Source organism: Lysinibacillus antri (assembly GCF_003977595.1).
Classification (GTDB): Bacteria; Bacillota; Bacilli; order Bacillales_A; family Planococcaceae; genus Ureibacillus; species Ureibacillus antri.
Window position 1 is genome coordinate 1 of the sequence record NZ_RYYR01000026.1, and the last position, 56,288, is coordinate 56,288.

At 37.8% G+C, this 56,288-nt stretch carries 49 protein-coding genes, 2 rRNA genes, 2 pseudogenes and 1 riboswitch; of the genes and pseudogenes, 39 read left to right on the forward strand and 14 right to left on the reverse strand.

Going from position 1 to position 56,288, the window contains the following annotated elements; genetic code table 11:
• From EK386_RS15380 to EK386_RS15390, 3 genes are all read left to right on the forward strand, one after another.
• A 23S ribosomal RNA gene (locus EK386_RS15380) occupies positions 1-87 on the forward strand; the annotation flags it as partial.
• Between the two features lie 62 nt (positions 88-149).
• Positions 150-265, forward strand: a 5S ribosomal RNA gene (gene rrf, locus EK386_RS15385).
• Positions 266-492: 227 nt separating this feature from the next.
• Positions 493-1,575 carry a mechanosensitive ion channel family protein gene (locus EK386_RS15390; RefSeq protein WP_246027692.1) on the forward strand — a complete coding sequence of 361 codons (1,083 nt, stop codon included), beginning with the start codon at positions 493-495 and terminating at the stop codon, positions 1,573-1,575.
• A 58-nt stretch (positions 1,576-1,633) separates the two neighbouring features.
• On the opposite strand, the gene EK386_RS15395 is transcribed toward EK386_RS15390, so the two are convergent.
• From EK386_RS15395 to EK386_RS15410, 4 genes are all read right to left on the reverse strand, one after another.
• Positions 1,634-2,170 carry a PepSY domain-containing protein gene (locus EK386_RS15395; RefSeq protein WP_126660118.1) on the reverse strand — a complete coding sequence of 179 codons (537 nt, stop codon included), beginning with the start codon at positions 2,168-2,170 and terminating at the stop codon, positions 1,634-1,636.
• A gap of 112 nt (positions 2,171-2,282) precedes the next feature.
• Positions 2,283-3,020 (reverse strand): PepSY domain-containing protein, encoded by a 738-nt coding sequence (locus tag EK386_RS15400; RefSeq protein ID WP_126660070.1) that lies wholly within the window; start codon positions 3,018-3,020, stop codon positions 2,283-2,285.
• Complete coding sequence (locus EK386_RS15405; RefSeq protein WP_126660071.1) at positions 3,017-4,384, reverse strand: sensor histidine kinase; 1,368 nt, start codon at positions 4,382-4,384, stop codon at positions 3,017-3,019. The genes EK386_RS15400 and EK386_RS15405 overlap by 4 nt, the downstream gene beginning before the upstream one ends.
• A complete protein-coding gene (locus EK386_RS15410) occupies positions 4,374-5,090 on the reverse strand; it encodes a response regulator transcription factor (protein ID WP_126660072.1) in 717 nt (238 codons plus the stop codon). Before EK386_RS15410 ends, EK386_RS15405 begins: the two co-directional genes overlap by 11 nt.
• Before the next feature lie 203 nt (positions 5,091-5,293).
• Here EK386_RS15410 and EK386_RS15415 point away from each other — a divergent pair, with 203 nt between their 5' ends.
• From EK386_RS15415 to purD, 13 genes are all read left to right on the forward strand, one after another.
• The gene (locus tag EK386_RS15415; RefSeq protein ID WP_126660073.1) at positions 5,294-5,482 is read left to right on the forward strand and encodes an NETI motif-containing protein; all 189 of its coding nucleotides are present in this window, start codon (positions 5,294-5,296) and stop codon (positions 5,480-5,482) included.
• Between the two features lie 140 nt (positions 5,483-5,622).
• A riboswitch (purine riboswitch) is annotated at positions 5,623-5,722 on the forward strand.
• 153 nt (positions 5,723-5,875) lie between these two features.
• Positions 5,876-6,364, forward strand: coding sequence for a 5-(carboxyamino)imidazole ribonucleotide mutase (gene purE, locus EK386_RS15420; protein ID WP_126660074.1), 489 nt, complete (start codon positions 5,876-5,878; stop codon positions 6,362-6,364).
• Complete coding sequence (purK, locus tag EK386_RS15425) at positions 6,361-7,485, forward strand: 5-(carboxyamino)imidazole ribonucleotide synthase (protein WP_126660075.1); 1,125 nt, start codon at positions 6,361-6,363, stop codon at positions 7,483-7,485. Before purE ends, purK begins: the two co-directional genes overlap by 4 nt.
• Before the next feature lie 14 nt (positions 7,486-7,499).
• The gene (gene purB / locus EK386_RS15430) at positions 7,500-8,798 is read left to right on the forward strand and encodes an adenylosuccinate lyase (protein WP_126660076.1); all 1,299 of its coding nucleotides are present in this window, start codon (positions 7,500-7,502) and stop codon (positions 8,796-8,798) included.
• 67 nt (positions 8,799-8,865) lie between these two features.
• Positions 8,866-9,576 carry a phosphoribosylaminoimidazolesuccinocarboxamide synthase gene (gene purC / locus EK386_RS15435; RefSeq protein ID WP_126660077.1) on the forward strand — a complete coding sequence of 237 codons (711 nt, stop codon included), beginning with the start codon at positions 8,866-8,868 and terminating at the stop codon, positions 9,574-9,576.
• 2 nt (positions 9,577-9,578) lie between these two features.
• Entirely contained in the window at positions 9,579-9,827 is a 249-nt protein-coding gene (gene purS / locus EK386_RS15440) for a phosphoribosylformylglycinamidine synthase subunit PurS (RefSeq protein ID WP_126660078.1), read from the forward strand.
• Positions 9,828-9,829: 2 nt separating this feature from the next.
• Complete coding sequence (gene purQ, locus EK386_RS15445) at positions 9,830-10,507, forward strand: phosphoribosylformylglycinamidine synthase subunit PurQ (protein ID WP_126660079.1); 678 nt, start codon at positions 9,830-9,832, stop codon at positions 10,505-10,507.
• A complete protein-coding gene (gene purL, locus EK386_RS15450) occupies positions 10,500-12,725 on the forward strand; it encodes a phosphoribosylformylglycinamidine synthase subunit PurL (protein ID WP_126660080.1) in 2,226 nt (741 codons plus the stop codon). Before purQ ends, purL begins: the two co-directional genes overlap by 8 nt.
• Positions 12,701-14,125 (forward strand): amidophosphoribosyltransferase, encoded by a 1,425-nt coding sequence (gene purF, locus EK386_RS15455; protein WP_126660081.1) that lies wholly within the window; start codon positions 12,701-12,703, stop codon positions 14,123-14,125. The genes purL and purF overlap by 25 nt, the downstream gene beginning before the upstream one ends.
• A gap of 14 nt (positions 14,126-14,139) precedes the next feature.
• A complete protein-coding gene (gene purM, locus EK386_RS15460; protein ID WP_126660082.1) occupies positions 14,140-15,195 on the forward strand; it encodes a phosphoribosylformylglycinamidine cyclo-ligase in 1,056 nt (351 codons plus the stop codon).
• A complete protein-coding gene (gene purN / locus EK386_RS15465) occupies positions 15,195-15,779 on the forward strand; it encodes a phosphoribosylglycinamide formyltransferase (RefSeq protein ID WP_126660083.1) in 585 nt (194 codons plus the stop codon). The genes purM and purN overlap by 1 nt, the downstream gene beginning before the upstream one ends.
• 112 nt (positions 15,780-15,891) lie before the next feature.
• Positions 15,892-17,418, forward strand: a complete 1,527-nt coding sequence (gene purH, locus EK386_RS15470; RefSeq protein WP_126660084.1) for a bifunctional phosphoribosylaminoimidazolecarboxamide formyltransferase/IMP cyclohydrolase — start codon at positions 15,892-15,894, stop codon at positions 17,416-17,418.
• Positions 17,419-17,529: 111 nt separating this feature from the next.
• Entirely contained in the window at positions 17,530-18,786 is a 1,257-nt protein-coding gene (gene purD, locus EK386_RS15475) for a phosphoribosylamine--glycine ligase (RefSeq protein ID WP_126660085.1), read from the forward strand.
• Between the two features lie 41 nt (positions 18,787-18,827).
• Here the strand turns inward: purD and EK386_RS15480 are convergent, their stop codons facing one another.
• Entirely contained in the window at positions 18,828-19,340 is a 513-nt protein-coding gene (locus EK386_RS15480; protein ID WP_126660086.1) for a YgaP family membrane protein, read from the reverse strand.
• 197 nt (positions 19,341-19,537) lie between these two features.
• Here EK386_RS15480 and EK386_RS15485 point away from each other — a divergent pair, with 197 nt between their 5' ends.
• From EK386_RS15485 to rlmD, 15 genes and pseudogenes are all read left to right on the forward strand, one after another.
• Positions 19,538-21,268: an adenine deaminase C-terminal domain-containing protein gene (locus EK386_RS15485; protein ID WP_126660087.1), complete on the forward strand. Its 1,731-nt coding sequence runs from the start codon at positions 19,538-19,540 to the stop codon at positions 21,266-21,268.
• Between the two features lie 17 nt (positions 21,269-21,285).
• Positions 21,286-22,332 carry a DUF3048 domain-containing protein gene (locus EK386_RS15490; protein ID WP_126660088.1) on the forward strand — a complete coding sequence of 349 codons (1,047 nt, stop codon included), beginning with the start codon at positions 21,286-21,288 and terminating at the stop codon, positions 22,330-22,332.
• Between the two features lie 23 nt (positions 22,333-22,355).
• The gene (locus tag EK386_RS15495; RefSeq protein WP_126660089.1) at positions 22,356-22,673 is read left to right on the forward strand and encodes a YerC/YecD family TrpR-related protein; all 318 of its coding nucleotides are present in this window, start codon (positions 22,356-22,358) and stop codon (positions 22,671-22,673) included.
• 153 nt (positions 22,674-22,826) lie between these two features.
• A complete protein-coding gene (gene pcrB, locus EK386_RS15500; protein WP_126660090.1) occupies positions 22,827-23,519 on the forward strand; it encodes a heptaprenylglyceryl phosphate synthase in 693 nt (230 codons plus the stop codon).
• 52 nt (positions 23,520-23,571) lie between these two features.
• A pseudogene (locus EK386_RS15505) lies at positions 23,572-24,264 on the forward strand (UvrD-helicase domain-containing protein); the annotation flags it as partial.
• Positions 24,265-25,110: 846 nt separating this feature from the next.
• Positions 25,111-26,673, forward strand: a pseudogene (locus tag EK386_RS15510) (3'-5' exonuclease); the annotation flags it as partial.
• 223 nt (positions 26,674-26,896) lie between these two features.
• Entirely contained in the window at positions 26,897-28,894 is a 1,998-nt protein-coding gene (gene ligA / locus EK386_RS15515; RefSeq protein WP_126660091.1) for an NAD-dependent DNA ligase LigA, read from the forward strand.
• A 16-nt stretch (positions 28,895-28,910) separates the two neighbouring features.
• Positions 28,911-30,083: a CamS family sex pheromone protein gene (locus tag EK386_RS15520; RefSeq protein WP_126660092.1), complete on the forward strand. Its 1,173-nt coding sequence runs from the start codon at positions 28,911-28,913 to the stop codon at positions 30,081-30,083.
• A 292-nt stretch (positions 30,084-30,375) separates the two neighbouring features.
• The gene (gene gatC / locus EK386_RS15525; RefSeq protein ID WP_126660093.1) at positions 30,376-30,669 is read left to right on the forward strand and encodes an Asp-tRNA(Asn)/Glu-tRNA(Gln) amidotransferase subunit GatC; all 294 of its coding nucleotides are present in this window, start codon (positions 30,376-30,378) and stop codon (positions 30,667-30,669) included.
• Between the two features lie 26 nt (positions 30,670-30,695).
• Positions 30,696-32,159, forward strand: a complete 1,464-nt coding sequence (gatA, locus tag EK386_RS15530) for an Asp-tRNA(Asn)/Glu-tRNA(Gln) amidotransferase subunit GatA (RefSeq protein WP_126660094.1) — start codon at positions 30,696-30,698, stop codon at positions 32,157-32,159.
• Positions 32,160-32,161: 2 nt separating this feature from the next.
• The gene (gene gatB / locus EK386_RS15535; RefSeq protein ID WP_126660095.1) at positions 32,162-33,607 is read left to right on the forward strand and encodes an Asp-tRNA(Asn)/Glu-tRNA(Gln) amidotransferase subunit GatB; all 1,446 of its coding nucleotides are present in this window, start codon (positions 32,162-32,164) and stop codon (positions 33,605-33,607) included.
• Positions 33,608-33,747: 140 nt separating this feature from the next.
• A complete protein-coding gene (locus EK386_RS15540; protein ID WP_126660096.1) occupies positions 33,748-34,314 on the forward strand; it encodes a thioredoxin family protein in 567 nt (188 codons plus the stop codon).
• 124 nt (positions 34,315-34,438) lie between these two features.
• A complete protein-coding gene (locus EK386_RS15545; protein WP_126660097.1) occupies positions 34,439-35,362 on the forward strand; it encodes a diacylglycerol kinase in 924 nt (307 codons plus the stop codon).
• A gap of 125 nt (positions 35,363-35,487) precedes the next feature.
• Positions 35,488-37,473 carry an acyltransferase family protein gene (locus EK386_RS15550; protein WP_126660098.1) on the forward strand — a complete coding sequence of 662 codons (1,986 nt, stop codon included), beginning with the start codon at positions 35,488-35,490 and terminating at the stop codon, positions 37,471-37,473.
• A gap of 95 nt (positions 37,474-37,568) precedes the next feature.
• Positions 37,569-38,930 carry a 23S rRNA (uracil(1939)-C(5))-methyltransferase RlmD gene (gene rlmD / locus EK386_RS15555; RefSeq protein WP_126660099.1) on the forward strand — a complete coding sequence of 454 codons (1,362 nt, stop codon included), beginning with the start codon at positions 37,569-37,571 and terminating at the stop codon, positions 38,928-38,930.
• A gap of 564 nt (positions 38,931-39,494) precedes the next feature.
• Here the strand turns inward: rlmD and EK386_RS15560 are convergent.
• Positions 39,495-40,919 (reverse strand): hypothetical protein, encoded by a 1,425-nt coding sequence (locus EK386_RS15560; protein ID WP_126660100.1) that lies wholly within the window; start codon positions 40,917-40,919, stop codon positions 39,495-39,497.
• 312 nt (positions 40,920-41,231) lie between these two features.
• Here EK386_RS15560 and EK386_RS15565 point away from each other — a divergent pair, with 312 nt between their 5' ends.
• Together EK386_RS15565 and EK386_RS15570 are read left to right on the forward strand one after the other, a co-directional pair.
• Positions 41,232-41,438: a hypothetical protein gene (locus tag EK386_RS15565; protein ID WP_126660101.1), complete on the forward strand. Its 207-nt coding sequence runs from the start codon at positions 41,232-41,234 to the stop codon at positions 41,436-41,438.
• Positions 41,439-41,479: 41 nt separating this feature from the next.
• A complete protein-coding gene (locus tag EK386_RS15570; RefSeq protein WP_126660102.1) occupies positions 41,480-41,866 on the forward strand; it encodes a hypothetical protein in 387 nt (128 codons plus the stop codon).
• Positions 41,867-41,945: 79 nt separating this feature from the next.
• Here the strand turns inward: EK386_RS15570 and tatC are convergent, their stop codons facing one another.
• From tatC to EK386_RS15590, 4 genes are read right to left on the reverse strand one after another with little or no spacing between them, the layout of a single operon-like run.
• A complete protein-coding gene (gene tatC / locus EK386_RS15575) occupies positions 41,946-42,821 on the reverse strand; it encodes a twin-arginine translocase subunit TatC (protein WP_126660103.1) in 876 nt (291 codons plus the stop codon).
• Between the two features lie 9 nt (positions 42,822-42,830).
• A complete protein-coding gene (gene tatA / locus EK386_RS15580) occupies positions 42,831-43,046 on the reverse strand; it encodes a twin-arginine translocase TatA/TatE family subunit (RefSeq protein ID WP_126660104.1) in 216 nt (71 codons plus the stop codon).
• A gap of 18 nt (positions 43,047-43,064) precedes the next feature.
• A complete protein-coding gene (locus EK386_RS15585; RefSeq protein ID WP_126660105.1) occupies positions 43,065-44,777 on the reverse strand; it encodes a GMC family oxidoreductase in 1,713 nt (570 codons plus the stop codon).
• Positions 44,778-44,792: 15 nt separating this feature from the next.
• The gene (locus EK386_RS15590) at positions 44,793-45,548 is read right to left on the reverse strand and encodes a gluconate 2-dehydrogenase subunit 3 family protein (RefSeq protein WP_126660106.1); all 756 of its coding nucleotides are present in this window, start codon (positions 45,546-45,548) and stop codon (positions 44,793-44,795) included.
• A 488-nt stretch (positions 45,549-46,036) separates the two neighbouring features.
• Between EK386_RS15590 and EK386_RS15595 the strand changes: the two genes are divergently transcribed.
• Entirely contained in the window at positions 46,037-46,804 is a 768-nt protein-coding gene (locus tag EK386_RS15595) for a polysaccharide deacetylase family protein (protein ID WP_126660107.1), read from the forward strand.
• A gap of 180 nt (positions 46,805-46,984) precedes the next feature.
• Here the strand turns inward: EK386_RS15595 and EK386_RS15600 are convergent, their stop codons facing one another.
• Genes EK386_RS15600 through EK386_RS15615 form a run of 4 tightly spaced genes read right to left on the reverse strand, consistent with a single transcriptional unit; the run spans position 46,985 to position 50,866 of the window.
• Positions 46,985-47,776, reverse strand: coding sequence for an ABC transporter ATP-binding protein (locus tag EK386_RS15600; protein ID WP_126660108.1), 792 nt, complete (start codon positions 47,774-47,776; stop codon positions 46,985-46,987).
• The gene (locus EK386_RS15605; RefSeq protein ID WP_179966049.1) at positions 47,776-48,807 is read right to left on the reverse strand and encodes a FecCD family ABC transporter permease; all 1,032 of its coding nucleotides are present in this window, start codon (positions 48,805-48,807) and stop codon (positions 47,776-47,778) included. The genes EK386_RS15600 and EK386_RS15605 overlap by 1 nt, the downstream gene beginning before the upstream one ends.
• Positions 48,807-49,841, reverse strand: a complete 1,035-nt coding sequence (locus tag EK386_RS15610; RefSeq protein ID WP_126660110.1) for a FecCD family ABC transporter permease — start codon at positions 49,839-49,841, stop codon at positions 48,807-48,809. Before EK386_RS15610 ends, EK386_RS15605 begins: the two co-directional genes overlap by 1 nt.
• Before the next feature lie 2 nt (positions 49,842-49,843).
• On the reverse strand, positions 49,844-50,866 hold the full coding sequence (locus EK386_RS15615; protein WP_126660111.1) for an iron-siderophore ABC transporter substrate-binding protein: 1,023 nt from the start codon (positions 50,864-50,866) through the stop codon (positions 49,844-49,846).
• Between the two features lie 221 nt (positions 50,867-51,087).
• Between EK386_RS15615 and EK386_RS15620 the strand changes: the two genes are divergently transcribed.
• The 5 genes from EK386_RS15620 to EK386_RS15640 all read left to right on the forward strand — a co-directional run bounded on the left by EK386_RS15620 (position 51,088) and on the right by EK386_RS15640 (position 56,028).
• The gene (locus EK386_RS15620) at positions 51,088-52,113 is read left to right on the forward strand and encodes an NAD(P)/FAD-dependent oxidoreductase (RefSeq protein WP_126660112.1); all 1,026 of its coding nucleotides are present in this window, start codon (positions 51,088-51,090) and stop codon (positions 52,111-52,113) included.
• Between the two features lie 231 nt (positions 52,114-52,344).
• Complete coding sequence (locus EK386_RS15625) at positions 52,345-53,199, forward strand: DegV family protein (RefSeq protein WP_126660113.1); 855 nt, start codon at positions 52,345-52,347, stop codon at positions 53,197-53,199.
• A gap of 305 nt (positions 53,200-53,504) precedes the next feature.
• Complete coding sequence (locus tag EK386_RS15630; RefSeq protein ID WP_126660114.1) at positions 53,505-54,098, forward strand: TetR/AcrR family transcriptional regulator; 594 nt, start codon at positions 53,505-53,507, stop codon at positions 54,096-54,098.
• A gap of 41 nt (positions 54,099-54,139) precedes the next feature.
• Positions 54,140-54,739 carry a TetR/AcrR family transcriptional regulator gene (locus EK386_RS15635; RefSeq protein WP_126660115.1) on the forward strand — a complete coding sequence of 200 codons (600 nt, stop codon included), beginning with the start codon at positions 54,140-54,142 and terminating at the stop codon, positions 54,737-54,739.
• A 278-nt stretch (positions 54,740-55,017) separates the two neighbouring features.
• Positions 55,018-56,028 (forward strand): tRNA dihydrouridine synthase, encoded by a 1,011-nt coding sequence (locus tag EK386_RS15640; RefSeq protein WP_126660116.1) that lies wholly within the window; start codon positions 55,018-55,020, stop codon positions 56,026-56,028.
• Positions 56,029-56,288: the final 260 nt, after the last annotated feature.

The window sequence follows — 56,288 nt, forward strand, 5'->3', positions numbered from 1 at the left end:
TCAAAGACGATGAGGTAGATAGGTTCGAGGTGGAAGTGTGGTGACACATGGAGCTGACGAATACTAATCGATCGAGGACTTAACCAAATCTTGAATACGCAATCAATGTCTTTATCCAGTTTTGAGAGAACGAACTCTCAATTAAATAGTCTAGTGATGATGGCAAAGAGGTCACACCCGTTCCCATACCGAACACGGAAGTTAAGCTCTTTAGCGCCGATGGTAGTTGGGGGCTTCCCCCTGTGAGAGTAGGACGTTGCTAGGCAATCAAACACCACTGTGCTGCAGTGGTGTTTTTTAATGCAAAAAACCCGATTTTAAAAATTTCGGAGTGTTGATTAATGTGATTACTTCATAAATTAGGATGATACTTTGTTGACCTTGTTTGTATCATGCGCCTTTTTGCTAGAAGTGAGAAAAATAATTTACTTTTCTCGCTAATCATGGTTACATAATAGAAACTGAATAAGTGTGTATAGGAGCAATTTTATTATGATGGAATATTTTCATTGGCTCTATCCGAATATGGTGGTTCCGACGTGGATAGATTTATTCATTTTTATAGGCATTATTATATTAGGCTGGATACTGCAACATTATCTATTAAAATATCTCATTAAACGAATTGCGCAGTTTTTTGAGAAAAAATCGAAACTCGTTACAGCTCGTATTATTGAGCATATTAGTCGAGAGGTAAGACATGGAATTTTTACAGGCATTGTATTCTTTGCATTAGCATTTTTATTTGAAGTTACTCTATTTTCAAATGTGTCCGTGAAAAGTTTCTTCTATTCATTGATGGTGTTTTATGTATTTAAAGGAATATATGATGTATTAACTTATTATGCAAATCATCCAGAAACTTTTTATCTAAATGAAAAGAAATTGCCTTTTTTAACGCCATTTTCGTTGCGGATCATTAAATCGTTTTTGGCGTTAATTGCCGTTGCGATTATTGCCTCGCTTTGGCATTTTAATTTAAATGGCTTTTTAACAGGGATTGGTCTAACAGGTGTAGCTTTAGCATTTGGAATTCGTGACACATCTTCCCATATCTTTGGTAGTTTATCAATGGGATTAGATAAGCCATTTCAAGTAGGCGATTTTATTGCAACCGAGGATCATAAAATTGAAGGGACGATTCAAGATATTAATTTGCGTTCTACGCTTATTTCAACGGCAGATAAGGGGATTGTCTATGTGCCCAATGCTTATTTATTGAATAAACCTATTTATAATTTATCCAAGCGTGAGAAGCGTAAAATTGAATTCCATCTTTATTTATCTATAGAAAATTCAGAAGAAATGATTCGTAATATTTGTGAAGAAGTGAATAAGCAAATATTATTGCATCCCAATATTTCAAAAGAGGATCTCATACTTGTCTATATCGATGAAATTCATGCGGATTATTATCGTATGTTAGTTAGCTTTTTTGTACCAACTAATAATCTACATCAGAAATATACTGTGCACCAGGATATTATTTTTGTAGTAAAGCAAATAATAGATGAAGCAAATATGAAGCTTGTTGATCCTAATGCTTTTAAATTATCTGGCTTAAAGAAAGATTAACGCATAGATAAAGGGTAGTAAAAACATGACCTTGTTTTTACTACCCCATTTTTATAAGTTAGTCATCATTGTGATCATCATCATCTTCATAACGATCATCGTCGTATTGGTCGTCATCATCATCTTCATAACGGTCGTCGTCATATCGGTCATCACCATCATCATTCACTCTAGGTTGAGATGAAACATTTGGTGCAGTCGTAGTGATAGTTTGTTTGGATTGATTACTGTTGGTATGATTTGTATTTTCATCATTCACGTTATCACTTTTTACGTTAGTAGTATTTGTTTGAGTAGGAATGATTGGCTCTTTTTTCTTTCTTAAAAGGTCACCCGTGAAGGCATCTAATTTCAGATCATATTCCGCATCACTCGTAACAATCTCTACCTCATAGTAGCTTTTTGTACCTTCATTTTCGAATTCAAGTTCCGTTATTTTCCCCTGTACAACGTCTAATGCTTTCTTTTCAATTTCCACTTTCGTTAATACATTTGCTTGATTCGCAGAACCGACGATATTACCCCCTGCAACTGCAATAACTCCGCCAAGCCCCATTACACCTAATAGCGCTGGTACTAAAATGATTTTTTTCATGTTTTTTCTCTCCTTATTGATTTGATACTTTTATCTTACAAGGCGAACATTATAAGAGTTGGAGAGTAAGATTAGAATTTGATGAGAAATACATTAAGAATCGCTAACTATCTTAATCTTCCTCATCGTCATCATCTTCATCATCATCCAGGGAACGGTTCTTAACGGAAAGGATATTCCCTGATATTGCATGAATTTGGAATGTGACAGCTTTATTCAAAGTGCGAATTTCTACTAGATAATAGCCGCCATCAGATGAAGTCTCATAGGCAACGTATTGAATGGCACCATTTAATTGGGAAAGAGCAATTTGTTTTGCTTTATCCTTTGTAATCGTTGGCGTGTTGTTAGATTCTGGAGCTTGCTGTTTTACTTTTTCAGAAAGTATTTCCCCCGTTTTTGCATTAACGGTAACAGATTTTAATAGTTCATTTTCCGTAATTTCCACAATATATTGAGGGGCCTCTCCTTGCTGGAATGCTATAGAATGAATCGTTCCTTTATTTTGTGAATTTAGCAAGGTGCGAATTTCTTCCTTTGTTTTGATAGAAGGGGTATCCTCAATCGTCTCAGCAGCAACTTCGTTCATTTTCATAACACTTCCTGTAGTGGCATCGATTTGTAGATCGTAGCTTGCATTTCCTCGCTCAAGGATCATGTGAAAAAAATCTTCTTTTTGTTCGAATGATTCAACCGTACCTCCATAGAGTGTTTCTATTTTTGTCGCTACTTCATGAATCGTTAATTGTTCAGGCTTGAAAAATTGACTTTGGATCGTATAAATGACAGCAGCTGTGATCAGTAACATTAAGACAACTAATCCAATCATCCATTTTGTATAGTTTGTCATTTGCTCTCCACCTCATTTTTAATGGAGAGTGGTATATGCAAAATAAAACATGTTCCTACGTCAACTTCACTTTCCACTTCAATCTTTATTTGTAAACTATGAGCTATTTCATTTGCAATGGCTAAGCCTAATCCCGTACCACCTGTTTTTCGGTTACGATCTTCACTTACTCTAAAGAAGCGATCAAATAAATGAGGGAGTTGGTCTTGTGGTATACCTACTCCATAGTCACGAATGCTAATTGTTATAGAATTCGTTTGTTTTGTAGCACTCACTTCAATTCGCCCATCACTATATTTTCGAGCGTTATCTAATAAGATAAAAAGTAACTGTTTTAATTTTGGTTCATCGGTAATAATGTATAGACTTTCAGCGAATTGATATTGGAAGTTCCTATTATAAGCTTGGCGCATCTGAGTCAGCGTATTTTCGAGTAAATGGGTTACATCGAGTTGTTGAATGGAAAGGGGGATACGCTCTTTATTTTTTGCTAATTCAAGCATTTGAACAATCATATTATTCATCCGCGTCGATTCGTTCACAATGGCTTCTAACGCTTCTGTTGCAACCTTTTCATTCGTAAAGCCGCGACGTAATAAAAGCTTTGCATAACTTTCGATCACGGTTAATGGTGTTTTAAATTCATGGGAAGCATTTGATACGAATTGTTGTTGCTTCATGTAGTTTGTTTCAAGGGCTTCCATCATGCGATTAAATGTCCGACCCATTTCAGCAAGTTCATCTTTTCCCACATCGGACTTTTCTAGTTTTTCGTAAGTACCAGAAGTTTCGCTTTTTTTCATGGCTAAAATTAATTGCTCTAGCGGTCTTAATATAATTCGACTTAAAGCCATATTTGAAAGAAGAATAGGAATGGCTATTAATACGGTCATTGCAACTAAAATTAGTTTTAACAATTGTTGATTTTTAGCAAGATCATCTAACCGTTGTAATAGCTGCAAATCCACAACTTTTCCGTTAATCCAAATGGCTTTTGTCTGGGTGATGATTAGAGGAGAGCTATCTACTTCGCTAATACCATATTGCTCTTTTTCCTCAAATGTTGAAGATACATGTTCCGTTGAAAAGGAAGTTGATATGGATGTGATTTCTTTACCGTTAGTATTCAATACACGGATGGCCCCATTTGTCGGTATATAAGCCCTTAAGACCGTATCTACATTGGCTGTTTGGTCTAATTTGGATAGAGCAGTTAGCAATTCCTCCCCACGTGAATGGAGTTGTTTTGCTTCTGTATCAATTGAAAGTTGTTCATATAATAGAAAGATTCCATAATTCATTACGATTAATAAAACGACCATTAAAAGAGTCGTAAAGAGGTGGATTTTTGTCCTAAGTTTCATGGGAGGACTCCTTTAAAACATAGCCAACACCTCGGACTGTTTGAATAATGGACGTTGGATTTGCCTTTTCGAGCTTTTGACGTACATAGCGTATATATACGTCGACTACATTGGTATCCCCATAGTAATCAAAGCCCCAAACTGCTTCTAAAATTTGGTCACGTGTAAGGACTTGCTTCGGGTGTTGTAATAAAAAGATAAGCAAATCATATTCACGTGGTGTTAAGTCAATGGCGCTTTCAAAATAGGAAACCTCCCGTGTTTGTTTATTGATTGATAAATTACGATAGGCTAAAAGATGTTCATTTTGAGAGCTTGAGTCAGGGTCCTGGCTACGAGGTTTCGAAAAGCGAATCGCATTCCGAATTCGTGCTAACAATTCATCGATTTCAAAGGGCTTCGTAACATAATCATTTGCCCCAAGATCTAACCCTTTTACTTTATCCTCAATGTCACTTTTAGCCGTTAATAATATGACGGGGGTATTGGATTCTGTAGCACGGATTCGTTTTAACACATCAAGTCCATTCATTTCGGGTAACATTAAATCAAGAAGTATTAAATCAAAGGTACTTTCACGGTATTGAATTAATCCTTCTGTTCCAGTATGGGCAATGCTTATGATATAACCTTCAAACTCTAGTTCGAGCTGTAATACACGAGCAATATTTTCTTCGTCTTCAATAATTAAAATTCGATGTTCCATTCATATCAACTCGCTTTTTATTTGTTTAAGTAAAATAATACAGAAGTTATATTAAAAATTGATGAGAATAAATCTTTAAATTCACTAAATTTCGCTAATCTATTTTTCTTATATATGTAATCTTTCCAAATTTTTTGCTTTCTATCTTTCCTTCTAGGTACTTTCGTAATATAGTAACAACAAATGTCGAAAGGAAATTAGTTATGAGTAAAAAACAATTGTGGTTTGAAGTAGAAGAGAATGAAACAATCGAGCAATGTTTAGGTCGAATGAGACAAGAAGGGTATATGCCAATGGGACGGAAGGAAGAGCCAGTCTTTCATATCGTAAACGGAGAACCAACCTATTTACGCCAAAAAATAAAATTTAAAGGGGTATTAATGGAAGAATGAAAACGTTTTCGCTTAAAAACCGAACATTCCCGTTTTCTGAAAATTTATCGTTCGCATTTTTCCATTGATTTTCTTACGTAGCCTTGTTAAAATGTGAACAGGAACTAAACTATAAGATAAATAACTTTTAGGTTTAATAACGAGATAACATATACATCCCACATATATGCTAGAGAATATGGCTCTAGTGTCTCTACCCGACACCGTAAATGTCGGACTATGCGGGAAAGCTTACTAAAGGCGTTGAATTGTTGGGTACTTCGTGTGCACAATACTTTCGACATTATTTTGTCCTTGAGTAATCTGCTTTCTTCGCATGTAGAGAAGGTGGATGACTTGAGGGCTTTTTTACGTAGAAAAATGAAGCGTAATCGCATAAAAGGAGAGAAAATAATGTATCCAAAAATCGGAGTCATTATGGGAAGTTCTAGTGACTGGGAAACGATGAAACATGCGTGTGATATTCTTGATGAATTACAAGTTTCATATGAAAGACAAGTAGTATCAGCACACCGTACACCGGACTTAATGTTTGAGTATGCAGAAACGGCACGTTCAAGAGGAATACAAGTGATTATTGCAGGAGCAGGGGGAGCGGCCCATTTACCAGGAATGGTGGCAGCTAAAACAACTTTACCTGTAATCGGTGTACCGGTGCAATCAAGAGCATTAAACGGATTGGATTCATTATTATCAATCGTGCAAATGCCTGGTGGTGTACCTGTTGCGACAGTAGCCATTGGAAAAGCAGGGGCAACAAATGCAGGTTTATTAGCAGCACAAATTCTTGCTACTACAGATCAAGATTTAGCAGAAAGACTGGAAGAACGTAGAGAGTACATGAAGCAAATGGCGCTAGAAAGTACAGGTGACCTTGTGTGACTAGAATGATTTATCCTGGCCAAACGATTGGAATTATCGGAGGTGGCCAACTAGGACGTATGATGGCACTTGCTGCAAAAGAAGCTGGTTATAAAATTGCAGTGCTTGAACCAACAATGGATTCGCCATGCGGTCAAGTGGCTGACATTCGTATTGTCGCGCCATACAATGATGAATCCGCGTTAGAAGAGTTAGCTGAAGTAAGTGATGTCATTACGTATGAATTTGAAAATATAGATTATGAAGGTTTAAAACGATTAACAGAAATTGCGCATGTTCCACAAGGTGCTGAATTAGTTCGGATTACGCAAAATCGTGTAACTGAAAAACACGCTATTGTAGAAGCAGGATGCCCTGTCGCTCCGTACATAGTAGCAAACAATTATGAAGAATTAGTAAACCAAATTGAACAAATTGGTTATCCTTGTATTGTGAAAACGGCACGTGGTGGATATGATGGAAAAGGTCAACAATTATTAAGTTCAACAGAAGACTTACCATTGGCCAAAAAACTGTTGGAACATTCACAGTGTGTTGCAGAAGGGTTTGTCCCTTTTGTAAAAGAAATTTCCGTCATTGTACAACGTAACGGATATGGTGAAACGTATTGTCTTCCAGTTGGAGAAAATATTCATGTACATCACATTTTACATGAAACGATTGTGCCGGCACGTATTTCACCAGCCACATATGACAAAGCAATCGAAGCTGCTGAAAAAATTGCTGATTACTTGCAGTTAATTGGAACATTAGCAGTTGAAATGTTTGTATTAGAGGATGGTCAAATCGTTATTAATGAATTAGCACCAAGGCCACATAATTCAGGTCATTATTCTATTGAAGCTTGCAACGTTTCACAATTTGTGCAACATATTCGTGCCGTTTGTGGTTGGCCACTTCGCAAGCCTAAACTTTGGGCACCATCGATCATGGTAAATTTATTAGGACAACATGTTGTGCCACTATCAAATTCGATTTCAAAATATCCTGATTGGTCCGTGCATCTTTATGGCAAAAATGAAGCAAAAGTGAACCGTAAGATGGGACATGTTACAATAATGACGGAGAATATGGAAGAAACTTTAAAACAAATCGAACGTTCTGGCATCTGGTCAGAATAAAAGGAGAAGAAACAATGATCGAACGTTATACACGTCCCGAGATGGGCGCAATTTGGACAGAAGAAAATAAATTTAAAGCTTGGTTAGAGGTTGAAATTTTAGCTTGTGAGGCTTGGGCTGAACTAGGTGAAATTCCAAAAGAAGACGTAGCATTACTTCGCCAAAACGCGTCATTTGATATTAACCGTATTTACGAAATCGAACAAGAAACGCGCCATGATGTAGTTGCATTTACGCGTGCAGTATCTGAGACTTGTGGCGAAGAGCGTAAATGGGTGCACTACGGTTTAACATCAACAGACGTGGTCGATACAGCTCTATCGTACTTAATTAAACAAGCAAATACAATTTTACGTAAAGATATCGTAAACTTCATCGACATTATTACGGAAAAGGCAAAAGAACATAAATATACAGTTATGATGGGACGTACGCATGGTGTACACGCTGAACCAACGACATTTGGTCTGAAATTAGCTTTATGGCTTGAGGAAATGAAGCGTAACTTAGAGCGTTTCGACTACGCTGCAAAAGTTATTGAAACAGGTAAAATCTCAGGTGCGGTTGGTACGTATGCCAATATCGATCCATTCGTAGAGCAATATGTATGTGAAAAATTAGGGTTAGCAGCAGCGCCTATTTCAACTCAAACGTTACAACGTGATCGTCATGCACAATACTTCTCAACATTAGCGTTGATTGCAACTTCAATTGAGAAATTTGCTACTGAAGTTCGCGGCTTACAAAAATCAGAAACACGTGAAGTAGAAGAAGCATTTGCAAAAGGTCAAAAAGGTTCATCTGCAATGCCACACAAACGTAACCCAATCGGTTCAGAAAACATGACGGGTATGGCTCGTTTAATTCGTGGTTACATGATGACAGCTTACGAAAATGTAGCACTTTGGCATGAACGCGATATTTCACATTCATCTGCCGAGCGTGTCATCCTTCCAGATGCAACAATTGCTTTAAATTACATGTTAAATCGTTTCGGAAACATCGTGAAAAACTTAACAGTGTTCCCTGAAAACATGAAACGCAATATGGACCGTACTTTCGGTTTAATCTACTCACAACGCATCTTACTTGCATTAATCGATAAAGGCTTAGTGCGTGAAGAAGCGTATGACACAGTTCAACCATTAACGGCGATTGCATGGGATGAGCAAAAGCAATTCCGCCCATTAGTAGAAGCAAACGAAAAAATCACTTCATTATTATCAAAAGAAGAAATTGATGATTGCTTCGATTACAACTATCACATTAAAAATGTAGACATGATTTTCGACCGTCTTGGATTAAATGACTAATTAATTGAAATTTAGCATCTCCCTCATTTTTGAGGGGGAGGCTTAAAAATAAGTGGAGGAACACGTCATGAATAAAGGTCAGCTTTTATATGAAGGTAAAGCAAAACGATTATATCAAACAGAACAAGATGACATATTGTTCGTTGAATATAAAAATAGCGCGACGGCATTTAACGGTGAAAAAAAAGCAGAGATTGATGGAAAAGGTGTACTTAACAACCAGATTACAACATTAATTTTCGAAAAACTCAAAACAAATGGAATTGACTCACATTTTGTGGAGCGAATTTCAGAACATGAACAACTCGTTCGCAAAGTAGACATCATTCCAATTGAAGTAGTTGTTCGAAATATTGCTGCGGGTAGTCTTGCAAAACGTCTAGGTGTAGAAGAAGGAACGCCACTTAAACGCACGATCGTTGAATTCTACTATAAAGATGATAGTTTAGGAGACCCCTTCATTAATAATGACCATATCGACATTTTAGGGATAGCAACAAAAGAGGAAGTAGAAGCTTTATATAAACTAGGTTTAAAAGTGAATACTGTACTTCAACCAATCTTTGAAGAAGTTGGCGTTACTCTAGTTGACTTTAAGCTTGAATTTGGTCGAGATAAAGATGGCAATGTATTACTTGCTGATGAAATTTCACCAGACACTTGCCGCTTGTGGGATGCAGAAACAAAACAAAAGCTTGATAAAGACGTGTTCCGTCGTGATTTAGGTAGTTTAATTGATGTTTATAAAATAATTCTTGCTAGACTTGGAGGAAAATAGAGATGACTAAAGTTAAAATTTATGTGACATTACGCGAAAGTGTGTTAGATCCTCAAGGTTCTGCCGTACAAGGTTCTTTAGCGAAAATGGGCTATAACGAAGTAAGTGACGTACGTATCGGAAAATATTTAGAAGTACAAATTGCTGATACAGATCGTGATATTGATGCGTTAGTAAAAGAAATGTGCGAAAAATTACTTACAAACACAGTAATTGAAGACTATCGTTACGAAATCGAGGAGGCTAACTAATTATGAAATTCGCGGTACTCGTTTTCCCTGGGTCAAACTGTGACATCGACATGTACCATGCTATTAAAGATGAGCTTGGTGAAGAAGTGGAATATGTTTGGCATGATGCGACTGATTTAAGCGAATTCGATGGCATCTTAGTTCCTGGTGGGTTCTCATATGGAGACTACTTACGCTGTGGCGCTATGGCGAACCAATCAAATGTAATGGCTGAAGTAAAAAAGTGCGCTGAAGCGGGAAAACCGGTTTTAGGCGTATGTAACGGATTCCAAATTTTAACGGAAGCAGGCTTACTTCCAGGTGCATTACTTCGAAACAAAAACCTGAAATTCATGTGCCGTCAAGTTCAATTAAAAGTAGAAAATAACAATACACTTTTTACAAATCAATATGAACAAGGTCAACTAATTAATATTCCAATCGCTCACGGTGAAGGAAACTACTTCTGTGACGAGGAAACTCTAGCAAACTTAAAAGCGAATAATCAAATTGTCTTTACATATTCGGGTGAAAATCCAAATGGTAGTTTAGAAGATATCGCAGGAATCATCAATGAGCGCGGAAATGTTCTTGGGATGATGCCTCACCCAGAACGTGCGGTTAGTGATTTACTAGGAAGTAGCGATGGTCTAGCTTTATTTAAATCAATTGTTAAACAGTGGAGGGAATTACATGTCTAAGATGGAACCAACAGCACAGCAAATTAAAGATCAAAAGCTATATGCTGGGATGGGTATGTCTGATGAAGAATTTGCGATGGTAGAAAATATCTTAGGTCGTCTTCCGAATTGGACTGAAACAGGATTATTCTCTGTAATGTGGTCAGAACACTGTTCATATAAAAACTCAAAACCGGTATTACGCAAATTCCCAACAAAAGGTCCTCAAGTTTTACAAGGTCCTGGTGAAGGGGCAGGAATTGTAGATATCGGCGATGAGCAAGCGGTTGTATTTAAAATGGAATCACATAACCATCCATCTGCAATTGAACCGTATCAAGGTGCAGCAACGGGTGTAGGTGGTATTATCCGTGACGTATTCTCAATGGGTGCTCGTCCAATTGCGATGTTAAACTCTTTACGTTTTGGTGAATTGCAATCAGAGCGCGGTAAGTATTTATTTGAAGAAGTAGTAGCAGGTATTGCTGGTTACGGTAACTGTATTGGGATTCCAACAGTAGGGGGAGAAATTCAGTTCGACCCATGTTATGAAGGAAACCCACTTGTGAACGCCATGTGTGTTGGTTTAATTGATCATAAAGACATTCAACGTGGTATTGCAGCAGGTGTAGGGAATACAGTAATGTACGTTGGTGCTAAAACAGGTCGTGACGGTATTCACGGTGCAACATTTGCATCGGAAGAACTGTCAGAAGCTTCTGAAGAAAAGCGTCCTGCAGTACAAGTAGGAGACCCATTCATGGAAAAACTTCTACTTGAAGCTTGCTTAGAAGTTGTGAAATCGGATGCTCTTGTTGGGATTCAAGATATGGGTGCAGCGGGTCTTACTTCCTCTTCAGCAGAAATGGCTTCAAAGGCTGGATCTGGTGTAGAAATGAACTTAGACTTAGTTCCTCAACGTGAAACAGAGATGACAGCTTACGAAATGATGTTATCTGAGTCACAAGAGCGTATGTTACTCGTTGTGAAAAAAGGTCGCGAAGATGAAATTAAAGCGATTTTCGATAAATATGGTTTAGATGCAGTGGCAATCGGTCGTGTAACAGATGATAAAATGCTTCGTTTACTTCATAACGGTGAAGTGGTGGCAGAAGTTCCAGCTGATGCACTAGCAGAAGATGCGCCTGTATACCATAAACCATCTGCTGAACCTGCCTATTTCGCAGAGTTCCAAGCAATCGAAAACAACGAGCCTGAAGTTGCGGATTACAAAGAAGCGTTAAAATCGTTACTACAAGCGCCAACAATCGCTTCTAAAGAATGGGTTTACGACCAATATGATTATCAAGTTCGTACAAATACAGTGGTAGCTCCAGGTTCTGATGCTGCAGTACTTCGCGTACGTGGGACAAACAAAGGTCTTGCAATGACAACAGATTGTAACTCTCGCTATATTTACTTAGATCCAGAAACAGGCGGTAAAATTGCCGTTGCAGAAGCGGCTCGTAATATCGTTGCTTCAGGTGGTCAGCCACTTGCAATTACAGACTGCTTAAACTTCGGTAACCCTGAAAAACCAGAAATCTTCTGGCAAATTGAAAAATCTGCTGATGGTATTGCAGCGGCTTGTACAGCATTAAATTCACCAGTTATCGGTGGGAACGTTTCTTTATACAATGAACGTTCAGGTGAAGCAGTTTACCCAACGCCAACAATTGGTATGGTTGGTTTAATTGATGATTTAGCTCATGTTACAACACAACAAGTGAAACAAGCTGGCGATGTTGTCTATGTAGTAGGCGAAACAGCGACAGAATTCGGTGGATCTGAACTGCAAAAATTAGTGTACGGTAAAATCTTTGGTAAAGCACCAAGCATCGACCTAGATGTGGAAGCAAATCGCCAAGCAGCAATTTTAAAAGCCATTCGTGAAGGTCTTGTGCAATCTGCTCACGACGTTTCTGAAGGCGGGGTAGCAGTTGCTTTAGCAGAAAAAACATTTAGTACAGATGGTTTAGGTTTATATGTCACTTTAGAAGGTTCTGCTGTAACAGCATTATTTAGTGAATCTCAATCACGCTTTGTTATGACAGTTAAAGAAGAAAATGCAGCTGCATTTGAAAATATTGTTCCAGACGCGAAGAAAATCGGTATCGTAACAGATGATGCAAAAATTACAATCAACGGTGATACTGGCATTCTTTTAGAAGGTACAGTGGAGGAATTCCGTTCTGCTTGGAAAGGAGCAATCCCATGCTTGGTGAAATCAGAGGCTTAAACGAAGAATGTGGCGTATTCGGAATCTGGGGACATCCAGATTCTGCCCACTTAAGTTATTATGGACTTCATGCTTTGCAACATCGTGGTCAGGAAGGGGCTGGTATCGTCGTAACTGACGGCCAGCAACTCCGCGCGGTTAAAGGTGAAGGACTTGTTAATGATGTATTTAATGAAGAAAAGTTAAAATCTGCAAAAGGTGATGCTGCCATTGCCCATGTTCGCTATACAACTGCTGGTGGTGGTGGTATTGAAAATGTACAACCGTTATTATTCCGCTCTTCAACAGGTAGTATGGCAATTGCTCATAACGGAAACTTAGTCAATGCCAATCATTTGAAGCAACATCTAGAACGTTCGGGGAATATTTTCCAATCTACATCGGATACAGAAGTTGTTGTGCATTTAATTAAGAAAAGTAAAAAACCAGGTTTACGTGCACAAGTAAAAGAATCGCTTTCTTTATTAAAAGGAGCTTTCTCTATTTTAATTATTACAAAAGATTGCATGATGGTTGCTCGTGATCGTAACGGATTACGTCCATTATCAATTGGTAAATTAGGCGATGCATGGGTTGTTGCTTCTGAAACATGTGCTTTTGATTTAATTGGAGCAGAGTTTGTACGTGATGTTGAACCAGGTGAGCTGTTAATCATTACAGATAAGGGTATTGAGGAAGACCGCTTTGCACAAACAGAAAAACGCGCAATGTGTGCAATGGAGTATGTATACTTCGCTCGTCCAGATTCAAATGTTGATGAAATAAACATTCATATGGCCCGTAAACGTATGGGAAAACGATTAGCACAAGAATGTGTAGGAATTGAAGCGGATGTTGTAACAGGTGTTCCTGATTCATCAATTTCTGCAGCGATTGGTTTTGCTGAAGAAATCGGTATTCCTTACGAGCTTGGTCTAATTAAACATAAATATACGGGAAGAACATTCATTCAACCAACACAGGAATTACGTGAACGTGGTGTGAAAATGAAGCTTTCTCCTGTAGTGCAAGTTGTAAAAGGAAAACGTGTCGTAATGGTGGATGATTCCATCGTACGTGGTACAACTTCTCGACGTATTGTGAAGATGTTAAAAGAAGCAGGTGCTACGGAAGTTCATGTTGTGATCTCATCGCCAGCAATGAAAAATCCTTGTTTCTATGGAATTGATATTTCTTCAGACGAAGAGTTAATTGCTTCTAATAATAGTATTGAAGAAATTCGTGATGCAATTGGAGCAGATTCATTAACTTTCCTTTCAGATGAGGGGTTAATTGAATCAATTGCACGTCCATTCGATGATGAAACACGCGGACTTTGTATGGCTTGCTTTACAGGGGATTACCCAACGGAAATTTTCCCAGATACTGTGTTACCACATGAAAAAGAACTAGTAAGGTAGGAGGACAATTTCAAATGTCAAAAGCATATGAACAAGCAGGCGTAAATATTGAAGCTGGTTATGAAGCTGTTAAACGAATGAAATCCCATGTTGAACGTACAAATCGTTTAGGTGTTATGGGGACATTCGGAGGTTTCGGAGGCATGTTTGACTTGTCCTCTTTAAACTTAAAAGAACCTGTTCTGATTTCAGGTACAGACGGTGTTGGGACAAAATTAAAATTAGCCTTTATGGTCGATAAACACGATACAATCGGCGTTGACTGTGTGGCAATGTGTGTAAATGATATCGTTGCGCAAGGTGCAGAGCCACTTTATTTCTTAGATTATGTCGCTGTTGGGAAAGCAGAGCCTGTAAAAATCGAACAAATCGTAAAAGGTGTGGCAGATGGCTGTGTGCAAGCAGGTGCTGCTTTAATCGGTGGCGAAACTGCTGAAATGCCTGGTCTTTATGAGGAAGATGAATATGATTTAGCGGGCTTTGCAGTAGGTGCAGCTGAGAAAGCAAACGTTGTAACAGGTGAAAAAATTGCTGAAGGCGACGTGTTAATCGGTCTTGCTTCAAGTGGTGTTCACTCAAACGGTTATTCGTTAGTTCGTAAAATCGTATTTGCTGATCAAGGCTTTGCAGTAGATGAAGTAGTGGAAGGCTATGAAGATCTTGGTCCAATTGGTGAGGCACTACTTGTACCAACAAAAATTTATGCAAAACCTGTCCTTGAAATGTTAAAGCAAGCAGATATTCACGGGATGGCCCACGTTACAGGTGGAGGCTTCTATGAAAATTTACCACGCATGATGCCAGAAGGATTAGCGACTGAAATCGACTTAGGTACTTGGCCAGTTTTACCTATATTTGAATTTTTAAAAGATAAAGGTGCTTTAGGAGATAAAGACTTATATAACGTATTTAACATGGGGATTGGGTTTGTTCTTTCAGTGCCAGCATCTGAAGCAGAAAAAGTAATTGCGATTGCTGAAGCGAACGGTGAAAAAGCATACCGAATCGGTCGAGTAGTTAAAGGTGAAGGTGTTATTTTCAACGGTGAGCATGATGGGAGTTTAGTGTAATGGCTACAAAGATTGCGGTATTTGCTTCAGGTAGCGGGTCCAACTTTCAAGCCATCCAAGAAGCAATTGTGCGCGGTGAATTAGATGCATCCGTTGAACTCGTTGTGACGGATAAGCCAAATGCATTTGTTGTAACTCGTGCAAAAAACTTTGATATTCCAGTGTTCGCATTTTCAGCAAAAGATTACGCTTCAAAAGCAGATTACGAGCAAGAGATTGTAAGAGTGCTTCGTGAAAATGATGTTAAATGGATTGTTCTTGCTGGATACATGCGTCTAATTGGAGAAACATTACTTTCTGCTTTCCCAAATCGAATTGTGAATATTCATCCATCCTTACTACCATCATTTCCAGGTAAAGATGCCATTGGACAGGCGATGGATCATGGAGTGAAAGTAACAGGGGTGACTGTTCATTTTGTCGATGAAGGAATGGATACAGGTCCTATACTAGCGCAAGCGGCTGTTGATGTTGTTGTGGGTGATCGTGAAGCAACGGAGGAACGCATCCATGCAATCGAACACCAGCTTTATACAAAAACATTAAAACAATTGTTTGAAAATAAAGTAAATATTATTCATTAAATAGATACTAACAGATTGACTCGTGGAGATATGAGTCAATCTGTTACAAAACTTTTTGAGAAAAGATAAGTTTCTCATTCTTACATAATTTAAAAACTTGGAGGTCTTTTCCGTGACGAAACGTGCACTTATTAGTGTTTCAAACAAAGAAGGTATTTTAGAATTTGCAAAAGAATTAGTAGCATTAGACTATGAGATTTTATCAACTGGCGGAACGAAAAAAATGTTACAAGACAACAATGTTCCTGTAACAGCAGTAGATGAAGTAACAAAATTCCCAGAAATTCTTGATGGTCGTGTTAAAACGTTAAACCCAATGATCCACGGAGGTCTTTTAGGTAAATTTGATGACCCATCTCACCAAGCTCAAATGAACGAACATGGAATTGAGCCAATTGAAATTGTTTGTGTAAATCTGTATCCGTTTGTAGAAACAATTTCAAAATCAGATGTAACGTGGGACGATGCGATTGAGAATATTGATATCGGTGGTCCAACAATGTTACGCTCAGCTGCAAAAAACCATCAGTATGTAACGGTTATTGTGGATTCTAACGACTATGCTCAAGTGGTTGAAGAATTAAAAGCAGGTGGCGCAACAACACTTGAAACACGCAAAAAACTAGCTGCAAAAGTATTCCGTCACACGGCTGCTTATGATTCGTATATTTCAAATTATTTAACAGAAGAAGACTTCCCGGAAAGTTTAACAATGACGTATGAATTAAAACAAACATTACGTTACGGTGAAAATCCACACCAAAAGGCGGCATTTTACCAAAAACGTTTAAGCTCTGATTTCTCATTAGCTTATGCAACGCAATTACACGGAAAAGAATTATCTTATAACAATATTCAAGATGGTAACGCCGCGCTTCAAATCGTAAAAGAATTCGACAAACCAGCTGCTGTTGCTGTAAAACATATGAATCCTTGTGGTGTTGGTACAGGAGTTACAATTGAAGAAGCATTCGATAAAGCTTACGAAGCAGACCCAACTTCTATTTTCGGTGGAATTATCGCATTAAACCGTGAAGTGGACGTACCGACTGCTGAAAAATTAAGTGGTATTTTCTTAGAAATTATTATTGCACCTTCATTTACGGAAGAAGCATTAGAAATTTTATCGAAAAAGAAAAATATCCGTTTAATGACAATTAACTTCGCACAAGAACAACAAGATCAATTTAAAGTAGTATCTGTAGAAGGTGGTCTTTTAGTACAAGAAGACGACAAATTTGGTTTTGGTGAAGCTGAAATTAAAGTAGTAACAGATCGCGAACCTACTGAACAAGAGTGGGAAGCGTTAAAACTTGGTTGGTCTGTTGTAAAACATGTGAAATCCAATGCAATCGTTGTAACGGATGACCAAATGACTCTTGGTGTAGGTGCTGGTCAAATGAACCGCGTTGGCGCTGCGAAAATCGCTTTAGAACAAGCTGGAGAAAAAGCAAAAGGTGCAGCATTAGCATCTGATGCATTCTTCCCAATGAGCGATACAGTTGAAACTGCTGCAGCTGCAGGAATTACTGCCATCATCCAACCAGGTGGTTCTATTAAAGACCAAGATTCAATCGACAAAGCAAATGAATATGGCATTGCGATGGTATTTACAGGCGTACGTCACTTTAAACATTAATTTGATAACGCTCGTCTTTTAGGAGGCGAGCGTTTTTTTGAGAATTTGTTATATAGAACGATTGATTCGCACATAAACATAAACATTTATTTAATAAGGGAGGCAACTCACATGAATATTCTTGTCATTGGTAGTGGTGGACGTGAACATGCAATTGCAAAAAAATTTAATGAAGCACCATCTGTAGAAAAAGTTTTTGTAGCGCCAGGGAACGATGGCATGCGCGACTGTGCAGAAGTAGTTGCACTTGATGCAATGGATTTTGCTGGATTAGCACAATTTGCAAAAGAAAATGCCGTTGAATTAACATTTGTCGGACCCGAACAACCATTAGCGGCAGGTATCGTAGACTTTTTCCAAGAGCGTGGATTAACAATTTTTGGTCCAACAAAAGCTGCAGCACAGATTGAAGGCAGTAAATCGTATGCAAAAGAAATTATGAAAAAATATAATATCCCAACTGCTGCTTACGAAACATTTACAGATGCCGAGAAAGCAATTGAATATGTAAAACAACAAGGCGCACCAATCGTTGTCAAAGCTGACGGATTAGCAGCTGGTAAAGGTGTTATTGTAGCAATGACAGAACAAGAAGCAATCGAAGCAATTGACGATATGATTGGGAATCAACGTTTTGGTGAGTCGTCTTCTCGAGTTGTCATTGAAGAATTTTTAGATGGTGAAGAGTTTTCATTCATGTCATTTGTTCATAAAGGTCAAATTTATCCAATGGTTATTGCACAAGATCATAAACGTGCTTACGATGGTGACAAAGGACCAAACACAGGTGGGATGGGTGCCTATTCACCAGTACCTCAAATTCCACAAGAAGTCGTTTCAAATGCATACATTGAAATTGTGGAGCCAACAGTAAAAGCAATGGAAGAAGAAGGTGTTTCTTTCACTGGTATTCTTTATGCGGGACTTATTTTAACGAAACAAGGTGCAAAAGTTATTGAATTTAATGCTCGATTTGGAGATCCTGAAACACAAGTCGTTCTCCCACGTATGAGTTCTGATTTTGGTTTATTTATGAAATCGTTAATGGAAGAAAAATATTTTGATTTACAATGGTCGAACGAAGCAATGTTAGGTGTTGTCATTGCAGCAGAAGGTTACCCAGGAGATGTAGAAAAGGGAAATCCTCTACCTGATTTAGCAGAACTAACGGAAAATTATTATGTATACCATGCAGGAACGAAACAAGTGGATGGAAACTTTGTTGGAAATGGTGGGCGTGTTCTTTTAGTTGGAGCAAAAGCAGATACATTAAAAGAAGCGCAACAAAAAGTGTATGAAGGCATCAACTCACAACAATGGGATCAATTCTTCTTCCGCAAAGATATTGGCTGGCGAACATTTAAATAAGAACAAAGGGAATGTCAGCTAGTAGACATTCCCTTTTCATGTTAGCTTGGGTTCGTTGCAGATTGCCCGCTATTGGATGATTTCGATTGGTTTGATTGTGAAGAACTTGATCCAGAAGTATTTCCACCGTTAAAAGATTGAACGACATCTGAAAAATCTTCACCTTTAGAAACAGCATCCATCGCTTGTGAAGCCGCTTTTGCTAATCCTGTATCTGTCCAAGAAGTGGATTTTTTTTGTGACTTGTTGTTGTTTTGTTCGCTTCCCCAGCGGTTTTCATAAGCATCATTATAGGCACGTAACAGGCTATCCCCATCCATATATTCATCAAAGGATGTATAAACTGCCTCTTTTACATTTGAATTAAGGAGGGCTTTCATTGGGCAATATAAGAAAATCCCTTCTGCTACTTTCATCGCACCTGCAATGACTAAAGCAGAACCTAGTGATTTACTTCCCGAATCCTTTGTTAAGTGAGCGACACCAAAAGCCGTTAAACCTGTACCAAGAGCGAGGCGAACAAAACCACTTTTTTCTGAAATATTTTCCTGCATGTAAAACACTCCTTTTAAAGTTAATATGTTCCATCGCAAAAACTTTAATTTATTAAAGTGCTATGATACGATAAAATGAAGTAAGCGCTTCAAAAGTGTGTAAATAAATTGTAAACTTTTTGAGCAAAGTTAGTATGTGCGTATAAAAAGTTCTTAACCGAAATAAATTTTAAAAGTAATAGAAGGGAGTGTAACAAGTGCCAGAATCTACCTGGAAAATTCAAGAAGTACGAAAGCAAGTTCAAGTGATTGATGGGCATCATGCGCCAACGCTGGTTTTAAAAAATACACGTTATCTACATAGTATGCTTAAAACTTGGGTTTACGGTAATATTTGGATACTGAATGACCGTATTGTATATGTTGGAAAAGACATGCCTACAAATCTGGAAAATACAGAAATTGTTGATCTACAAGGTAAAGTGGTCGTACCTGGATATATCGAACCACACGTTCACCCGTTCCAGCTGTATAACCCGCAATCCTTTGCAGATTTTGCAGCACAAACTGGGACAACAACGTTCATAGCGGATAATATGACATTTGTTCTATCACTCCCAAATCAGAAAGCGTTTTCAATTTTAGAACAGTTGAAAAAATTGCCGTTTTCTTTTTATTGGTGGGTTCGTTTTGATTCGCAAACCGAACTTGATAACGAAGATGAACTATTTACAAATAAGTCCATATTTGAATGGTTAGAACGTAATGATGTGTTACTTGGTGGCGAGCTAACAGGATGGCCACGTTTATTACGTGGAGATGATTTACTCCTCTATTGGCTACAATCGTCAAAGCTAAAAGGGAAAAAGGTGGAAGGGCATTTACCGGGTGCATCCGATAAAACACTTGCTCGTATGAAATTGTTTGGTGTAGATGGCGATCATGAATCGATGACGGTTGACGAAGTAGAAAATCGTATACTACACGGTTATGCAGTCACTTTAAGGCATTCCTCAATTCGTCCGGATTTGCCACAATTATTAAAAGGCATCATCGAAAAGCAATTAAACATCTTTGATCATTTAATGATGACGACAGATGGATCTACGCCGAGCTTCCATCAAGACGGTGTAATGGACAAATGTATTCAAATTACTTTAGATGCAGGGGTATCCCCAATTGATGCCTATAACATGGCCTCGTATAATGTGGCACGTTATTATAATATTTCTCATTTACATGGATTTATCGGCACAGGGCGTTTTGCAACGTTAAATATTTTAAAGGACGAATACACACCAAATCCAGAAGCTGTTTTATCAAAAGGAGTTTGGTTAAAGCGAAGCAGTAAGAAAGTTCATGCTCTACCAAAGATTGATTGGAGTAGCTTTGAACCATTTGCGATTGATTTTGATTTATCGGATGAAGATTTCCAATTCTCGATGCCAATTGGAATTGAAATGGTGAATGATGTCATTACAAAACCTTATTCTATTAATCTTCATTTTAATAAAAAAGAAATTCCGCTTGGCAATGACCAAAGCTATTTACTTTTAATTGATCGCAAAGGGAAATGGCGAGTCAATACGATGCTTAAAGGTTTTGCTACTCATGTAAAAGGATTTGCCTCATCCTATTCGAACACAGGTGAAATCATTGTGATCGGAAAGAATGTGGAAGATATGAAACTTGCCTTTGATGAGCTAAAAAAGATGAATGGTGGAATCGCCTTAACGGAAAACAATGAAGTAGTTGCTTCGATTCCGTTAACGATTAATGGAACACTTTACGATGGGGACGTTGAACAGTTAATCGAGTATGAAATTCAGTTGAAGTCCGCATTAAAAGAGCGCGGCTATCACCATACAGATGCCATTTATACATTATTATTTTTACAATCAACACATTTACCATATATTCGAATTACACCTAGTGGATTATACGACGTCATGAAGAAGAATGTATTGTTACCAGCTGTCATGCGCTAAAGGGGAGATATAGAATAATGGGATTAAAGAAATACAGTTATTTATTAGCCTGTTCTGCACTCTTATTAGTAGGATGTGGAGATAAAGAAGAAGCACAAGAAGAAGTCGCAGAAACAGAAGAAACAGTCCCTGTAACGGTCACAGAGGAAGTAGAATTACCGTATGTCACACCATTTACTGGTGAAAACGTTGCAAACGAAATAAGTATGCGACCAATTATCGCAACGATCAATAACCATCCAAAAGCACGCCCCCAATCTGGTATTGGCTCTGCGGATGTTATTTATGAAATGCTAGCAGAGGGTGATGTTACGAGATTACTAGGATTGTTCCAAACCGAAATACCTGACCAAATCGGACCTATCCGTAGTGCGCGCGACTATTTTATTGAAATCGCAGAAGGGTTAGACGCATTTTATATTGCACATGGCTATAGCCCAGAAGCACAGACGATGCTGATGAATGGTGTTGTTGATCATATAAATGGGATGGCATATGACGGAACCATTTTTAAACGATCTTCAAACCGAGTGGCACCACACAATTCATATATTCCTGGTGAAAATATCGAATTAGGAGCAGAGAAGGTGAACGCTTCACTTCTTTATCAGAAAAAAGTGTCTTATACTTTTTATGAACCAGAAGAAAATGTTAAAATGGGATTAGAAGCAAATACAGTCACGATTAATTATGGTGGCTCTGATTCCTTTAATAGTACTTATACGTTTAATCCTGAAACGCAAAGCTATTCGAGAGAGTCCGGTAGTGTTGAAACGATTGACGATTTAACAAATGAACCGATTGCGTTATCCAATGTTCTATTTTTCGAAATGGACCATTCTATTATTGATAGCGAAGGACGTCGAGAAATAGATATAACTTCAGGTGGAACTGCCTATTTATTTCAAAATGGTATGATGCGTGAAGTCAGCTGGGAAAATGTAGAAGGTATTTTAAAAGCAGTAGAAGTTGACGGTAGTGATGTGAAGCTCGTACCTGGACAAACATGGATCCACTTTGTTCCAAAGAATCCAGGCATTGTGTCATCCGTTAAGTTCTCTTAGCATAAGTGAAAGGAAGAATTTACATGCAAATCGATAAAATTCGAGGGCATCAAACAGATCAATTATTTAAAGCAGTATTAGAACTAAAAGATTTAGAAGAATGCTATAAATTTTTCGATGATTTATGTACAATAAGTGAAATTCAATCATTAGCGCAACGTTTCGAGGTAGCTCATTTACTTCGATTAAAGAAAACGTACGAAACAATCAAAAAGGAAACAGGAGCTTCTACAGCTACTATTTCGCGTGTACGCCGTTGTTTCGACTATGGAAATGATACGTATGATGAAATGTTAGGACGACTTTATCCTGACGAAAAACCGTTCCAAGCTTCAAAGTAATGTAAAGGGCTGCCTAGTAAGTCAAAGTGCTGACTATAGGCAGTTTTTTTATTTCTATAGGTGTGATTCACGTTGTAAGATAACTTTTTCGCTTTAGGACAGTTTGCGATATACTTGTTACGATATAAAGATTAGATAGTAGGTGGGATGAGAATGGATTTTAAAACTTGGCGGCATGTGTTCAAAATCGATCCAGCAAAGGAAATAACAGATGAAGCACTAGAAAAAGTGTGTGAATCAGGTACAGATGTGATTTTAGTAGGTGGAACGGATGATGTGACGGTCGATAATGTCATTGATATTTTACTTCGTGTAAGACGTTATTCTGTACCGGTTGCCCTTGAAATTTCAAATATCGAATCGATTATTGGTGGGTTTGATTATTATTTAATTCCTTCCGTATTGAACAGTACCGATACGAAGTGGGTAAAAGACCTACATCATGCGGCATTAAAGGAGTATGGGGATGTTATGGTGTGGGACGAGTTACTTGCTGAAGGGTATTGTGTTTTAAACCCTGATTGTAAGGTAGCGAAAGAAACAAGTGCCAACACAGATTTAACAAAAGAGGACGTCATTGCCTATGCGCGCTTAGCAGAAAATTACTTTAAGCTACCCATTTTTTATGTAGAATATAGCGGAACATATGGTGATGTAGAAGTTGTTGCTTCAGTAAAAGAAGTATTAAATGAAACAAAACTTTTCTACGGCGGAGGGATTACAACAGTAGCCCAAGCAGAAGAAATGGCGAGGTTAGCGGATACGGTCATTGTAGGGAATGTTATTTATGATGATTTAAAATTGGCTTTAAAAACAGTGGAGGTCGTTAAAAGCGTATCGATTTAGCTAGACACATATAGTATAATGAGAACGAATGTTTGTATAAAGGCGGTGCACCATGGAACAAATAACCAAAAATTTATTAAACGGAATGAACCCACAGCAAGCTGAAGCGGTGAGAACAACAGAGGGACCGCTCTTAATCATGGCAGGAGCAGGATCGGGAAAAACACGTGTATTAACTCATCGCATTGCTTATCTTGTTGTGGAAAAGGAAGTATACCCCTCAAAAATTTTAGCCATCACGTTTACAAATAAGGCCGCGCGCGAAATGCGTGAGCGAATCGATGGATTACTAGGGAATGGCACAACAGAGAGTATGTGGGTTTCTACTTTCCACTCAATGTGTGTAAGGATTCTTAGGCGGAACATTGACCGTATTGGCTACTCAAAAAGTTTCTCGATTTTAGATTCAGCCGATCAATTATCCGTAGTAAAAAACGTATTAAAGCAACTTAATATCGATTCTAAAAGATATGAGCCGCGTACTATTCTAAATGCAATTAGTTCTGCTAAAAACGAATGTATTACAGCGGATATGTATAAAGCCAATAGCAATCCAAACAATCCTTACGAGAAAGTGATTGCTCAAGTTTATGAAGAGTATGAAAAAAGACTCCGAAAAAACCAATCACTCGACTTCGATGATTTAATCATGACAACGATTACGTTATTTGAACGAGTACCAGATGTGCTGGAGTTTTACCAAAACAAATTCCAATACATTCACGTTGATGAGTACCAGGATAGTGCGACACGTTGCTAATTGAAAAGATTAGCCACTAGCAAATAGCTAGGAGAACTAAGAATCTGATGAGTCGAATGACGAGGTAACGCTCTGAAAGGCTCAGCCTAATCCTCCGAATAGCGTCGTTTTGTGCAATCAAAATGAGGTTATAAGCTCGGTGAAGTCAGCTGAATATCATCCTAATCGAAAGAAGGAAAGCGGGATAGAGGTATCTTGTATGATAGATAGGCTGGGGTTCTATAAGAAAATCTATGGTTAGAATGTAGGCAATACAACTGCTTACTGACGAAATTCCGAATGTACGGCTCTAGAGATATAGCTGTTCGAAAAGGGCAGTCCAACATGTTTGGGTTAGTGAGGTAGAGTAAGATTTGTCTTTATGAAATACCTTATGATGTTACAGGCATCATCCAGCTAACAGGGCTAGAGGAATGACCTAACGATTTTGTATGTACAGATAGGATTCTTGGAACGTGGGAAGCTGGTTACGTGGAGAGATTGCACTCAGTGAAGCGGTATGAAGGAAAGCGTAAGTATAACTTCATTTTAAACTAGTGAAAGTGATGGCACAGTACCAACGAAGCCGTGATAACAAGCGGTGGAGGGATAGCCATTAGTCAGTGAATAGAACACTTATTATTCGTTTTGGCATTTCAGGTTCGAGTATGACTAAGAGAAATGATTACATAGTAAATCATTGACTGAAACAGCTAAGTAAATTAGTTGAGACTGAAAATAGAAATAATAAAGAGCTAGGAACTGATGGAACGCCGTATGAGGGGAAACTCTCACGTACGGTGTGAATGGGGGGAAAAGCTGGAGATGACTTCAAAGGCTTACCTATCCATATCGAATCACTCCCAATATAAACTTGTCCAAATGCTTGCAAGTAAGTTTAAAAATATTTGCGTCGTTGGGGACTCGGATCAAAGTATTTATCGCTGGCGTGGAGCTGATATTGGGAATATTTTATCCTTTGAAAAAGATTACCCCAATGCAAAAGTGATTTTACTCGAGCAAAATTACCGTTCAACAAAGCGCATTTTACAAGCTGCAAATGATGTCATTGAACATAATGAAAGCAGGTACCCGAAAAAATTACGCACCGAAAATTTTGAAGGTGAAAAAATTGTGGTGTACAAAGCTTCTAACGAACAAGATGAAGCGCAATTTGTTGTGCAAACAATCCAAAAATTAATGGACCAGGAAAACCGGTCATTAGACGATTTTGCTATTCTTTACCGTACCAATGCACAATCCCGTGTCATGGAGGAAGTACTAGTTAAATCCAATATGACGTATCAAATTGTGGGTGGTACAAAATTCTACGATCGAAAAGAAATTAAAGATTTGCTTGCATACTTACGTCTCATTTCAAACAATGATGATGACTTGTCCCTTGCGCGTATCATAAATGAGCCAAAAAGAAGTATCGGGGCAACATCCTTTGAAAAAATCGCAACCTATGCCATTGAACAGGATCGCTCGATTTTTGATGCCATGAAAGATGTTTTATTTATGGGGCTGACAGGAAGAGCAGCGAGTTCAGTTGAAAAATTTTATGACTTAATTGCGAACTTAACAAAAATTCAAGAATATTTATCTGTTACAGAACTAGTAGAGCAAGTCATTGATAAAACTGGCTACCGTGAAATGCTGCAAAATGAAAAAACAATCGAAGCAGAGAGTCGTCTAGAAAATATTGAGGAGTTTTTATCGGTAACAAAGGCTTTTGAAGAGCGTAGTGAAGATAAATCTCTTGTTGCATTCTTAACAGATTTAGCCCTTGTCGCGGATATTGACGCCTTAGATAAGGAAGACACATCAAAAGGTAGCATCATTTTAATGACGATGCACTCAGCAAAAGGATTAGAGTTTCCGGTCGTATTTATCATTGGTATGGAGGAAAATATCTTCCCTCATTCAAGGTCCTTAGATGATGCAGCAGAAATGGAGGAAGAACGGAGGCTTGCCTATGTCGGCGTAACGCGAGCTGAGGAGCGACTTTACCTAACTTGTGCGGGATCACGGACTCTTTATGGGCGTTCAAGTTTTAATATGCCATCTAGATTCTTAAATGAAATTTCTGATGAAGTGATGGAACAAATCTCAAGAGCAAGTAATCGCTTTGATGCAGACGACCTTCCATTTGGCTCAAACCGAACAAAACGCGCGGGCAGTAGACGTACAATCGGAACTGTCCAAACAAAACCTCAAATGGCTAGTTTACAATCAACAGGTGGGAACGAACTTGAGTGGAGAGCTGGAGATAAAGCGGTCCATGGAAAATGGGGAACAGGTACAGTAGTAAGTGTAAAAGGCAATGGGGATGGACTAGAACTAGACATTGCATTCCCGGGAGTGGGAATCAAGCGCCTACTTGCAAAATTTGCACCGATTACAAAAGCGTAAATGAAGACCAAGTATTATCTTCATTCAGCAGAAGACTCCCACTTCTATAAGTGGGGGATGAATGAATAAAAGTAACGATTTCAGTGGGGGTTCAAACCCCGACTGAATGAAGATAAAGCCCCAGGCGGATGTCACAGATTTCGTAAAGGAGTTGACTCGTGTAAACACGAGTCCGAAATCTGGACGCAATTACGCCGAGGCGTAATTGATTTGGAGGAAAACAATGAACGAAATTGAAAAACGAGTTGCGGAGTTAAACCAACTTCTTCATGAATATGGTCATGCCTACTACGTTTTGGACAAACCCGTAGTTAGTGACGCTGTGTACGATCAGCTCTTACATGAATTAATTGCCTTAGAACAAGAACATCCTTCATTAGTTTACCCCGATTCACCGACAGGACGTGTTGGCGGAATTGCGGTTGATGGTTTCCGAAAAGTGACCCATACGTATCCGATGTTAAGTTTATCCAACGCCTTTAATGAAGATGATTTGCGTGATTTTGACCGAAAAATCCGACAAGCTATTGGAGATAATTTTTCCTATGTGTGTGAGTTGAAAATTGACGGGTTAGCAATAGCGTTACGCTACGAAAATGGGGTTTTTGTTCAAGGTGCTACTCGTGGAGACGGGCAAGTTGGAGAAGACATTACAGCCAATTTAAAAACGATACGGGCAATCCCATTACGTTTAAAAGAACCGGTAACGATTGAAGTGCGCGGAGAGGCGTATATGCCAAAAAAATCCTTTGAATCGTTAAATAACGCTCGTGCGGAGAAAGGCGAAGAGCTATTTGCAAACCCGCGTAATGCAGCAGCAGGGTCCCTTCGCCAATTGGATCCGAAGATTGCTGCAAGTCGTAATCTTTCTACGTTTATTTATGCAATTGGTGGCGATGGTGAAGCATATGGAATTGATTCACACGCAGAAATGCTCGATTATTTACAGACGCTTGGTTTCCCTTCAAATAGAGAAAGACAACAATGTGCAACAATTGAAGACGTTCTAGCGTTCATAGATAAGTGGACAGAAGACCGACTAAATCTCCCTTATGAAATTGATGGGATTGTAGTGAAAGTAAATCGTTATGCCCATCAAGACGAATTAGGTTTTACGGCAAAAAGTCCACGCTGGGCAATTGCTTATAAGTTCCCTGCTGAAGAAGTGGTAACAAAAATAATCGACATCGAATTAACAGTAGGGCGAACAGGTGTCCATACGCCAACAGCCATTTTAGAACCCGTGCTAGTAGCAGGATCTACAGTAGGACGGGCATCCCTTCATAACGAAGATTTAATTCGTGAAAAGGATATCCGCATAGGTGATACAGTTATTGTGCATAAAGCGGGGGACATAATACCAGAAGTAGTGGGTGTAATACTCGAGCAACGACCTGAGGATTCTGTCCCATTTGAAATGCCAACCAATTGTGTTGCCTGCGATAGTGAACTTATACGAATTGAAGGAGAAGTGGCATTGCGTTGTGTCAATCCAAGCTGCCCTGCTCAAATCGCAGAAGGAATTAAACATTTCGTTTCGCGTAACGCTATGAATATCGATGGTTTAGGCGAAAAAGTAGTAGAGCAATTATTACGTGAACAGTTAATCCAAGACGTTGCCGATTTGTATCATTTAGAAGTAGAACAACTCGTGAAACTAGAACGTATGGGTGAAAAGTCAGCCAATAATCTAGTAAATGCGATTGAGCAATCCAAGGAAAACTCGTTGGAACGGTTATTATTTGGACTTGGCATTCGTCACGTCGGAGAAAAAGCTGCAAGAATTTTATCCGAGCAATTTGAGTCGATTGATCAGCTAATGGAAGCCAAAGAAGAACAACTAACGGCTATTTTTGAAATTGGGGATAAAATGGCAGATTCTGTAGTAACATACTTCCAACAAGATGAAGCGAAATCATTGATCTCTCGTTTAAAAGAAGTTGGCGTGAATATGACATATAAAGGAAAGAAAGTGCAAGTGGAAATTGGGGATAATCCATTTGCAGGCAAGACAATTGTGTTAACAGGAAAATTATCGCAATTGACACGCAATGAAGCAAAAGCGAAAATAGAAGAGCTGGGCGGTATTGTGACAGGAAGTGTCAGTAAAAAAACAGATCTTGTCATTGCTGGTGAAGATGCTGGTTCGAAGCTAACGAAAGCAACAGAACTTGGTATTGAAGTATGGGACGAAAACCGCCTTGTAGAACAATTACAATAGTAAAGGAGTTCGAACGATGAACCGATTTCGCTGGATTCCGGCGATGGTCGTTGTTGCGATGCTGGCAGGTTGTGTGCCTTCTATAAAAGAAGATACAGAAGTATTGAAAAATGATGAAACTGAAGCAGAAGTTGAAACGACAATCATCCCAAGTATGAAATTAAGTGATAGTTATTATAGAACGCTCGTGCCATATAAAGAAAGCGCAAGTCGTGGGTTAGTGGTGTCTAATTTATCAACCAAATACGATATTAATGAAGTCGAAAACGGTCTAATGCGTTTATCTCAAAATGTCTATGATACAGATACTTATTTCTTTCAAGAGGGACAATATTTAGATACAGATACGGTTAGCGAGTGGTTAGATCGAAGTAATGATAAAACGACTGATCCGGCTGAACTACAAGGGTTAAACCCTCCAGATGTCGATCAAAATGGAAATACGATGACCCCAGAAGTGCGAGCAAAACAGGCACCAATCTACTTAGCACATATAGTAGAACAAAATTACCTTGTGAAAACAAATGACAATAAAGTAAAATTGGCAGGGATTTCAATTGGATTAGCCTTAAACTCAATCTACTACTATCAAAAAGAGCAATACGGTGAATATTATGAAGAAACAATACCGGATGCCGAGATAGAAAAGAAGGGCAAAGAAATCGCTGATGAAGTAATTGCGCGGTTAAGAGCTCGCCCAGAGTTAAGTGATATTCCAATTATGATCGGCTTATTTAAACAAAAAGCGCGAAATGCCATTATTCCAGGAACGTATTTTGCCTATAACTTCGCTGATAGTGGTCAAAATGGTTTAGGCGAATGGCAAAATATTAATGAACAATATGTAACATTCCCAATTGCTCAACCGGCAGAAATCTATCGAGAAATGAATACGCGATTCCAAAACTTCAAACAAGATGTGGATGAATATTTTGCGAATTATACGAGCGTAATTGGCCGTGGCTTCTACCAAAATAACACGATTTCAAAACTTTCCATTGAAATTCCGATTCAATTTTACGGGACTACGGAAATTATTGGGTTTACTCAGTATCTATCGGGCGTTATTTTAAAACAACTGCCAGGAGACATAGACATTGAAGTAAGTCTAACATCCGTTAATGGACCAGAAGTGCTTATTTTAAAAGAACGAAATGAAGACGAGCCATTTGTTCATATTTACGAATAGCTTTTACAGTGTAGTCTAATTTTGACTGCACTGTTTTTGTATGTGGTAAATTAGTTCATTGGACAGTTTTGCTTATTTCATGACATTTTGATAAATAGGTTTGAATTTGCGTCAATTTTGGCGATAATAGAATTTGTTTGGATTTATGTTACGAATACTTGATTGTAAGTTTTGGTTAACTGTGTAAGAAAAGCATGAATTCGCTAGTAATGGCGAAAATCGTGTTTTTCTCATTGAAAAAATGGTATTATTATTGATTATTGCCACGTTTTAAATTCGGAGGTGTAGATTAATGGCGAAATTATCAAAAGAGGAAGTTAAACACGTTGCGCATTTAGCACGTTTAGCGATCACTGATGAAGAAGCAGAAAAATTTGCAGAACAACTAGGAAAAATTACTGACTTTGCTCAAACATTAAACGAATTAGATACAACGAATGTCGTTCCAACATCCCACGTACTTCCAATCGTAAATGTTATGCGTGAAGACGTTGCGCAAAAAGGTTTAGATCGTGATGTGATGATGCTAAACGTAAAAGAACAAGAGGCTGGTCAAGTAAAAGTACCACCAATTTTAGAAGACTAATTGTGCGTAAAGAAGGAGGGTAACCCATGACGTTATTTGAACGTTCATCAAAGGAATTACAAGAAGGCTTACATAACGGCGAATATAAAATTGCTGATTTAACAAACGAAGCTTTTGCTCGCATCGAAAAACTTGATGGCGATGTACAAGCATTCTTAGCTTTAAATAAAGAAAAAGCAACTGCACAGGCGGAAGAAATGGATCAAGTGCCATTTGAAGAGCGCGGTCCATTATTCGGTTTACCAATCGGAGTAAAAGACAACATCGTAACAGAAGGATTAGAAACGACTTGTGCTTCTAAAATTTTAGAAGGTTTTATGCCAATCTATGATGCAACAGTTGTGAAAAAACTTCGCGATGCAGGGATGATTACTGTTGGTAAATTAAACATGGATGAATTCGCAATGGGTTCATCTAATGAAAACTCTGCATACAAAACAACGAAAAACCCATGGAATCTTGACCATGTACCAGGGGGATCTTCAGGTGCATCAGCAGCAAGTGTTGCAGCAGGTGAAGTACCATTCTCACTAGGTTCAGATACAGGTGGTTCAATCCGTCAACCTGCAGCTTATTGTGGCGTAGTTGGGATGAAACCTACGTATGGTCGTGTTTCTCGTTTTGGTTTAGTTGCCTTCGCATCATCATTAGACCAAATCGGACCAATTACACGTAATGTATACGACAATGCACTTCTTCTTGAAGCAATCGCAGGGGTAGACCCGAACGATTCAACTTCAGCGAATATCCCAGTGCCAAACTACGTATCAAAACTGAATGGCGACATTAAAGGTTTACGTATTGCGGTACCAAAAGAATACCTTGGTGAAGGGGTAGGCGAGGCTGCTCGTAACTCAGTTCGCGAGGCTCTTGAAGTATTAAAAGGTTTAGGCGCTACGGTTGAAGAAGTATCTCTTCCTCACTCAAAATACGCTTTAGCTGCATACTATATTCTTTCATCATCTGAAGCTTCCTCTAACCTTTCTCGTTTCGATGGAATCCGTTATGGTTTCCGTGCTGAAGGCGTGAAAAACTTAATGGAGCTTTATAAAGAAACACGTGCACAAGGTTTCGGTGATGAAGTAAAACGTCGTATCATGCTGGGAACTTATTCATTAAGTGCTGGTACGTACGATGCTTACTACAAAAAAGCACAACAAGTTCGTACATTAATTAAAGAAGATTACGATAAAGTATTCGAAAACTATGATGTCATTGTTGGACCAACTTCACCAACACCAGCATTCAAAATTGGCGAAAATGTAGATGACCCAATGACGATGTATGCAAACGACATTTTAACAATTCCAATTAACTTAGCAGGTGTACCAGCGATCTCAATTCCATGTGGTTTTGAAAATGGTCTTCCACTAGGTTTACAAATTATCGGTAAACATTTCGATGAGGAAACAATTTACCGTGCTGCATACGCTTATGAAAATGCAACAGACTTTAATAAACAAACTCCTCAAATTTGGGAGGGTAAATAATTATGAACTTTGAAACAGTTATTGGTTTAGAAGTACACGTTGAATTAAAAACAGATTCGAAAATTTTCTCTCCAGCACCGAACCATTTTGGTGCAGAGCCAAATACAAATACAACAGTAATCGACCTTGGTTATCCAGGGGTATTACCTGTATTAAATAAAAATGTAGTTGATTTTGCGATGAAAGCTTCATTAGCTCTTAACATGAAAATCAACCAACACACAAAATTTGACCGTAAAAACTATTTCTATCCAGACAATCCGAAAGCGTATCAAATCTCTCAGTTCGATAAACCAATTGGATATGATGGCTGGATTGAAATCGAAGTTCCAGGTACTGATGGCGGGGAAGGCTACAAAAAGAAAATCGGTATTACACGTCTTCATATGGAAGAAGATGCTGGTAAATTAACACATGGTGACGGCTATTCATTAGTTGACTTTAACCGTCAAGGTACACCTCTTGTGGAAATCGTTTCTGAACCAGACATTCGCACGCCTGCTGAAGCGTATGCATACCTTGAAAAAATAAAATCTATTATTCAATATACAGGTGTTTCTGACGTGCGTATGGAGGAAGGTTCACTTCGTTGTGACGCGAACATTTCAATCCGTCCATATGGTCAAGAAGAATTTGGTACGAAAACAGAGCTGAAAAACTTAAACTCTTTCAACTTTGTACGTAAAGGTCTTGAGCATGAAGAAGTACGCCAAGCAGAAGTATTAATGGCTGGTGGCGAAATTCAACAAGAAACTCGTCGCTTTGATGAAAAAACAGGTAAGACTGTCCTTATGCGTGTAAAAGAAGGTACAGATGATTACCGTTACTTCCCAGAGCCAGACTTAGTAGATCTTCAAATTGACGACGAATGGTTAGAACGCGTTCGTGCTTCAATTCCTGAACTTCCAGATGCTCGTAAAAAACGCTATGTTGAAGAACTTGGCTTAAACGATTACGATGCAAGTGTCCTAGTAGTAAACAAAGAAATTTCGGATTTCTTTGATGAAATGGTTACAGCAGGCGCTGACGCAAAACTTTCTGCTAACTGGTTAATGGGTGATGTTTCAGCCTACTTAAACGCAGAGCAAAAAGAACTAAGGGATACAGCATTAACAGCAGAGAATTTAGCTGGAATGGTGAAATTAATTGCAGATGGAACGATTTCATCTAAAATTGCGAAAAAAGTATTCACTGAGCTTGTACAAAACGGTGGAGACGCTGCGAAGATCGTAAAAGACAAAGGATTAGTTCAAATTTCTGATCCTGCTGTTTTACTAGGTTTCGTAACAGAAGCATTAGATGCAAATCCACAATCAATTGAAGACTTCAAAAACGGGAAAGACCGTGCAATTGGCTTCCTAGTAGGTCAAATTATGAAAGCTTCAAAAGGGCAAGCAAACCCACCAATGTTAAATAAAATCTTGCTTGAAGAAATTAATAAACGCTAATCATTATGGCCACCCTATAAGTTGAGAAAACTTTAGGGTGGTCTTTATGTAGTAAGAGCTTATACATCCTTCCAAAACAGAAAAATTGTATTTCCCATTTTCAAAAGGCAAAATAGACAATAGAAAGGGAGGAATGAACAATGAAAACCGAACAACAATATTTTGAACAATCCATGTCAATGGCAGACTACATGAATCAAATGACGACGCATTTAAAAGATCCAAGCTTTAAGGTGTATGAAAACTTCCAGGTCAATCCAAAAGATGAAGTATTCCAATTATTAAAAGAGCAAAAACCACATATTTTAGCGATTACCGAAGACTGGTGTGGAGATGCGATGCTGAACAACCCAGTTATTCGTAAAATTGCAGAAGCGGCAGATTTGGATATACGATGTGCATTTCGTGATCAGGATACGGACTTAATTGATCGCCATCTGACAAATGGAGGTAGAGCGATTCCAATCTACCTTTTCCTTAGTGAACAAGGAGAAGTGATTGGCAAATGGGGTCCTCGTGCGCCTGAACTTCAACAAATGGTCACAGAAATGCGTACGACCTTACCTGAAAAAGATGACCCAACATTTGAAGAAAAACAAAAACAATTGTATACTTCATTGCAGGAGAAATATGTTCAAGATCCACAATGTGCAAAATGGGTATACGAAGATATGAAAACAGTGATTACAAATTTATTATCAAAATAGAACGTATTATCATAAAATAATTTAAGGATATCAGTTCTCTTCATCGCTACCTTTTGCTTGAAGGGAACTTTCCATTTATTGAAAGCGTTTTTAGTACATATTGAAAAATAGGATGGACGATAACATGAAAAGAGCACGAATCATTTACAATCCAACGTCAGGTAGAGAAGCATTTAAACGATATTTACCTGAAGTGTTAGAGAAGCTTGAAATCGCTGGGTATGAAACATCTTGCCATGCCACAACCGGTGAAGGGGATGCGAAAAATGCTGCAGCAAATGCGGTTGAACGTGGATTTGATATTATCATTGCAGCAGGTGGAGATGGTACATTAAATGAAGTTGTAGCGGGAATAAGCCCATTTGAAAACCGTCCAAAGCTTGGTCTGGTACCAATGGGGACGACGAATGACTTTGCTCGTGCAGTACACATTCCAAGAAAAATTGATGAGGCAATTGATATTATTATTCAAGGTGATACAATCCCGGTAGATGTAGGGCTTATAAATGATGACCGCTACTTTATTAATATCGCAGCTGGTGGTCGTATTACAGAGCTAACATACGAAGTACCAAGCAAAATGAAAACAGTACTTGGACAACTCGCGTACTATTTAAAAGGGATCGAAATGATTCCATCTATCAAAGCAACTAACATGCGAATCGAATATGATGATGAAGTATTCGAAGGAGAAGCCATGATGTTTTTATGTGGGTTAACCAATTCCGTGGGGGGCTTTGAAAAAATTGCACCGGATGCCAGTATTAATGATGGATTATTTACAATGATGATTTTGAAAAAGTGTAATATTGCAGACTTTATTCGAATTGCGTCTCTTGCTTTGCGCGGGGAACATTTAAATGATCCAAATGTTATTTACAGAAAATCTAGCGTTGTCAAAGTGTCACCTGCTGAAGAAAATGCCGAGATTCATATTAACTTAGATGGTGAATACGGTGGAGATGCACCAGTACAATTCACCAACTTAAAACGCCATATTGAAGTATTCGTTCCAATTAACGATATTCGTGAGCAGGATCGAGTTTAATTATGTAAGCCCTTTTAGGAAAAAAACTAAAGGGGCTTTTTCTTATGCATTTTATTAATATCCCTTAATCTTGGAAAAGCTAAAAGCATGTATCAAGGCTTGTACACAAGTGACGGAGGGATACAATGCGCGATTTAAAAGCACCAGTGAAGAAATTTCGTCCAGAGATTGAAGGCGTACGTGTAATAGCAGCAATCCTTGTGGCAGTCTATCATATTTGGCTCGGAAAAGTGTCAGGTGGGGTTGATGTTTTCTTCATCGTTTCAGGGTTTCTAATTACAACTTCCTTATTATCGAAAATCGAAAAAGATGGGCACATAAAAATTTTCGACTATTTACTAGGACTTTTAAAAAGACTGATTCCTTTAGCCTTTACCGTCCTTTTCGTTACCTCGCTTTTATCCATAGTGATTATGCCGAAAGTACAATGGGAGCAAATTATCTCAGAAGTAATTGCCTCTGGTTTGTATTTTGAAAACTGGGAGCTCGCATTTAACGCGGTCGATTATTTAGAGCAAAGCAATGAAGCGAGTCCCTTGCAGCATTTTTGGGCACTTTCATTACAAGGGCAATTTTATCTTTTATGGCCACTCATTATTACGTTTTCGTTTTTTCTTGCACGGAAAATCTTCAAACTTCCGCCAAGATTTATGTTATTAACAGTTTTTGCACAACTCTTTATTTTTTCAATCATTTATTCCATTTATAAAACAGCTGTCAATCAACCATGGGCATATTTTGATACCTTTGCTCGAGTGTGGGAGTTTAGCTTAGGTGGGATGGTTGCCTTACTTATTTCAGCAATAGCGTTTAATAAAACCGTAAGTGGAATAATAGGATGGGTTGGTTTAGCAATCATTTGTTTAACGGGGATTTTATTGCCTGTTTCTACGGTATTTCCAGGATTCGCAGCGCTATTGCCAACTACCGGAGTTATTTTGGTCTTACTTGCTGCACAGAATGGACCGCGCTTTGGAGTAGAAAAACTGTTAGGCGCTAAGCCATTTGTTTACTTGGGCAGTTTTTCTTATGGAATATACTTATGGCATTGGCCATTGTTTATTTTTTATTTAACGTATTTTAAGGTAGAAACCGTATCGCTCGCTGCTGGCATTGCTATTTTAGTTGTCACATTTATTTTATCTTTTATGACGACGAAAGTATTAGAAGCACCTGTCCGAAAACTGAATATACGGGAGGGAAAAGGGAAATTTGTCGCTGCTGCCTCGGCATTTGTTGTTCCGGTCATTGTCATTCTCATTTTTTGGAGTGTACAACTAAGAGAGGGTAGCCAACAAATCTTCCCTGCGAGTGATTATCCTGGCGCACAAGCACTTGCCGTCGAAGGAACAATCAATACAGATGTTGAACCAATTCCATCCATGTTAGAGATAAAATATAATCTACCTGAATTTTATAATGATCCCAATTGTGTTACACGATCTGGTGGAACTTTATCCAAATGTTCCTTTGGAGTAATTGATAATCCACAATATACAGTAGCTCTTGTAGGGGGATCGCATTCTGGGCATTGGTTTCCGGCCATTATGGAATTTGCGGAGGAGTTAAAGTTAAAAGTGGATGTATATAATCACGATGGTTGCAAATTTGCCAGTGGAGACTTTAATGGAATTCTTACGGAAAGCTGTATCGAATGGAATAAACGAATGATGGAAGAACTGATAAATCATCCACCTGACTTAGTATTTACAACGGCATCCATCAGCAATGACGACTTTGTACCACAGGAGTACATTGACCATTGGCGAAATCTGAAAGGTAGCACAAATGTATTTGCCATTCGGGACAACCCTCAAATGGAGGAAAACATTCCATTATGTTTGGAGCGGAAACAAGATTATCTACAATGCTCAGTTGAACGAAAAAATGCGCTATCAAAAGTTCAGCCATGGGAAAATACAAAAGGTATTCCAGATAACGTGTATTTTGCAGATTTATCCGATTACTTCTGTGACGAAACGATGTGCTATTCCGTCATTGGCAATATCATCGTGTACCGGGATGCACATCATATAACTGTAGAATATGCTAAAACGCTCGCACCATTTTTAAAAGAGCATATTGTAAAAGCATTAGAGTGGATTTCGTAAAAGTTTATGACTAGAAATCGACATGAACTTTACATCCTAATAACAAAAATTTCTTTGACCATGCTACAATAGAAAGACTGAATGGAGGACCGAGCATGGCAGCACCAGTAAAGAAAAATGATCGCAAAATAGTATATATAGAAGATTTAACCCACGACGGAAATGGGGTAGCGAAAATCGATGGCTACCCATTATTTATCCAGGGCGCACTACCGGATGAAACAGCGGAAATTCACGTACTGAAAACATTAAAGAATTATGGATTCGCTAAAATTGTTGATATTATCAAACCCTCACCAGATCGAGTAAAGGCACCTTGTATTTATTTCGGCAAGTGCGGTGGGTGTCAACTTCAACATTTATCCTACGAAGGACAATTGAAGTGGAAAGAAAATATGGTTCAAAACGTGATGAAACGGATTGGGAAAATTGATGCCCCTGTTCTTCCGGTCAAAGGAATGCAAGACCCATGGAATTACCGCAATAAATCTCAAATTCCTTTTTCTATGACAGAGACAGGACCAATTGCAGGGTTTTATAAATCAAAAACCCATGAAATTGTTGACATGGAGCGTTGTCTAATTCAAGTAGGGGAAGCCGATGAAATGATGGCCAACCTGAAAAAAGAATTGATGGAAATCGGCCTACAACCATATAACGAAGCATCTCACCAAGGAATGCTACGTCACGTCGTCGTTCGAAAAGGACGAGCAACAGGGGAAGTAATGGTCGTGCTAGTGACGAATAAACACAAGTTCCCGCAAAAAGACGCGGCAATTGAGCTAATTCGTAAACTCGTGCCAAATGTGACATCAATCGTGCAAAACGTGAACATCGAGAAAACAAACGTTATTTTAGGAAACGAAACCATCACATTATGGGGTAAAGACTTTATTGAAGATATGATTGGTGGCGTGCGCTTTGAAATTTCAGCACGTTCCTTCTACCAAGTGAATCCTGTACAGACGGAAGTATTGTATAAACAAGCTTTGGATTACGCACAACTTACAGGGGAAGAAACGGTCATTGATGCGTATTGTGGCATTGGGACGATTTCGTTATTCCTAGCCCAAAAAGCAAAGTATGTTATGGGTGTAGAAATCGTGGAGCAAGCTATTGAAGACGCAAAACGTAACGCTGAATTGAATGGTTTAACAAATACGTACTTTGAAGCTGGTCCAGCAGAAGAAGTCATTCCTCGTTGGTATGCAGATGGAAAAGAAGCAGACGTATTAGTTGTCGATCCACCCCGCAAAGGTTGCGACGAAGCACTGTTAAACACAATTATTGAACAAAAACCAAAACGAGTAGTTTATGTATCCTGTAACCCTGCAACATTAGCGCGGGATTTACGCGTATTAGAAGACGGCGGGTATAAGACGATGGAGATTCAGCCAGTGGATATGTTTCCGCAGACGACGCATTGTGAAGCGGTTGCTTGGTTGGAGTTAGTATAAAAAGAGAAGAACGGATTCCCGATGATGGAATGCGTTCTTTTTTCTTGTTGTTCTAAAAAGCTGAAAGATATTTAAGTTTTAGTAGTACGAACACATGTGACACCCTAATATAAACACTACACATCATAGTGTGACACCGCAAAATAAACACGACCAATCATAATAAACTCGCGACCACCTGCAACGACTTGTAAGAATAAAGTCCGTACCAAAACGCATGAGAAAAAGCCCGACAAAGCCCGCGCAATCAACGTTTGCATAAAAAGCGTGAGTGGAAAATCTTTATTTTAACTCGCCAAAACGTGTGAAAAAAAGCGTGGAAAAAGCGTGAAAAACCGATGTGTTTTTGCGAAAAAGTGGGCAAAAAGCGGGGAAAAGGGAACGACTTTATTTTAACTCCCAACGGTCGAATGCGGGTTGGTGGGGTGTGAATTGGTATGTTGTTTTTTTTAACAGTCCAATAGTGGAGCTATAAAAAAAGAATTTGAGGAAAATACTTCCTATCGAATTCTAGAATCGACTGTTAATAATTAAATAATCTTTTCGCTAGTGAGAGAATCCTCACTAATCGCAATAATTCTTTTTAAAATAGATAGGATCGACATATTTACCACATGGATAATATTCTCCCATAACTTCAGGTGAAACGATGTCACCCTCAGGAACATCCTTTGCAGAATATGGGAAGTCGTCAGAAACTATCTTATTTCTGTAAAAAAGTTGTAGTGGAATTAAAGGCAGATTGCTTGCATCAATCCAATTAAACCCACTTTCTGTAGTCACACAAGATGGACGTGGTGCACCAAAGCTGATGACTAGATTAACATAACCATTTTTATCAATAACTGTTTCAAAATCTGAAAGTGTATAAAGTCCTAATAAGCCTACTGGGGATACAAACGACATACTCCAGTAACGCATGTCTTCATTTCCTAGGATTCCAATATTGTGATACGTATCGGGAAATGTAGGAGCTTTCCAGCGAAGAAACAATAACTTACTTGGGTCTCTTTGAAGTTCATCAGATAGAATATAGCCATCATTATAATCATATTGAATTAATGCGGATGCGCGACTTAGGGTACGCCAGGATATATCGCATTTTTCTCCACGATTCTTTTTAGGAGAAGAAAAATACCATTCATTTTGTATGGAATTATTTTTTGGTTTTGAAGGATTATCAATAGTGGTTTGATTTGTTTGTTCAACGTTCTTTGAATATCTTTTATCCTGTGGTACTGGAACGTACATAATTTTAGGAAACCCTACACCACCCGTGTGATCATACCCGATACTTGGAACATAAATACGGAGCTCTATTGTCCCGTGTGTATTAGGTACACCATTTGGCATCGTTCCTACATAAACGATATTATTACCTGCCCCTGGAACAAAATGATCAGAACCTTCTGGTGGTGCAGTAAAACGGATTTTTAAAGTATAATTTCGATTTTTGGCATTCCAGTCAGCACCATGCAAAAATGGATTGGTACTTTCTGGATCAGGAATCAACTTGTAGTCAGGTATTGTAGCTATAGTAAGGTCAGCTAAACCTATTACACTAAAGGACAAATATCTTGCATATGGGTATTGTCCTTTTATCACAATCTCTACATTAGGATCCACTGCATACGGAAAAGTATTATAACTAGCATTATAATCTCCTAACATCCCCAAGTTATTACTGAGTTGATGAATCCAATTTTGCATACTTGGCAATGACGGTGGACTGGTAACAGTATTCTGGTAACGATAAGTTGGAACAGAAGGATCGACTGGGGAGGGTTGATTTCTCGATATGGGTGGGCTCTGAACGATATTAGGTATAAACTGAGCAGGAACATAAGGATATGAGTAAGTTGGGCTCTGTAATACCGGTGAGTATGGAAGAATAAGCTGATTAGGCTGGGAAGTATAAGGAAGGTAAAAGTTATGTTGTTGTTGTGTCATAAAATTAGGATCTGTTTGTCTGAAATATAAATTTCTCACGGATAGCATTCACTCCTCTTTATATATTCTTCATTAATGTATGTTGCTAGTTTCAATATGTGTAAAAAAACTATGTATTGTTTTTCTTTAACGGACGGAGGTTTATGTCGAAGAGGAACAACTTGGCTAGGTTTCACGAAATAGGAACCTAGCCTTTATAATAAATAAAAAAATAGCTGTGTCAAAAATCTTAATTGTAATTGGATTTTGAGGCACGGCTTTTTTATATTTGTGAATTGTAGAGAGTTGTTACATCTTATTAGCATATAAATAAAATAATTAGGGCTAATAAGGTTCAACAGGAGGAGTAAAGTGTATAGAAAATTAATAGGTAGAACATTATTAGTAATATTTGTGTTGACTCTAGAAGTAACTAAAATAGAAGATGAAGAGTATCAAACGGTTACTAAGCAAGTAGCGGAGGAGTATGAATATGAAATCATTGCAAAAAACTTTACTGAAGAGAATGTAGTATTAGAGTATCCTCAAATCACGAATTTTAAAGATAGAGGAAAGTAGGAAATTAAATTAAAGAGTAATCAAGTTTTAGGTATTAAGAATTGCTTATAAAAGTTATAACAATATTAGCTCATCCACACCATTTGTTTTTTACAATAAATATAGACTTAAATATTGGTAACCAATTATTTTTAACAGATTTTGTTTCGAAAATTGATAAGGATTTTATAACTATATTAAAAAATTCAAAGTATGTTGGAGATTTAGAGAATGAATTTGAACAGCAGATTAGAGAACAAGCATTTGGTCATTATAAAAGCAATGAAGAGTTAAGTTTAGTGCTTTCTAATAATAAAGAATGTAAAAACGGTAGTTATGTTTATGTAACAGAAAATGTTCTTGGTATTAGTATGCCGGTAGCTCATGTAACAGGGGGCCATGTGGAGTTTGAAATTGATTTTAGTGAACTAAAAGAACCGCCCCTGTAATCTTTCTGCTCTTTTTTGTAAAGGTTTAGGGGAATTGAAAGAATTGATAAAGTTTAAATTAATAAAAGCACACTATGGACTAGTGTGCTTCCTCGATGATTGGTGAATTCGTTATTCTTCTTGCTTCTGCTTTTCTCACGATATAGATACTCATTTCATATAAGCCAATCATCGGAATTAAAATCAATAATTGACTAATAAAATCAGGCGGTGTAATAAGGGCTGATACAACGGACATGATAATATAAGACCATTTCCTTACGTTCTTCATCGTATTTGACGTTAAAAGATTAATTGATGATAGAAACAAAGCAACGACAGGTAATTCAAAAAGTAACCCAATTGGTACAGTTGTCATAATGAGAAAATGAATATAATCAGTTGCTGTAATCAACACATTAAAATTCATTTCACCTAAACCTATTAGAAATTGATAACTCATTGGATTTATGACAAAATATCCAAATGCAAGACCAAAAAGGAAAAGAAGTAGCATAATAGGTGAGTAAAGACCGATAAATTTCTGCTCTTTTTCATAAAGGCCAGGCTTTGCGAATTGCCATAAAAAATTACAAATAAACGGCAGTGACAACCCCAGCGATAGTGTGGCAGAAATCGAAGTATATGCCTTAATTACTTCTAACGGTCCCAATATTACTAGTTTATGACCCTTCGTAATCAATGGAAACCACAAATTAATGGTAGAAAAGACGATGATAAATAGAATGATAAATGTGATTGCGCTTTTGATTAGTTGCTTTCTTAAAGCGAAGATATGCTCATACCAAGACTCGGTGTTTCCATTTGACTTGGTTTCCTGTTTTTCTTCGACTTCTATTTGCTCAATCAATTCAGCAGATTTGTTCGATTCCTGTATCTCTTTAATCTCTTTGCTCGATTCCTGCTTCTTTTTTTTATCCAAAGGACTCAAGTTGTTGTAGCCATAAGGATCCATTTAAATCACCTACGATGCCTCATCGGATTTCTTGATTTCTCTTAAGGCCGGCTTTTTTTCATCCTCATCGTCGTCCATAATTTCACGAGCTGACTTTTTGAATTCGGATAATGTTTTCCCTACAGCACCTCCGATTTCCGGAAGTTTCTTAGGTCCAAAAACAATTAGCACAATCACTAAAATGATAATTAATCCAGGAACACCGATAGAACTTAAACCACCCATATCAATTCCTCCTATTCATTAGACAAGACTGCCGCCTGTTTTACTGTAGTTAATAATTCCTTCCGCACAGCGGTATGCAAGTGCCCCAACAGTTCCGGTTGGGTTGTAGCCTCCATTATGTGCGAAATTCCCGGCACCTACTACAAACAAGTTTTCAGCATCCCAGTGCTGTAGCCAATTATTAACTACGCTAATTGCAGGGTCATTGCCCATCACTGTGCCACCTGTATTATGTGTTGTTTGATAAGGAACAATATCATAATCCGTTAATGGATTTGCCGGAGCGATGATTTCTGCACCCATTTCCTTCACAATCTCTGCTGATCTCTCGGAAAGATATTTATGAAGTGCACGATCTTGATCAGTAAAGTTATAGGTTAATTGTAATAATGGGACGCCATAAGCATCCTTATAAGTTGAGTCAAGAGACATAAAGTTTTCCTTATGCGGCATGGATGCCCCTTGTCCACCAATGCTTAAGGTTCTTGTAAAGTAATGAATGGATGCCTTTTTAAACTCCTCACCCCAGGCAGGCGTCTCCGGAGGAACAGGATTAAATGCGATTGGACGTACACCCGTCTGAGTTAGCGAAAGGCTTGCGCCATGGATGAAATCAAGGTTTGAATGATCAAACGAATCTCCATTAAAGTCATCGATTGTCATTCCCAATGCTCCTGCCCCCATAAAGGTATTGTATTGTTCTTCAAAGAACCCTGTCGCGCCAGGTAGTATTTGATAGCAATAATTTTTCCCAAGCGTTCCGCGTCCCGTATCTGGGTCATATTGCTCGCCAATATTGGATACCATCAATAATTTTGCATTGTTCATCACATAGGAAGTCATTACAACCACTTCTGCAGGTTGGATAAATTCTTCGCCGGTTATCGTATCAAAGAATCGCACACCGGTTACTTTGTTTCCTTGTTTTAATACCTCGACAACATTGGAATGGAAACGAATATCATAATTCCCTGTTTTCAGGGCGGTTGGTACAACTGTTAGTTCAGCAGAAGATTTCGCTCCATATTCACATCCAAAGCGTTCACAAAATCCACAATATTGACAAGCAGCAATCGTCGATCCATCGGGATTTGTATAGGCTTCCGATAAATTTGCTGACGGAAGCATAAATGGATGATAGCCAAGATTAGATGTTGCAGATTCAAACTTTTCAAGAATTGGGGTTTTTTTCATTGGTGGTGTTGGAAAAGGTTCAGATCTCTTTCCCCAAAACGGGTTGGTATCTTCACCTGAAATACCCGCTATATATTCAAATTTAGTGAAATAAGGTTCCAATTCATCGTAAGTGATTCCCCAGTCCTGTAGCAGGTAGTCTTTCCCAAGCTTATTGGCACCGTATTTTTTATCCGTTATCGATTTAATTTCAAAATCGTACGGTAGGAATCGCCAGTTCTGCCCATTCCAGTGTGTACCTGCACCTCCCAAGCCTTCTCCCAAAAGGAAAGAACCCATCATTCGCATTGGTAGTGCATTCATTTTTCGGTGATTTCGGAAAGTAACCGTTTCCCTCGATAAGTTTTGGAACAGTTCATATCGGATTGCATAGCGAAATTCATCGTGTGCCATCGAAAAATCTTCGGTACCACGTGATGCACCTCGCTCCAACCCTCGTACTTTCAAACCTGATTTTGCACATTCTGATGCCACAATGCCGCCTGTCCAGCCAACACCAACCGTGACAACATCAACTTTATCTAATGTAGTAGCCATTACAATTACTCCTATCTATGAATGAGTCATACTGCTAATTGATTGTGGATCATATTTTACAAACTTTTTATTTTCAATTTCTTTCGTATAGCTATATTGATGACCTGGGAACCCTTTCATTTTCCAGCCTTCCATATTTTTGTTGCCATTGTAGATTGGATCGCAATACGCTCCCTCAAGTGTTGCTTGACGCAGTAGTTTAAAGAAAAAGAGAGAACTTACTGCCATCATTGGTACTTCGCCTTTTTGGAAGGCCGTTAATATTTCATCCATTTGAGCTGGCTCCAATTCTACGAACCCCTTCTGATATCTTGATTGGGCTTCCTCTTCCAGCTTAGCAATTCCTTGTTCAAAGATTTCAGCTCGAGTAAGCCTACTTTGATATCCTTGTGTAACCGCACCATCTTCAAACGGACCTTGCATATATTCCTTTGCGTTCATCCCATAGGCACCAGCTAATTGGTTGTCTATAAAGTAAGGCACACCTAAACCAATAGCACCTGGTCCTAATTCATCTTCTGGCAATATTCGCTCAGTTGCTTGAGATAATACGTTAAAACTTGCCGTTGTTTTAAAGAACTGAAGACCCACATTGAGTTCATGATTTTGTCCTTGATGTTTATCTACAGTTGTTTCTTTTTTGCCCGGAGTTTTGTTTACGTTGTAGCCAACTAGACCACCAATAATTCCTCCGCCAATTAATGTACCTGTTGCAATCCCTGTGGTTTTCATAAAGTCCCGACGAGAAACACCTTGCTTTTTACTTTCCAAACATAATCCTCCTCTTATGTTAATAATTACCTTAGATGGAGTATTGTGATTTTTTCCCCAAATTAAACAATAAAAAGAAAATTATCTTTAAAGTAAGAAATGCCGATATTTAATAACAGTCTTCATCTTGTAGTTAGTAGAATGGGAAGTGAAAGGATTTAAACTTAAATATTGTGAACAAATGTACTTAAACTAAAACGAGGGCTTGATTTGAATAAGCGACAGTTGAAGAGAAATAGAAAAATAGGCTAGATTCAAAATAGAACCTAGCCTCTATAAATAAACCCACCAACACCCTTTTGTTGCCACATATAGTTGTAGCAAGGTTGAACTTAGAATAAATAAAAAATAGCTGTGTCAAAAATCTTAATTGTAATTGCATTTTGAGGCACGGCTTTTTTAAATTTATGAATGGTAGAGAGTTGTTACATTTTATTAGCATATAAATAAAATAATTAGGGCTAATAAGGTTCAACAGGAGGAGTAAAGTGTATAGAAAATTAATAGGTAAAACATTATTAGTAATATTTGTGTTGACTCTATCAGCTTGTGGCAGTGAAAAAAGTACATCTACTTTAGAAGTAACTAAAATGGAAGATGGAAATAATCAAATCGTTGCTGAACAAAAATTGGAGGATAGGGACTATGAACTCATCACGGAAACTTATTCGAAAGATAATGTAACAATAGAATATCCGCAAATCATTCATTTCAAAGATGAAGGAAAACAACATGAAATAAATGAGGTTATTAAAAAAGAAGCACTCGCACCTTTTCTACAGACAATACAATTATTAGAGCCAGACCAAAAATATGAGGCTGAAGGAAAGTATGAAATTAAGTTAAAGAATAATTACATGTTAAGTATAGCCTATAAGAGTTATAACAATATTAGCCCATCTGCCCATCCATACTATTTGTTTTTTACAACAAATATTGACTTAAACACAGGTAACCAATTATTTTTATCTGATTTTGTTAAGAAGATTGATAACGAGTTTATTACAAAATTAAAAAATGCCAAGTATGTTGGAAATTTAGGAGAGGAATATAAGCAGCAAATTAAGGAACTAGTATTTGGTCAGTATAATAGTGATGAAGAGTTAATAGCAGCCCTTACTAATAGTAAAGATCATGATAGTGGTATTTATGTCTATGTAACTGAAAATGCGCTTGGTATTAGTATGCCAGTAGCTCATGTGGCTGGGGATCATGCCCAATTTGAAATTGATTTTAGTGAACTAAAAGAAAAGTGAGAGTAATAAACAAGGATATTTGCTAACGAAAATTAATTAGGGTTAAGGGCATCTAGAGATGAGGGGAATTCATCCAAATAGCTAGGGAATTCATTCTAAAACTAAACAAAATAAAAAAGTAGGATTTGAGACGACCTCAAATTCTACTTTCTTATAATTTAAAAATGCAGTCTTTTTTTATTACTTATGATATCGACTTATTGGAAGGACAAGTGGTGTGTTTGAAATGGGATCATTTATGACATGGCAATCTAAGTTAAAGGTTTCCTTAATCAGTTCGCTCGTAACGATGTCATTTGGCGAGCCTTCAGCAATCAGTTGTCCATCCTTTACGGCAAATAAATAATCCGCATAACGTGCTGAAAGGTTAATATCATGAAGCACCATGACAATTGTTGTCCCGTACTTTACATTTAAATCTTTCAATAAATCTAATATTTCTACTTGATAAGTGATATCTAAATAGGTTGTTGGCTCATCTAAAAATAAAATATTGGTTTGCTGAGCTAATGCCATCGCAATCCATACACGTTGGCGTTGTCCACCTGATAATTCATCAATATGGCGATCACTAAATTCCGCAATATTCATCATATCAAGAGCTGTTGCAACTGCCTCGTAATCCTTTTTTGACCAACTTGAAAACATGGATTGATGTGGAAATCGCCCACGACCAACTAAATCAGCAACGGTAATACCTTCTGGGACAATAGGGGACTGAGGTAAAAGTCCAACCGTACGAGCAAGCTTTTTAGAAGGAATTTCATAAATTGATTTGTTATCTAAATACACATCACCATTCGTTGGTTTTAGTAATCGAGCCATTGTTTTTAATAAGGTTGATTTTCCACAGCCATTTGAACCAATAATAATGCTAATTTTATTTTCAGGAATCGATAGGCTTACATCCTTTAAAATGAGATTTTGGTCATAGCCAGAATGTAAGTTTTTTGTTTGTAATGTATGAGACATTAAATATCCCCCTTTCGATTCATTTTGATTAGTAAGTAAATTAAATATGGTGCGCCAATAATCCCTGTAATAACACCTACAGGATAGTGCGCCTCAAAAGCAAATTGCCCGATTAAATCTGCTGCAAGTACCAAGATTACACCGATTAACCCAGAAGGTATAAGTGCAGAGAATCCAGCCCCAACAATACGTCTAGCAATTGGGCCAGCTAAAAATGAAATAAATGCGATCGGTCCCGTTGTTGCAGTTGCTAATGCAATAACTAGTACAGCAGTTATTAATAAAATGATACGAACTCGATTTGTTGAAACACCTAAAGATGTAGCTGCTTGTTCACCAAGCTCTAACATTTCTAAATGATTTGAAAAGTAGATAAGTATCGGTGTACAAATGACGATAAGAATTAATAAAGGCATTACGGTTTCAACTTTTGCTCCGTTTAAGCTTCCACTCAGCCATCGAAGAGCAGTCGGTAAATCATGTGTTTTTGCGATTAACATTAAATAAGAAATAAAGGCATTTAATATTGCTTGAATCCCAATTCCTATTAAAATTAATCGTCCAATTGAAAAAGAAGTAGCTCTCGAAAAACCATATATAATGGCAACTGTCAATAATCCACCTACAACTGAAGCAATTGAAATCATTGTATTGCTTGTCTGAAGGACGACAATACAAAATACGGCTGCTGCACTTGATCCCGCTGTAATCCCAATTACATTTGGGTTCGCTAATGGGTTTCGTAGCATTGTTTGGAATACATAACCCCCAACTCCAAATGCAAATCCAGTAAGGAGTCCAGCTAACATACGTGGAAAACGTAATGTTCCAACGGCAAAGCTTGCGCCTTTAACTTCCTCACCTAATAAAACAGCAATGACATCTTTCACAGGATATATCGTATTTCCAAGCATAAGCATAGCGCAACATAATGCAAGGGCAATTACAATTAATATGACCATCGTCGCAATATAACGACGTTTACGTTTGGATCTTGATTGAATAATGGTTTGTAAAGTATCGTTGTTCATCATAGGCTACGCATTTTCGCTTTCATCGTAATATAAATTAAAATCGGTGCGCCAATAAAGGCTGTTAAAATCCCAACCTCTACCTCTCCAGGACGAGCGATTAACCGTCCTACTACATCAGATATCGTTAAAATAATCCCGCCAGATAAAGCGGAAAGGGGGATGATAAAACGTAAATCTGGTCCAATCATTAATCGAATTACATGAGTCGCTAATAGACCGATAAATCCAATTGGTCCTGCAAAGGCTGTCGCAGCACCGCAAAGTAGTACACCTGCAAAAGCAGAGACTAAACGAATCGTCCCTGTTTTAACACCTAATCCTGTCGCTACCTCATCTCCTAATGCCATTGCATTTAGTGCAGGTGTAGCTAAAATAGCAATGATTATACCTACAACTAAGAAGGGGAGAAGTAGTTGAATACTATCCCACGTACCAGCTCCAACACTTCCAACCTGCCAAAAGCGAAATTGATCCATCACATTTTGACGAGGAATCATAATCGCTGTTACGAGTGAAGATAAGATAGCACTTGTTGCAGCTCCAGCTAGGACGAGCTTTAAAGGTGTAGCGCCGCTTCCTCCAAGAGAACCAATTGTAAACACAAAAATAGCAGTAAGAATCGCACCTGCTATAGCTAACCATACATATTCACTTGCAGAGCTAATATTAAAAAAGGCAATACCACTAACAACGAATAATGCAGCCCCTGTATTAACTCCTAAAATACTTGGATCGGCAATTGGGTTTCGCGTGACCGATTGCATTAGTGCCCCAGATACACCTAATGCCGCACCACACATAAAACTAAAAATAGTTCGTACAACACGTTGACGAACGACACTAGATTCATGATCGTTTAATTCTGGATGGAATAGTCCATCCAGAATTGTAGACCACCCAATTGAACGAGAGCCAAAAGCTATAGAAGCAATGATTGATAGGATTAAAAGAATTAAAAGAATAACTGTTAACTTCCCTAAATTCTTTGGTAGGAAAGATTGCTTCTCCTTAGCAATGTTCAACTGTTTCATGATTACTTAATGTTCTTCGCTACGTCTGAGATTAAAGTTAAGTATTCATCAATTGTGTATTGAATTGAAAGTGGGTTAGGGTTACCAGCAGCTGCTAATGGTGTGTTGTCTTCTATAACTACGATGTTTCCGGCAGCAATTGCAGGAACTTTCCCTAAAATTGGATCTGCCTGTAAAGCAGCTAATGTATCTTTGTTACCATAAGTAATAAATAGATCAGTGTCGTTTAATGCATCTGCATTTTCAGCGCTTACTTGAATGTAGAAGCTGTCCTCAGTAATCAACTTTTTAATACCTTCAGGATATTCCATACCTAAATCAGATAAAAATTCGCCACGTGGATCTGCAGGTGTATAAATATAGAAGCTTGATAAATCAGCTGTGTTAAACATACCGAATGCAGCCTTTTTACCTTTAATACTAGAGTGCTCATTTGCTTTTTCAGCAATTAACTTTTCTGTAGCAGCAACTAATTTCTTACCTTCTTCTTCCATACCCATACCTTTAGCGTTTAATAACACTTGGTCGCGCCAAGGTGTTACCCATGGAGTTTCTTCGTAAGGAACTACTGGGGCAATTTGGCTTAAAGTATCATATTCTTCTTGAGTAATACCTGAATATGCAGCAAGAATTACATCTGGATTACTATCAGCAATTGCTTCAAAATCTAAACCGTCAGTGTCTTGATATACTGTTGGATTTTCTTCACCTAGCTCTTTTAATTTATCAGCAGTCCAAGGTAATAAACCAGAATCATCTTGGATTCCGTAGTTTGCAGCAGAGAAACCTACTGGTACTACACCAAGTGCTAATACTACATCATGGTTTGCCCAGGCTACTGTTGCAACTCGCTCAGGCTTTTCATCAATTGTTGTTTCACCAAATGCATGTTTAATAACGATTGGATACTGACTATCGTTTTCTTTTTCAGTTGTGGATTCTTCATTTATTGAACTGTCATCGGCACAAGCCGCTAGAACCAGAACAAAAATTGAAGTAATGATAAATAATAATGATTTTTTCATTATAAATAGCCTCACTTTGTTGATTGATTTTTTTTATTTTATGTAAATGATAAAGATTTTCATTATCATTAATCTGAATTTATAATACTCTTAAAATTTTTCATCTGTCAACATTTTTTGAGAATGATTTTCAATTACAATTGACTTTCGAAACACAATTCGTTAATCTAATTGATAAAGATTATCAGTTGATTTGAATAAAACAAAATGGAGTGTTCTAAATGGAAATATATGATGTGACGATTATAGGTGGGGGACCTGCCGGGTTATATAGTGCTTTTTATAGTGGTATGCGTGACATGAAAACAAAAATTATCGAATATCATCCCTATTTAGGCGGGAAAGTGAATATCTTTTTAGAAAAAGTACTTTGGGATGTAGGTGGTCAACCACCAATTCAGGCTAATCATTTTATAGAAAATTTAATCGCACAAGCTATGACATTTGAACCGACCATAGTTTTGAGTCAAAAAGTTGACCGTATTGATAAAGAGGGACAATATTTTGTTATTTCGACAAATACAGGGGAGAAGCATTATTCAAAATCGATTATTATCGCAATTGGTGGAGGTATCTATGAGCCAATTAAGTTGGAGCTTGAAGGAGCAGAAAAGTTTGAAATGTTGAACCTTCACTACACAATTAACGGTATTGAGCGCTTTGAAAACAAAGATGTTTTAATATCGGGTGGAGGAAATGCCGCTATTGATTGGGCTGTTGAACTATTGCATGTCGCGAAAAAGCTAACAATTATTTACCGTAGTGATGAATTAAAAGCACATGAATCACAAATTAAAAAATTAATAGAGCACGGTGTAGAAATTAAATTAAATACAGAAATGGTAAAGCTCATTTCAAATGAAAATAAAACAGCTATTGAACGTGTCCTATTAAAAGAAAATGAGACAGAGTATGAAATGACAATGGACGACGTATTAGTATGTCACGGTTATAATCGCGAAGTTTCTCTAGACTTCTGTGATTCTATTGCACCCGTAAGAAATGAATATAAGCAATTTAAAAGCGAAGGGCAATGTAAAACATCGATTCCTGGCATTTACGCAGTAGGAGATATCGTAGCCTATACAGATAAAGTTTACCTATTAGTAGGGACATTTAATGATGCAGTTTTAGCTGTAAATAGTGCGAAGAAATTCATTGAACCAGATGCGACAAGTTATGCCATGGTTTCTTCACATAATGATAAATTTAATGAGCGTAATGTAGCAGTTTTAGCGAACAAATAAAAGCGGTTGAAGTTAGTTTAACCAAAGTAATAAGCAGACAATTTAGAAGTGCGATGATGCATTACTAAACAGTCTGCTTTTATGTTTATCCAGTTTAATGTTCACATCCCATCTCACGAATAAGTTTTCTGAATATTATAATGGTTAATTCCCCCATTTAGTGTATATTTAAAATAAATCATAATAACTAAGTACGCACAGAATGGCTGTGTTAGTTGAAAGGAATGTGCTATGAGAAGGATTATTTTATCGACAGAGAGTGGCGCGGATTTACCGGAAGATCTAGTTGAAAAACATCAAATTCAAGTAGTACCGATGCACGTCATCATGGATGGGAAGGATTATTTAGATGGTGAGCTACCTGTAGAGGAAGTTTTTGATTATCATAGTCGCACGAAAAAAATACCATCTACAACCGCAACGAATGTACATGAGTATCATGATTTATTTACAAACATTAGAATGGCTTTTCCTGATAGCATCGTTATTCATATTGGCTATACGTCTAAAGCATCTGCTTCCTTTCAAAGTGCGCTAATTGCAGCGGAAGATTTTGAAGATCTTTTCCTAATTGATGCGCTAAACGTGACAGGTGGATTAGCTGCAATCGTGATGTATGCAGTTACTGTGCTTGAGAAAGAACCTTCCATTGACCATGTTCGCTTAATAGAAAAAATTGAATCGGTGGTTCCTAAAACAAGGTTGGCTTTCATTCCTGGCAGTTTAGACTTTCTAAGAGCGGGTGGCCGAGTAAGTAACGTTGCTTATATTGGAGGATCATTATTAAAAATAAAGCCGTGCATCGAATTAAAAGAAGGAAAGCTTGTTTCAACTAGAAAATATCGTGGGCATATGAGCATAGTTGCGGAAAAACTCATGCGAGACTACTTAAACCAATACGACATTGATCGAAAACAGCTGTATTTGATCTATTCTATCGGACTTGATGAAAGTATTAAGAGCCGAATGGATGAAATCGCAAAGGAAACAGGTTTCGAAAATGTAACATGGATGCAAGCGGGTGCAATGATTTCTACCCATGCTGGACCTGGAGGCTTTGGGATTGCGGGAATAGAATATATTTAATATACCCCTTTTAACGTCTTACTACATGTTGAGCTTGTGTGTGGTGAGGTTATATTTAAATTAAGCAAGAAGAATTAACAACGAATTAAATAGTTAAATTCATTAAGAACTCTCTCTAATTTTAATATTAGGAGAGTTTTTCGTTTATAAATGGGAGTCCACACATTGTGAAACGGTGGCATGGTTGGAGTTGTTGTGTTAAATTTTTCAAAATCTGTTAGAAAGCTCCAGTGTTTATGAACCTCTTCACTACAATCATCTACATGATATAATATTCACATGTTATTTGGTTTGGAGATGTTTTTATGGCAGAAAGAGGTAGACCAAAAGGAGCCAATGGAGAAGAAAGTCGTGCGTTATTGCTAGAGGTGGCAGCGAATGAGTTTGCACAAAATGGATATCACAAGACAAAAGTAAGTTCGATTGTAAAAAGGGCATCATTGAGTCAACCTTCTTTTTATTTATATTTTAAAAATAAAGAAGCGATTTTTGAAGAATTGGAAGATTTATTTCGTTTGCGGATGATCGAGTTTGCGAAAAAAAGCCGTTTAGAACCAGATCTTCAGTTATCAACGCTTAAAGAAAGAATTGTATACGGCTTACAAAATCTATTGGAATACTTAGCGAAAAACCCGGACTTAACTCAAATTGGCTTTTATATTTCAACACGAGCAAATGAAGTAAAAAAACAATTGGTGGAACAAATTAAAGAAAATCTCGATTTTGAAGTAAATGTAGGTTACTTTCGAAAAGATGTAGATACACAAATGGTAGCCGAGAGCTTAATTGGAATAATTGAGCGATTAACATTTTCCCAACTCCTTTCCCAACAAAAAGAACCCGCACAAATCGCAAACAACATTGTCGACTTATTGTTGGAAGGTATACTAGATAATTAAGTACTATGTTAATGATGAAAATCTTTATTTAGGTGATAAACATGAGTAAACGTGGTAGAAAAAAAGGATCATCCGGAGAGGTAAGTAGAGCTTTATTATTAAATATGGCAGTTGAGGAATTTGCTTTAAACGGGTATCACGAAACAAAAATTAGTACCATTGTGGAGAGGGCAGGGGTTACACAGAAGACCTTTTATCTTTATTTCAATAGTAAAGAAGCGATTTTCCAGGAATTAATAACAAAATTTAGAGAAAAGTTATCAACTATTGTTAGTGAGAGTCGTTTGGAAGCAACTATGGATAAAAGTGATATCGTAAATAAATTGTTTAAGATGTTGCAATTTTTTGCGGAAAATTCCCATTTAACCCAAATCGGATTTTACCTTTCAGAAGAGTCGATTGAAATAAAGAAACAACTATTAGAACAAATAAGTAATTATTTAAATGCCGGTGCAAAGGATGGATATTTTCGTTCAAATGTAGATATGGATTTTGTTGCGGAAAGTTTACTAGGAATGATCGAACGTCTGACGCAAACCCAACTATTCAGCGGATTGAAAGGCCCTCAACAACTAGCAGAAGAAATTGCCATGGTTGTATTAAAAGGAATTGCTAGTAGAGAAAAAGAACAAATTCAGTAAATATTAGTGGGACACTATTAGTCAAAAGAAGGCTAATAGTGTTTTTTTGTAAACATTATAAAGTCTACTATTTATTAACTTTTTATTTATCTAATGTAATATATAAATACTATTCAGGACTGATTTTCGTTAAAATAAATATTGCTGATTTCAAAAAAAATTCCTGCAAACTATAAATGTCTCGATATACTTGTATTTGATAATAAGTGATTAAGCATGATATAAGTGTAAAAGAAACAAAACATATTTTTAGATAAGATTTTGAAGTTGTATGCATAATGAGAGGATATGAGTTTGACATGATAGATAATTTTTGGCGTGAGTTACCACGACCATTTTTTGTACTTGCACCGATGGAAGATGTGACGGATGTTGTATTTCGCCATGTTGTCGCTAAAGCAGGTCGACCGGATGTATTTTTCACAGAGTTCACCAATTCGGAGAGCTACTGTCATCCAGAGGGCATGAAAAGTGTGCGTGGACGTTTACTCTTTACAGAAGATGAACAGCCAATGGTCGCGCATATTTGGGGAGATAGTCCGGAAAATTTCCGCAAAATGAGTATTGGTATGGCCGAGCTAGGCTTTAAAGGGATTGATATCAACATGGGTTGCCCTGTGCCGAATGTTGCACAACGAGGAAAAGGGAGTGGCCTTATTCTGCGTCCAGACGTTGCAGCAGAATTGATCCAAGCCGCAAAAGCTGGTGGGTTACCAGTCAGCGTGAAAACTCGCCTTGGCTATAAAGAGGTCGATGAGTGGAAAGAATGGCTAACGCATATTTTAAAACAAGATATCGCCAACCTTTCAATTCATTTACGTACGCGTAAAGAGATGAGCCAGGTGGATGCACACTGGGAGCTAATCCCGGAAATTAAGGCGTTACGTGACGAAATCGCACCCGATACGTTATTAACTATTAATGGTGATATTTTAGATCGCCAAATGGGTCTAGAACTTGTTGAAAAATATGGTGTTGATGGCGTGATGATTGGGCGCGGTATTTTCAAAAATCCGTTTGCTTTTGAAAAAGAACCGAAAGAGCATAGCAGTGAAGAGTACTTAGATCTTTTAAGATTGCAACTAGACTTACAAGATCAATATGCGGAAATACTACCACGTTCAATTTCTGGGCTTCACCGCTTCTTCAAAATCTATGTAAAAGGCTTCCGAGGCGCGGGAGAATTACGAAATCAATTAATGAACACAAAATCAACAGATGAAGTTCGCACAGTGCTTGATAACTTTGGAAAGAATGTTGATGGGATGAAAGACAATGAAGGGCTTTAATTTTCAAAGTTAATCAATAAACTTAAAGTAACTATAATAAACATCCGCCGAGAGTCCAAGAGATTCTCGGATTTTTTATAGCCAAGCATGTATTTGATAAGTTAAAACTGAGATACTTTCGACCAAAGCTTCTTATAAAGTAAGCCCCCAATCAAACAACGCATGGTAACACGCAGCACCTCCCGGTACTATAAATGTATCAATTAAAGGAGGTGCTTTCTTATGCCACAACAAAAATTAGCTATTGTCCCCGTAACACT

Excerpts from the sequence above, each read along its gene's own strand:
- EK386_RS15605 (WP_179966049.1), bottom strand. The coding sequence starts at position 48,807 with ATGAACAACGATACTTTACAAACCATTATTCAATCAAGATCCAAACGT.
- EK386_RS15410 (WP_126660072.1), bottom strand. The coding sequence starts at position 5,090 with ATGGAACATCGAATTTTAATTATTGAAGACGAAGAAAATATTGCTCGT.
- purQ (WP_126660079.1), top strand. The coding sequence starts at position 9,830 with ATGAAATTCGCGGTACTCGTTTTCCCTGGGTCAAACTGTGACATCGAC.
- ligA (WP_126660091.1), top strand. The coding sequence starts at position 26,897 with ATGAACGAAATTGAAAAACGAGTTGCGGAGTTAAACCAACTTCTTCAT.
- EK386_RS15550 (WP_126660098.1), top strand. The coding sequence starts at position 35,488 with ATGCGCGATTTAAAAGCACCAGTGAAGAAATTTCGTCCAGAGATTGAA.
- EK386_RS15630 (WP_126660114.1), top strand. The coding sequence starts at position 53,505 with ATGGCAGAAAGAGGTAGACCAAAAGGAGCCAATGGAGAAGAAAGTCGT.
- purF (WP_126660081.1), top strand. The coding sequence starts at position 12,701 with ATGCTTGGTGAAATCAGAGGCTTAAACGAAGAATGTGGCGTATTCGGA.
- EK386_RS15540 (WP_126660096.1), top strand. The coding sequence starts at position 33,748 with ATGAAAACCGAACAACAATATTTTGAACAATCCATGTCAATGGCAGAC.
- EK386_RS15545 (WP_126660097.1), top strand. The coding sequence starts at position 34,439 with ATGAAAAGAGCACGAATCATTTACAATCCAACGTCAGGTAGAGAAGCA.
- purL (WP_126660080.1), top strand. The coding sequence starts at position 10,500 with ATGTCTAAGATGGAACCAACAGCACAGCAAATTAAAGATCAAAAGCTA.
- EK386_RS15390 (WP_246027692.1), top strand. The coding sequence starts at position 493 with ATGATGGAATATTTTCATTGGCTCTATCCGAATATGGTGGTTCCGACG.
- purN (WP_126660083.1), top strand. The coding sequence starts at position 15,195 with ATGGCTACAAAGATTGCGGTATTTGCTTCAGGTAGCGGGTCCAACTTT.
- EK386_RS15625 (WP_126660113.1), top strand. The coding sequence starts at position 52,345 with ATGAGAAGGATTATTTTATCGACAGAGAGTGGCGCGGATTTACCGGAA.
- purB (WP_126660076.1), top strand. The coding sequence starts at position 7,500 with ATGATCGAACGTTATACACGTCCCGAGATGGGCGCAATTTGGACAGAA.
- tatC (WP_126660103.1), bottom strand. The coding sequence starts at position 42,821 with ATGGATCCTTATGGCTACAACAACTTGAGTCCTTTGGATAAAAAAAAG.
- EK386_RS15520 (WP_126660092.1), top strand. The coding sequence starts at position 28,911 with ATGAACCGATTTCGCTGGATTCCGGCGATGGTCGTTGTTGCGATGCTG.
- gatA (WP_126660094.1), top strand. The coding sequence starts at position 30,696 with ATGACGTTATTTGAACGTTCATCAAAGGAATTACAAGAAGGCTTACAT.
- purM (WP_126660082.1), top strand. The coding sequence starts at position 14,140 with ATGTCAAAAGCATATGAACAAGCAGGCGTAAATATTGAAGCTGGTTAT.
- EK386_RS15610 (WP_126660110.1), bottom strand. The coding sequence starts at position 49,841 with ATGAAACAGTTGAACATTGCTAAGGAGAAGCAATCTTTCCTACCAAAG.
- EK386_RS15490 (WP_126660088.1), top strand. The coding sequence starts at position 21,286 with ATGGGATTAAAGAAATACAGTTATTTATTAGCCTGTTCTGCACTCTTA.
- purS (WP_126660078.1), top strand. The coding sequence starts at position 9,579 with ATGACTAAAGTTAAAATTTATGTGACATTACGCGAAAGTGTGTTAGAT.
- EK386_RS15620 (WP_126660112.1), top strand. The coding sequence starts at position 51,088 with ATGGAAATATATGATGTGACGATTATAGGTGGGGGACCTGCCGGGTTA.
- rlmD (WP_126660099.1), top strand. The coding sequence starts at position 37,569 with ATGGCAGCACCAGTAAAGAAAAATGATCGCAAAATAGTATATATAGAA.
- pcrB (WP_126660090.1), top strand. The coding sequence starts at position 22,827 with ATGGATTTTAAAACTTGGCGGCATGTGTTCAAAATCGATCCAGCAAAG.
- EK386_RS15495 (WP_126660089.1), top strand. The coding sequence starts at position 22,356 with ATGCAAATCGATAAAATTCGAGGGCATCAAACAGATCAATTATTTAAA.
- purC (WP_126660077.1), top strand. The coding sequence starts at position 8,866 with ATGAATAAAGGTCAGCTTTTATATGAAGGTAAAGCAAAACGATTATAT.
- EK386_RS15585 (WP_126660105.1), bottom strand. The coding sequence starts at position 44,777 with ATGGCTACTACATTAGATAAAGTTGATGTTGTCACGGTTGGTGTTGGC.
- EK386_RS15405 (WP_126660071.1), bottom strand. The coding sequence starts at position 4,384 with ATGAAACTTAGGACAAAAATCCACCTCTTTACGACTCTTTTAATGGTC.
- gatB (WP_126660095.1), top strand. The coding sequence starts at position 32,162 with ATGAACTTTGAAACAGTTATTGGTTTAGAAGTACACGTTGAATTAAAA.
- tatA (WP_126660104.1), bottom strand. The coding sequence starts at position 43,046 with ATGGGTGGTTTAAGTTCTATCGGTGTTCCTGGATTAATTATCATTTTA.
- gatC (WP_126660093.1), top strand. The coding sequence starts at position 30,376 with ATGGCGAAATTATCAAAAGAGGAAGTTAAACACGTTGCGCATTTAGCA.
- EK386_RS15415 (WP_126660073.1), top strand. The coding sequence starts at position 5,294 with ATGAGTAAAAAACAATTGTGGTTTGAAGTAGAAGAGAATGAAACAATC.
- EK386_RS15400 (WP_126660070.1), bottom strand. The coding sequence starts at position 3,020 with ATGACAAACTATACAAAATGGATGATTGGATTAGTTGTCTTAATGTTA.
- EK386_RS15615 (WP_126660111.1), bottom strand. The coding sequence starts at position 50,866 with ATGAAAAAATCATTATTATTTATCATTACTTCAATTTTTGTTCTGGTT.
- EK386_RS15635 (WP_126660115.1), top strand. The coding sequence starts at position 54,140 with ATGAGTAAACGTGGTAGAAAAAAAGGATCATCCGGAGAGGTAAGTAGA.
- EK386_RS15600 (WP_126660108.1), bottom strand. The coding sequence starts at position 47,776 with ATGTCTCATACATTACAAACAAAAAACTTACATTCTGGCTATGACCAA.
- purD (WP_126660085.1), top strand. The coding sequence starts at position 17,530 with ATGAATATTCTTGTCATTGGTAGTGGTGGACGTGAACATGCAATTGCA.
- EK386_RS15480 (WP_126660086.1), bottom strand. The coding sequence starts at position 19,340 with ATGCAGGAAAATATTTCAGAAAAAAGTGGTTTTGTTCGCCTCGCTCTT.
- purE (WP_126660074.1), top strand. The coding sequence starts at position 5,876 with ATGTATCCAAAAATCGGAGTCATTATGGGAAGTTCTAGTGACTGGGAA.
- EK386_RS15395 (WP_126660118.1), bottom strand. The coding sequence starts at position 2,170 with ATGAAAAAAATCATTTTAGTACCAGCGCTATTAGGTGTAATGGGGCTT.
- EK386_RS15640 (WP_126660116.1), top strand. The coding sequence starts at position 55,018 with ATGAGAGGATATGAGTTTGACATGATAGATAATTTTTGGCGTGAGTTA.